This is a genomic window from Pseudoalteromonas sp. TB64, assembly GCF_000498095.1.
Classification (GTDB): domain Bacteria; phylum Pseudomonadota; class Gammaproteobacteria; order Enterobacterales; family Alteromonadaceae; genus Pseudoalteromonas.
Genome location: NZ_AUTQ01000275.1, coordinates 1 through 57,671, shown reverse-complemented (window position 1 = coordinate 57,671; position 57,671 = coordinate 1). Strand labels below are relative to the sequence as shown.

51 protein-coding genes and 3 pseudogenes are annotated in these 57,671 nt (G+C 37.8%); 34 read left to right on the top strand and 20 right to left on the bottom strand.

Translation table 11 applies throughout. The annotated features are described in order from the left end of the window. Positions 1 to 107 precede the first annotated feature (107 nt). Positions 108 to 1,658, top strand: a complete 1,551-nt coding sequence (locus L647_RS0123325; protein WP_024613111.1) for an isocitrate lyase — start codon at positions 108 to 110, stop codon at positions 1,656 to 1,658. A gap of 560 nt (positions 1,659 to 2,218) precedes the next feature. Here the strand turns inward: L647_RS0123325 and L647_RS0123320 are convergent. The 6 genes from L647_RS0123320 to L647_RS0123295 all read right to left on the bottom strand — a co-directional run bounded on the left by L647_RS0123320 (position 2,219) and on the right by L647_RS0123295 (position 9,851). After that, complete coding sequence (locus L647_RS0123320) at positions 2,219 to 4,237, bottom strand: S9 family peptidase (protein ID WP_024613110.1); 2,019 nt, start codon at positions 4,235 to 4,237, stop codon at positions 2,219 to 2,221. Between the two features lie 152 nt (positions 4,238 to 4,389). Beyond that, positions 4,390 to 5,124, bottom strand: a complete 735-nt coding sequence (locus L647_RS0123315; RefSeq protein WP_024613109.1) for a 5-oxoprolinase subunit PxpA — start codon at positions 5,122 to 5,124, stop codon at positions 4,390 to 4,392. A 1-nt stretch (position 5,125) separates the two neighbouring features. Next, positions 5,126 to 6,937: a glycoside hydrolase family 3 protein gene (locus L647_RS0123310; protein ID WP_024613108.1), complete on the bottom strand. Its 1,812-nt coding sequence runs from the start codon at positions 6,935 to 6,937 to the stop codon at positions 5,126 to 5,128. Positions 6,938 to 7,108: 171 nt separating this feature from the next. Next, a complete protein-coding gene (locus L647_RS0123305) occupies positions 7,109 to 7,894 on the bottom strand; it encodes a heme ABC transporter ATP-binding protein (protein ID WP_024613107.1) in 786 nt (261 codons plus the stop codon). Continuing rightward, a complete protein-coding gene (locus L647_RS0123300) occupies positions 7,894 to 8,931 on the bottom strand; it encodes an iron ABC transporter permease (protein WP_024613106.1) in 1,038 nt (345 codons plus the stop codon). Before L647_RS0123300 ends, L647_RS0123305 begins: the two co-directional genes overlap by 1 nt. 5 nt (positions 8,932 to 8,936) lie before the next feature. Further along, positions 8,937 to 9,851: an ABC transporter substrate-binding protein gene (locus L647_RS0123295; protein WP_024613105.1), complete on the bottom strand. Its 915-nt coding sequence runs from the start codon at positions 9,849 to 9,851 to the stop codon at positions 8,937 to 8,939. 67 nt (positions 9,852 to 9,918) lie between these two features. Between L647_RS0123295 and L647_RS0123290 the strand changes: the two genes are divergently transcribed. The 22 genes and pseudogenes from L647_RS0123290 to L647_RS1000000126680 all read left to right on the top strand — a co-directional run bounded on the left by L647_RS0123290 (position 9,919) and on the right by L647_RS1000000126680 (position 31,393). Continuing rightward, positions 9,919 to 10,707 carry an energy transducer TonB gene (locus tag L647_RS0123290; RefSeq protein ID WP_024613104.1) on the top strand — a complete coding sequence of 263 codons (789 nt, stop codon included), beginning with the start codon at positions 9,919 to 9,921 and terminating at the stop codon, positions 10,705 to 10,707. Between the two features lie 14 nt (positions 10,708 to 10,721). After that, positions 10,722 to 11,018 (top strand): annotated as a pseudogene (locus L647_RS1000000126790) (MotA/TolQ/ExbB proton channel family protein); the annotation flags it as partial. A 97-nt stretch (positions 11,019 to 11,115) separates the two neighbouring features. Next, positions 11,116 to 11,271, top strand: a complete 156-nt coding sequence (locus L647_RS1000000126695) for a hypothetical protein (RefSeq protein WP_343223111.1) — start codon at positions 11,116 to 11,118, stop codon at positions 11,269 to 11,271. After that, positions 11,264 to 11,677: a biopolymer transporter ExbD gene (locus L647_RS0123280; protein WP_024613103.1), complete on the top strand. Its 414-nt coding sequence runs from the start codon at positions 11,264 to 11,266 to the stop codon at positions 11,675 to 11,677. Before L647_RS1000000126695 ends, L647_RS0123280 begins: the two co-directional genes overlap by 8 nt. A gap of 138 nt (positions 11,678 to 11,815) precedes the next feature. Next, positions 11,816 to 13,909, top strand: coding sequence for a TonB-dependent receptor (locus tag L647_RS0123275; protein WP_024613102.1), 2,094 nt, complete (start codon positions 11,816 to 11,818; stop codon positions 13,907 to 13,909). 48 nt (positions 13,910 to 13,957) lie between these two features. Further along, positions 13,958 to 15,013: a hemin-degrading factor gene (locus L647_RS0123270; RefSeq protein WP_024613101.1), complete on the top strand. Its 1,056-nt coding sequence runs from the start codon at positions 13,958 to 13,960 to the stop codon at positions 15,011 to 15,013. A gap of 733 nt (positions 15,014 to 15,746) precedes the next feature. Further along, a complete protein-coding gene (locus tag L647_RS0123265; protein WP_024613100.1) occupies positions 15,747 to 19,601 on the top strand; it encodes a S8 family serine peptidase in 3,855 nt (1,284 codons plus the stop codon). Positions 19,602 to 20,033: 432 nt separating this feature from the next. Then, positions 20,034 to 21,476: a sensor domain-containing diguanylate cyclase gene (locus L647_RS0123260; RefSeq protein WP_024613099.1), complete on the top strand. Its 1,443-nt coding sequence runs from the start codon at positions 20,034 to 20,036 to the stop codon at positions 21,474 to 21,476. Positions 21,477 to 21,699: 223 nt separating this feature from the next. Beyond that, on the top strand, positions 21,700 to 22,353 hold the full coding sequence (locus L647_RS0123255; RefSeq protein WP_024613098.1) for a thermostable hemolysin: 654 nt from the start codon (positions 21,700 to 21,702) through the stop codon (positions 22,351 to 22,353). After that, entirely contained in the window at positions 22,350 to 23,819 is a 1,470-nt protein-coding gene (locus L647_RS0123250) for an AMP-binding protein (protein ID WP_024613097.1), read from the top strand. The genes L647_RS0123255 and L647_RS0123250 overlap by 4 nt, the downstream gene beginning before the upstream one ends. Next, a complete protein-coding gene (locus tag L647_RS0123245; RefSeq protein ID WP_024613096.1) occupies positions 23,812 to 24,501 on the top strand; it encodes an iron-containing redox enzyme family protein in 690 nt (229 codons plus the stop codon). Before L647_RS0123250 ends, L647_RS0123245 begins: the two co-directional genes overlap by 8 nt. Next, complete coding sequence (locus L647_RS0123240) at positions 24,498 to 25,268, top strand: SDR family oxidoreductase (RefSeq protein WP_024613095.1); 771 nt, start codon at positions 24,498 to 24,500, stop codon at positions 25,266 to 25,268. The genes L647_RS0123245 and L647_RS0123240 overlap by 4 nt, the downstream gene beginning before the upstream one ends. A gap of 23 nt (positions 25,269 to 25,291) precedes the next feature. Next, positions 25,292 to 25,939 (top strand): hypothetical protein, encoded by a 648-nt coding sequence (locus L647_RS0123235; RefSeq protein WP_024613094.1) that lies wholly within the window; start codon positions 25,292 to 25,294, stop codon positions 25,937 to 25,939. Positions 25,940 to 25,962: 23 nt separating this feature from the next. Beyond that, positions 25,963 to 26,622 carry a response regulator transcription factor gene (locus tag L647_RS0123230; RefSeq protein WP_024613093.1) on the top strand — a complete coding sequence of 220 codons (660 nt, stop codon included), beginning with the start codon at positions 25,963 to 25,965 and terminating at the stop codon, positions 26,620 to 26,622. Between the two features lie 26 nt (positions 26,623 to 26,648). After that, a complete protein-coding gene (locus tag L647_RS0123225) occupies positions 26,649 to 27,980 on the top strand; it encodes an ATP-binding protein (RefSeq protein WP_024613092.1) in 1,332 nt (443 codons plus the stop codon). Beyond that, positions 27,973 to 28,326 (top strand): cupredoxin domain-containing protein, encoded by a 354-nt coding sequence (locus L647_RS0123220; RefSeq protein ID WP_024613091.1) that lies wholly within the window; start codon positions 27,973 to 27,975, stop codon positions 28,324 to 28,326. The genes L647_RS0123225 and L647_RS0123220 overlap by 8 nt, the downstream gene beginning before the upstream one ends. Further along, entirely contained in the window at positions 28,313 to 29,053 is a 741-nt protein-coding gene (locus L647_RS0123215; RefSeq protein WP_024613090.1) for a hypothetical protein, read from the top strand. Before L647_RS0123220 ends, L647_RS0123215 begins: the two co-directional genes overlap by 14 nt. Then, entirely contained in the window at positions 29,050 to 29,763 is a 714-nt protein-coding gene (locus tag L647_RS0123210; RefSeq protein WP_024613089.1) for a hypothetical protein, read from the top strand. The genes L647_RS0123215 and L647_RS0123210 overlap by 4 nt, the downstream gene beginning before the upstream one ends. A 536-nt stretch (positions 29,764 to 30,299) precedes the next feature. Continuing rightward, positions 30,300 to 30,509, top strand: coding sequence for a cold-shock protein (locus L647_RS0123205; protein WP_002959120.1), 210 nt, complete (start codon positions 30,300 to 30,302; stop codon positions 30,507 to 30,509). 120 nt (positions 30,510 to 30,629) lie between these two features. Then, entirely contained in the window at positions 30,630 to 30,872 is a 243-nt protein-coding gene (locus tag L647_RS1000000126690; protein ID WP_343223114.1) for a transporter substrate-binding domain-containing protein, read from the top strand. A gap of 10 nt (positions 30,873 to 30,882) precedes the next feature. After that, on the top strand, positions 30,883 to 31,200 hold the full coding sequence (locus L647_RS1000000126685; RefSeq protein WP_253948946.1) for a hypothetical protein: 318 nt from the start codon (positions 30,883 to 30,885) through the stop codon (positions 31,198 to 31,200). 25 nt (positions 31,201 to 31,225) lie between these two features. Continuing rightward, positions 31,226 to 31,393, top strand: coding sequence for a hypothetical protein (locus L647_RS1000000126680; RefSeq protein ID WP_253948945.1), 168 nt, complete (start codon positions 31,226 to 31,228; stop codon positions 31,391 to 31,393). A gap of 6 nt (positions 31,394 to 31,399) precedes the next feature. On the opposite strand, the gene L647_RS0123195 is transcribed toward L647_RS1000000126680, so the two are convergent. The 4 genes and pseudogenes from L647_RS0123195 to udk all read right to left on the bottom strand — a co-directional run bounded on the left by L647_RS0123195 (position 31,400) and on the right by udk (position 34,482). After that, complete coding sequence (locus L647_RS0123195) at positions 31,400 to 31,966, bottom strand: transporter substrate-binding domain-containing protein (protein ID WP_081707013.1); 567 nt, start codon at positions 31,964 to 31,966, stop codon at positions 31,400 to 31,402. A gap of 18 nt (positions 31,967 to 31,984) precedes the next feature. After that, positions 31,985 to 32,173: pseudogene (locus tag L647_RS1000000126675) on the bottom strand (IS3 family transposase); the annotation flags it as partial. Between the two features lie 432 nt (positions 32,174 to 32,605). After that, positions 32,606 to 33,832 (bottom strand): NupC/NupG family nucleoside CNT transporter, encoded by a 1,227-nt coding sequence (locus tag L647_RS0123185; protein WP_024613088.1) that lies wholly within the window; start codon positions 33,830 to 33,832, stop codon positions 32,606 to 32,608. A gap of 17 nt (positions 33,833 to 33,849) precedes the next feature. Beyond that, positions 33,850 to 34,482 carry a uridine kinase gene (gene udk / locus L647_RS0123180; RefSeq protein ID WP_007583533.1) on the bottom strand — a complete coding sequence of 211 codons (633 nt, stop codon included), beginning with the start codon at positions 34,480 to 34,482 and terminating at the stop codon, positions 33,850 to 33,852. Positions 34,483 to 34,674: 192 nt separating this feature from the next. Here udk and L647_RS0123175 point away from each other — a divergent pair, with 192 nt between their 5' ends. From L647_RS0123175 to L647_RS0123155, 5 genes are all read left to right on the top strand, one after another. Then, positions 34,675 to 35,907 carry a phosphopentomutase gene (locus tag L647_RS0123175; protein WP_024613087.1) on the top strand — a complete coding sequence of 411 codons (1,233 nt, stop codon included), beginning with the start codon at positions 34,675 to 34,677 and terminating at the stop codon, positions 35,905 to 35,907. After that, on the top strand, positions 35,907 to 36,608 hold the full coding sequence (gene deoD / locus L647_RS0123170; protein ID WP_024613086.1) for a purine-nucleoside phosphorylase: 702 nt from the start codon (positions 35,907 to 35,909) through the stop codon (positions 36,606 to 36,608). The genes L647_RS0123175 and deoD overlap by 1 nt, the downstream gene beginning before the upstream one ends. A gap of 549 nt (positions 36,609 to 37,157) precedes the next feature. Further along, positions 37,158 to 37,901 carry a ferredoxin--NADP reductase gene (locus tag L647_RS0123165; RefSeq protein ID WP_024613085.1) on the top strand — a complete coding sequence of 248 codons (744 nt, stop codon included), beginning with the start codon at positions 37,158 to 37,160 and terminating at the stop codon, positions 37,899 to 37,901. Between the two features lie 322 nt (positions 37,902 to 38,223). Continuing rightward, positions 38,224 to 38,847 carry a nuclear transport factor 2 family protein gene (locus tag L647_RS0123160; protein ID WP_343223113.1) on the top strand — a complete coding sequence of 208 codons (624 nt, stop codon included), beginning with the start codon at positions 38,224 to 38,226 and terminating at the stop codon, positions 38,845 to 38,847. Between the two features lie 8 nt (positions 38,848 to 38,855). Next, on the top strand, positions 38,856 to 39,176 hold the full coding sequence (locus L647_RS0123155; RefSeq protein WP_024613083.1) for a hypothetical protein: 321 nt from the start codon (positions 38,856 to 38,858) through the stop codon (positions 39,174 to 39,176). A 173-nt stretch (positions 39,177 to 39,349) separates the two neighbouring features. On the opposite strand, the gene L647_RS0123150 is transcribed toward L647_RS0123155, so the two are convergent. From L647_RS0123150 to L647_RS0123135, 4 genes are all read right to left on the bottom strand, one after another. Continuing rightward, positions 39,350 to 40,240: a tetratricopeptide repeat protein gene (locus tag L647_RS0123150; protein ID WP_024613082.1), complete on the bottom strand. Its 891-nt coding sequence runs from the start codon at positions 40,238 to 40,240 to the stop codon at positions 39,350 to 39,352. 1,974 nt (positions 40,241 to 42,214) lie between these two features. Beyond that, the gene (locus tag L647_RS0123145; RefSeq protein WP_076917077.1) at positions 42,215 to 42,706 is read right to left on the bottom strand and encodes a transposase; all 492 of its coding nucleotides are present in this window, start codon (positions 42,704 to 42,706) and stop codon (positions 42,215 to 42,217) included. Positions 42,707 to 43,240: 534 nt separating this feature from the next. Continuing rightward, complete coding sequence (locus tag L647_RS0123140; RefSeq protein WP_076917076.1) at positions 43,241 to 44,839, bottom strand: ABC-F family ATPase; 1,599 nt, start codon at positions 44,837 to 44,839, stop codon at positions 43,241 to 43,243. Between the two features lie 405 nt (positions 44,840 to 45,244). Further along, entirely contained in the window at positions 45,245 to 45,985 is a 741-nt protein-coding gene (locus L647_RS0123135; RefSeq protein WP_024613079.1) for a transporter substrate-binding domain-containing protein, read from the bottom strand. A 132-nt stretch (positions 45,986 to 46,117) separates the two neighbouring features. Between L647_RS0123135 and L647_RS1000000126750 the strand changes: the two genes are divergently transcribed. Next, entirely contained in the window at positions 46,118 to 46,252 is a 135-nt protein-coding gene (locus L647_RS1000000126750; RefSeq protein ID WP_275451935.1) for a hypothetical protein, read from the top strand. A 14-nt stretch (positions 46,253 to 46,266) separates the two neighbouring features. Here the strand turns inward: L647_RS1000000126750 and L647_RS0123125 are convergent, their stop codons facing one another. Beyond that, the gene (locus L647_RS0123125) at positions 46,267 to 47,472 is read right to left on the bottom strand and encodes a HipA domain-containing protein (RefSeq protein WP_024613078.1); all 1,206 of its coding nucleotides are present in this window, start codon (positions 47,470 to 47,472) and stop codon (positions 46,267 to 46,269) included. Further along, positions 47,462 to 47,761, bottom strand: a complete 300-nt coding sequence (locus L647_RS0123120) for a helix-turn-helix transcriptional regulator (protein ID WP_024613077.1) — start codon at positions 47,759 to 47,761, stop codon at positions 47,462 to 47,464. Before L647_RS0123120 ends, L647_RS0123125 begins: the two co-directional genes overlap by 11 nt. 292 nt (positions 47,762 to 48,053) lie before the next feature. On the opposite strand from L647_RS0123120, the gene L647_RS0123110 reads away from it, so the two are divergent. The 4 genes from L647_RS0123110 to L647_RS0123095 all read left to right on the top strand — a co-directional run bounded on the left by L647_RS0123110 (position 48,054) and on the right by L647_RS0123095 (position 53,266). Continuing rightward, on the top strand, positions 48,054 to 48,659 hold the full coding sequence (locus tag L647_RS0123110; RefSeq protein WP_024613076.1) for a class I SAM-dependent methyltransferase: 606 nt from the start codon (positions 48,054 to 48,056) through the stop codon (positions 48,657 to 48,659). Positions 48,660 to 48,664: 5 nt separating this feature from the next. After that, positions 48,665 to 51,820: a DEAD/DEAH box helicase family protein gene (locus tag L647_RS0123105; RefSeq protein ID WP_024613075.1), complete on the top strand. Its 3,156-nt coding sequence runs from the start codon at positions 48,665 to 48,667 to the stop codon at positions 51,818 to 51,820. An 88-nt stretch (positions 51,821 to 51,908) separates the two neighbouring features. After that, positions 51,909 to 52,376 carry a hypothetical protein gene (locus L647_RS1000000126295; RefSeq protein ID WP_050582017.1) on the top strand — a complete coding sequence of 156 codons (468 nt, stop codon included), beginning with the start codon at positions 51,909 to 51,911 and terminating at the stop codon, positions 52,374 to 52,376. Positions 52,377 to 52,786: 410 nt separating this feature from the next. After that, a complete protein-coding gene (locus L647_RS0123095; protein WP_024613074.1) occupies positions 52,787 to 53,266 on the top strand; it encodes a hypothetical protein in 480 nt (159 codons plus the stop codon). 199 nt (positions 53,267 to 53,465) lie between these two features. On the opposite strand, the gene L647_RS0123090 is transcribed toward L647_RS0123095, so the two are convergent. The 4 genes and pseudogenes from L647_RS0123090 to L647_RS0123080 form a co-directional block, all read right to left on the bottom strand. Beyond that, complete coding sequence (locus L647_RS0123090; protein ID WP_024613073.1) at positions 53,466 to 53,987, bottom strand: hypothetical protein; 522 nt, start codon at positions 53,985 to 53,987, stop codon at positions 53,466 to 53,468. 45 nt (positions 53,988 to 54,032) lie between these two features. Continuing rightward, positions 54,033 to 55,460 (bottom strand): hypothetical protein, encoded by a 1,428-nt coding sequence (locus L647_RS0123085; RefSeq protein ID WP_024613072.1) that lies wholly within the window; start codon positions 55,458 to 55,460, stop codon positions 54,033 to 54,035. Between the two features lie 12 nt (positions 55,461 to 55,472). Then, positions 55,473 to 55,818: pseudogene (locus tag L647_RS1000000125550) on the bottom strand (DUF3427 domain-containing protein); the annotation flags it as partial. A 461-nt stretch (positions 55,819 to 56,279) separates the two neighbouring features. Further along, positions 56,280 to 56,750, bottom strand: a complete 471-nt coding sequence (locus tag L647_RS0123080) for a hypothetical protein (RefSeq protein ID WP_024613071.1) — start codon at positions 56,748 to 56,750, stop codon at positions 56,280 to 56,282. Between the two features lie 129 nt (positions 56,751 to 56,879). Between L647_RS0123080 and L647_RS0123075 the strand changes: the two genes are divergently transcribed. After that, the gene (locus L647_RS0123075; RefSeq protein ID WP_024611512.1) at positions 56,880 to 57,641 is read left to right on the top strand and encodes an IS5 family transposase; all 762 of its coding nucleotides are present in this window, start codon (positions 56,880 to 56,882) and stop codon (positions 57,639 to 57,641) included. Positions 57,642 to 57,671 lie beyond the last annotated feature (30 nt).

Sequence of the window (57,671 nt, the reverse complement as noted above, 5' to 3'; positions counted from 1 at the left end):
AAATCTAGAAAAGGAGCCTAATGTTGAATTAAGCGAAACGGAGCACACACTCCTAGCCACTCTCACAACATTAAAATAATTTACACACTCGTTCGAAGGATTTTATTATGACAACATATCAACGCGAAACAGACACACTTTCTACTCTTTGCCAATCACAAGGCAGCGCATGGAAAGCCATTAACCCTGAATACGCAAGCCGTATGCGTTTACAAAACCGTTTTCGAACTGGGATTGATATTGCGCAATACACAGCAGATGTAATGCGTGAAGATATGGCTGNAAGCCTGTATACGCAGTCTTTAGGGTGTTGGCACGGTTTTACTGCGCAGCAGATGATGATGGCTATTAAGCGCCACCAAAAAACAACTAAACGCAGCTATGTATACTTAAGTGGTTGGATGGTTGCAGCGCTTCGCTCTGCATTTGGTCCACTACCTGATCAAAGCATGCACGAAAAAACATCGGTACCTGCGCTAATTGAAGAAATTTACACATTTTTAAAGCAAGCCGATGCACNAAAAGCAAGTGGCGGTGATGTTAAAGCTGTTATTGATAAAATAGATAACTTTGAAACCCATGTTGTGCCAATTATTGCTGATATTGATGCCGGTTTTGGTAACGAAGAAGCAACTTATTTACTGGCTAAAAAAATGATTGAAGCCGGTGCATGTGCAATTCAAATAGAAAACCAAGTATCTGACGCTAAACAATGTGGTCACCAAGCAGGTAAAGTTACTGTGCCGCATGAGGATTTTTTAGCAAAAATTAACGCGGTACGTTACGCCTTTTTAGAACTCGGTATTGATAACGGTATTATTGTGGCGCGTACTGACTCATTAGGTGCCAGCCTTACTCAAAAAGTACCGGTGTCGCAAACACCAGGTGACTTAGCAAGCCAGTACAATGCATTTTTAGAAACCACGCCAATTAACGGTGTTGATGATTTAAATGAAGGCGACACGGCAATGAAAATTAATGGTCAGCTATGTAAACCAACTCGCCTAGATAACGGCTTATTTCAGTTCCGCGAGGGCACAGAAAAAGACCGCGTAGTACTAGATTGTATTACCAGCTTGCAGTCGGGCGCCGATTTACTGTGGATTGAAACAGAAAAACCGCATGTTAAACAAATAGCAGAGCTGGTAAACCGGGTTAAAGAGCACGTACCAAATGCAAAACTGGTATACAACAACTCACCTTCGTTTAACTGGACGCTTAAGTTTCGTGAGCAAGTTTACCAAGAATGGGCTGATGAAGGTCGTGATCTTAGCGCTTACCCAAGTATTACTGATAATAAAGGGCTTATGGCACCAGAAATGGATGCAACAGAGCTTGCGCAAGCAGCCGATTTATTAGTGCAAAACTTCCAGCGTGATGGTGCACGTGAAGCCGGTATTTTCCATCACTTAATAACCTTACCTACATATCATACAGCAGCATTAAGCACTGATATTTTATCAGAGGGTTACTTTGGCGATATGGGAATGCTAGCTTATGTACGTGATGTACAGCGCCAAGAGATTCGTCGTGAACAAGCATCGGTTAAACACCAAGATTTAGCGGGATCTAATATGGGCGATACGCACAAAGAGTACTTTTCTGGTGATAACGCGCTAAAAGCCGGTGGTGAAGATAACACCATGAATCAATTTTAACTTCCTAACTAGATAGTGTTACTCAAGGGCCTTTAGGCCCTTTTTTATTGCTTTAATCATTATGAGATCAGATTTTAACTAACATGACTTTTTTTGGATCACGATTTAACTAACGTAGGCAATTTTTAGATCAGAGTTTAACTAACCTTACTGTAAACCCCGTTTTCGGCTTATATAGGAAGTAAAATAGTGCTAAATAGCTTAAAAAATATCGATAAGTTACTGATTTTTAGTTTATGGCGTTAAAATACTAAATTTATAAACCGATTTTTTACTAACTTAGCTACGTCACAAAACAACATTTTACTAACTGAGAGGCTATAAACAGTAGCTCAAACCGATTTTTTACCAACTCAAAGTTGTTAAAACGCTATAAACCGAAATTTTACCAACTCAACTACATGTTGAATCTTGTATTTGAGGTTATACTTATTTAAATTAATTAATATGATAAAACTGTAAACCCCCTTTACAGTTTTATGACCATAAAAAAGCCACTTAAAATAAAGTGGCTTTTCTGTTTTTACTATTTAATTAAAGAGTAAAAAATGTAATTTTAACTATTTAGTGTGTTTATCAAACCACCATTGAATATAGGCAACTTTGGTCATTAAGTTTGATGGGCGGGTTGTAATACCATGCGATGCATTAGGAATACGCACCATTGCAGTATCAACACCTTGTAGTTTTAATGCTTGATAAAACTGCTCAGTTTCTGAAATTGGTGTACGGTAGTCAGATTCTCCAGTGAGCAACATAGTAGGGGTTTTAACGTTACCAACATAGCTAATAGGTGAGCGCTTCATGTAATGCTCAATGTGATCCCATGGTTTTCCTGGAAACCAGTAATCAGCAAAAAACGGGTAAAAATCGGCAGTTAGTACAAAGCTGATCCAATTAATAACAGGCTTAGCAACTACAGCTGCAGCAAAGCGATCGGTATGACCTACAATCCAAGCTGTTAATACACCGCCGCCAGAGCCTCCGGTTACAAATAATTTAGACTCATCAATAAAACCTTTCGCTATTAGCGCATCAACGCCTGTCATTAAGTCATCAAAATCGTTACTTGGGTAATTGTGATGAATAGTTTGTGCAAATTCTTTACCGTATGAATCGCTGCCACGTGGATTCATGTATAAAACGACATTTCCTTTGGCTGCAAACAGTTGAATTTCGGCGCTAAAGTGTGGACCGTAATTAGCTACTGGACCACCATGTATTTCTAGTATTAGCGGGTATTTTTTACTGCTATCAAATTTTGGCGGGTAGGCAATCCAACCTTGAATAGGTAGCTCATCATGGCTTGATTTAATCCAAATTTCTTCAACTTTAGCGAGTTGCTTACTACCTAGTGCATCTTTATTAAGTGTAGTTAAGCGCTGTGCTTTACCGCGTTTAATAGTTGCTATATCAGCAGGGCGCTGAGTATCGGCAAGGGTAAAGGCTACTTCGCCATCTTCGCTCACATCAAAGTCGCCACCAGAATAAGGGCGACCAAATGCAACACTGCCAATTTGCTCCGTTATTATTTTACGTTTACCACTGCGTGGTTGATACGCAAGGGCGGTTTGCCCTTTATCTGCGTAGCTAAAGTACACGCCTTTTGAGTTTGCACTCCATTTTATTTGTCCTACGCTACGGTCAAAACTAGGCGTTAAACTTGTTGTGTTGCCTGTTTTTAAATCACGAATATAAAGCTGAGTGTTTTCGTAGTTAGTGCGTTTATCATCGTAACCTGTGTACGCTAAGTAGCGACCATCTGGAGATACTTTAGGTTGTTCGTCAGGTCCGTTTCGGTCTGTAACTTTAGTTATATTTTGTGTGGCTAACTCGAGCTGATAGATTTCACTGTTTGTAGGCTTTAGCAGGTTGTTTTTGTGCCTGTTTGCAGAAAAATAAAGCGATTTACCATCGTTGCTAAAACTTACATCGCCTGCGTTATCAAATTCATCATTAGTTAGTTGTGTGGCATTACCACCATTAGCATCAATCGAAAATAATTGGCTAAAGCCCTTTTGTGTGTAACCGCCACCATCTGAACGGTAGTAAACATCATCAATAAATTTAGCAGGCTCTGCCCATGTGGCACCTTTTGGTTTGCCTGGTAAGCTCACTGGTGCTGAAGTAGCACTTGGAACAAACATGCTAAATATTAATTGGTTAGAATCAGGGCTCCATGTAATCGCTCGTGGGCTAGCGGTTAAGTTACTAATTTTTGCCATGGCACCTGTTTTAAGCCATTTTATATATATTTGGCTGCTACCATCGCGAGTTGATATAAACGCAAGGCGTTGACCATCAGGAGAGAGTACTGGCGAATAATCCATATGTACGCCAGAGGTTAGCGGCTGCATTTGTTTAGTTTTGTAATCAACAGACCAAATGTTACCTACTTTGCGATCTGTTTTTATATCCATACGATTACGCACAAAGTAAACTGTTTTACCGTCTTCGGTTATATCTATCTGATTCGCATATTCTAAATTAAACACATCTTGCAGCTGTAGAGTATTTGTTTCAGCGTAGGCTAAATTGCTACAACCTAAAACGAGGCTAAGTGTTAAAAGCTTTTTCATTTTTATCCCTGTTGTTATTTTTTAATTTGCTAAGTAGTTATATGTTAGGGATTATTAAATTAACAGTAGGATGCGATGAAGCTCTTATTTAACTCTATGAGTTAAAGCTGTAAAGGGGGTTTACAGCTTATATTAAGGATTGTGATAAAAGCCTAATTTACTGATTCACAAAGTGCTTTTATATCTTTTATAAGCGCTATGCCATCGGCGTTGTCGCCATGTACACATAAGCTATGTGCGTTGAGTGTTAGTTTGTTTCCTGTTTGCGTTGTCACGCTACCATCAGATAAAAGCTGAGTAACTTGCTCTAGTAATGCCGCTTTGTTATGAACGCTGCCCTCAATTTTTCGTGAAACTAAATGCCCGTCGTCGGTGTACTGTCTGTCGGCAAATGCCTCGAGTATTAGCTCAACTCCTGAGCTTTTAGCTATTTTAATATGCTTATTGGCATTTTTAGTCGCTAAAACCATTAGTTTTAAATCTGTTGGGTAGCTGGCAATAGCATTTATAACGGTTTGTAATATTTGCTCATCAGCCATCATGTCGTTATAAAGTGCGCCGTGCGGTTTAACATAGCTAAGTGTTAAACCTTGCACTTTTGCCATACCTTCAATAGCGGCTATTTGATAATGTAGGCAGTTTGTAAGCTCTTTTTCGCTAAGTGTCATTGAGCGCCTACCAAAGCCTTGCTTATCTGGGTAACTTGGATGAGCGCCAATTTGTACGTTATGCTGCTTGGCAAGTACAAGAGTGTTTGCCATTACGTCAGCGTCACCTGCATGGAACCCACACGCAATATTAGCCATATCAATATGTGGCATTACGTCATCGTCTAGCCCCATTTTCCATGCGCCAAAGCTTTCGCCTAAATCACAATTGAGTTTCATATTAGTGCGCCTCTTGCTGTTTTATTGTGACAGGTAATACGCCGTTAGCCGTTGCTTCTCCTAGTAACACTTTTGCAAGTGCGGTAAAAGCAGGACCAGATACAATATCATTTTTATCTACATCAATATTATATGCATACGATGCAAGTACAGCATTTGCATAATCGCCAAATTTAGCAATGTCGTAAGGGGCTCTTAGGCTTATAAAAACAGTGCTTTTGTTTTCCTCTTTTGCCACTTTTAATAATGACTCAAGTGCTTTTGGCTGCTCTGCATTATTAAGCGCAAAATTAGGATCGTCTTTTAAATCATCCATACCGCCAATTTCTACTGCACTTTGATTCGGCGTTGCATTGCCGGCTATAACGACATCAGCAGCGTGTATTTGTGCTTTTGCGAGTTCAGGGTTAAACCCTTGTAGGCTGCTACAGGTATAGTTTAGTTTTTGCTGGCTAATAGCTTCAATCGCTTGCTGCATTGCCATACATTTACGCGTGTCGGGCATAATAATATGAACATTACTTCCTGCTTTTAAATTGAGCGGCAAAGTACTGTTATTATTTTTAACTTGCGTTATTGCCTCTACAGCAAGCTGCGCTTCTATTTCACGATGTGCTGCACTGCCAATTGTTTGCTTAGCATTTATGAGCGCGGTAATAGGGTCAAAATTAGTGCTTAATCTAAATTTATTTTTAAGTGTAATTATACGCTGTGCAGATTGTGCTATTTCTTGCTCATCAAGTTGGCTTGATTTAACCGCTGCAACAAGCTCTTTAATAAGGGCATCGAGCTTGTTTAAATCATCCGGTGTTCTTATTTCAAAGGGCATTAGGGCAATGTCAGCCCCAGCCGCAAACGTATTTATTACCGCTTGAGTTGGTGTGAAAAAGTTACTAATGCCAGCCATATCAAGTGCATCGGTTACTACAACACCTTGGTAATTAAGCTCACCACGTAAAATGTCAGTAATGATTGCGCGCGACATTGTTGCCGGTTTTATCATAGTTTTGCCATTAACACTTACAAACGTTGTGCTATCGAGCGCGGGATATTGAATATGCGCCGTCATTATCATGCCTGGATTTTGCTTGGCGATAATATGTTTAAACGGTGCTAAATCTTGCTCGTAAATAACCTCTTTTGCATGGTTTACTTTAGGCAAACCTGTATGGCTATCTACGTTTGTATCGCCGTGGCCTGGAAAGTGCTTTAACGAGGTAACAACGCCGTTGTTCTCAAATCCTGCAACCTGTGCGGCGCCTAATTTACTTACTAATGCTGGGTTTTCACCAAACGAACGTACGTTAATAACAGGGTTGTCGGGGTTCATGTTTACATCAACCGTGGGTGCGTAGTTTACATTGATACCCAGCGAATTTAGCTCTTTAGCTATAACAGTTGCTGTTTTTGTCGCAAAGCTTGTTCCGTGTTTTTTGTATGTTGCGCCAATCGACATATTACCGGTAAATGAGGTAGCAACATCGCGGGGTAAACGTGCTACACGTCCGCCTTCTTGATCTATAGATATAAATAGCGGCAGCTTACTACTGGACTTACTTGCAGCTGTTTGCAATTGGCTATTAAGCGTAATGGTTTGTTCTATCGATTGGGTGTTTTCAGAAAATAAAATAACCCCACCAATATCGTATTTTGCAATAGCGACGGCAAGCTCATTAGGTAACTCGGTCATTGGAGTTCGGCATTTATTACTTACTCCTTGCTGGCAAAAGTAGCGAAAGTCGAGTATTAGCTTTTGCCCAAGTTGTTGTTCAAGAGAAAGCACGGGTTTAGCAAACGAGGATTGTAATGGCATTAAGCACCCAGATAAAAAAACGATAGACGATACAATACACTTATTTAGCAAAACACACTCCAAGGCTAAAAAGTAGATAAGTGTATGCAGCTTATCTACTTTTTGGTGTAACTGCAAAGCTATACGCCAAGTGTTTTTACAAGCTTAATAGGTGCTTAAGGTGTGTATTTATTAGTAGCTTATTTGTATGTGGGGGAGCATATTTGGCGAGCTGGTATTTAGCTTAGCATTAATATTATAAACGTGTTTAAGGCGCTTTGTTGTTAGTACGTCCTCTGGTGAGCCTGCTGCTTCAATAACTCCGTTATTGATCATATAAATTCTATCTGCAAAACTCGCCGCTAATGACAGGTCGTGTATAACGGCTATAACACCAGCCCCTTGCAGTGCAATACTTTTAGCTTGAGCCATTACATCGTACTGATGAAAAATATCTAAACTTGATGTTGGCTCGTCTATTAATAAATAAGCTGGTTTGTTTGCTTTTAAACAAGGTTGAATTTGGCAAAGTACGCGGGCTAATTGCACGCGTTGCTTTTCTCCCCCAGATAACTGCGTAAAAGTATGATTTTTTAAATGAGTAATGCCCAGCGCTTGCATTGTTTGGTTTGAAAATGCTTTTAAAGCGTGTTGGCTAAACTGTGTTTGATGTGCAAAATGTGCCATATCAACAACTTCATTCACGGTAAAAGGAAAGTCGAGTTCATAACTTTGAGTGAGCACTGCGCGGCACATAGCTAAGCTTTCTACAGAATATGTATGCAGCGGTTGATCGTTAAGTGTAATGCTACCTTGTGCTAATTTTATATCGCCGCATAGTGCCTTTAATAATGACGATTTACCCGCGCCATTTGGCCCAATAATAACGACAACTTCTTTTGGTTTTACATAAAAATCTACATTACTTAATAAGCATTTAGAGCCAACGCTTGCTGATATATTGTTAGCGCACAACATTAGTGGCTCCTTTGTTTGTAGGTTTTTAATAGCATAAGTAAAAAGAATGGACCGCCAATTGCGCTAGTAATTAAACCAATAGGGAGTTCTGCTGGAAGCATTACTGTGCGCGCGAATAAATCGGCAAGGCTAAGCAGTAATGCACCGCCTAAAATACTTGCTGGCATTAAGTGCCGATGATCGGGTCCTAATATTAATCTCACTATGTGCGGCACAATAAAGCCAACAAACCCAATTATGCCCGTTATTGAAACAGCCGCTCCAGTGCACAAAGCTGTGCAGATAAAAACTTGTTTTTTAAGGCGCGTAACGTTTATGCCTAAATGCTTGGCCTGCATTTCGCCTAATAAATATAAGTTAAGTGGTTTAGCGAGGCGTATTAATAGTGCAATGCTAATTATAATTGCACAAAGCGAGGGGATCATCATTGCAAAATGATTACCAGCAAGTGATCCCATACTCCAAAATGTTAGATCGCGAAGTTGTTGCTCGTTACTAATTAAAGTTAGCCCACCAATAAATGATCCAACAATTGCATTTACGGCTATTCCTGCAAGTAATAAGCTAATAATGGTAAATTGCCCACTGTGAGCGCTTAATCTATAAATAAATGCGCATACGGCAATGCATCCAAAAAACGCACCAACAGGTACAGCGTAAACGCCAAGTGTATTACTAAAGTCAGCAAATAAAGTGGTGCCTAATACAATGGTTGCTACTGCGCCGAGTGCCGCGCCGCTCGATACGCCAATTAACCCAGGATCGGCTAATGGGNTAGCCGCGCCACAGGCAGCTAATCCAGCTCCTACTACCATTGCTAATATAATACGAGGTAAACGGATTTGCCAAATAATTGCATTTTTTAAACTGTCGCTTTCAAGATTATTAACAATAGCGATAATTTCGCTAAAACTTAAGCTAACGCCTCCTTTGCTAAGTGCTATAAAAAACATTAAAACACAGGCTAAAAATAAACACGGAATAGCCATTTTTCGCTGTTTATTTTGAGTTAGTACAGTGCTACCTAGTGCCAACATATTATTTACTCACTTAGCGCAGGCGTAGTTTCAGATGTTTTAGCAAACCTGAATTTATAACCTGCAGGCAATTTAGCCTTTGGATGCAATACGCTTGCAAGCTCTACTACTGCTTGTGGGGTACGTGGTCCCATTCCTAGCAAGTAGCTCCCATCAAAGCTATAAACTTGCTCATTTTTAGCCGCATTAGAAAATTTAAAATGATCTAACTTAGTAATGTTGGTCAGCGGATCATCGCCATGGCGACCCATAGTAATAATAACATCGGGATTAAATGCTAATGCCGCTTCGGTTGAAAGTGGCTTCCAGTTATCTAACTGCTTGGCGACTATATTAATACCGCCTGCGGCGTTAATTAATTCATTTGCAGAAGTATGTGCACCGGCAACAATGGGTTGTCCGCTAGGTACACTTAAAATAAATAATACACGAGGCTTATAATCTGATTGCGATAAAACATAGTGCAGTGCGTCTCTATCGGCTTTTAAACTATTTGCTAAAGCTTGACCTTTAGCAGGTACATTTAGTAATTCTGCAACATGGTTTATTTTATTTTCGATACCTAAAAAATTATCCTCGTCTGAAAGAATAACCATATTAACGCCCGTACTTTGCAGTTGTGTAACTACTTTTTTAGGGCCTGTATCGGCTTCTCCTAAAACAAGATCTGGAGTTAAAGAAAGTATACCCTCGGTACTTATTTTTCGTACGTAACCTATTTGTGGTTTTTGTTTTGCGGCGACGGGAAATACACTTGTGCTATCTACCCCTACAATTCTGCTTTGCTCGTCAAGCGCATAGATTATTTCGGTTATTGATCCCCCTGATACAACGATCCTTTGTGGGTTTGGCTCAGCAGCTTTTGCTAAACCTGTTGTTAACAAGCTTATGACGACTAAATATACAAATAGGGGTTTCATAACAAATCCGATGTTGGTACTATAAGTTAATGCAAATACTAACAGTTATCATTTATATTTAATAGTTATGAAGTTTATTATTTTTGTTTTTTGCTCCGCACTTATTCACTTTATTGGTTTATTTATACAAACCGAAACGGATACACCTATTACATTTTTAGAAGGTCAAAAAGCCGATAGGGTATCTATAAATTTGATTGATTCGCAACCAGTTATAAGCCAAAGTCCAGCTCCAAAGGCAAGTGTACAACCTGTATCAGCAGTTAAACCTACGCTAAACACTGAATTTTCGGGAGAAAAGCAGCACGTAAGTAAAGTAGTGAAGCCAGATGATAAACCCGTAACTAAGCCTGTTATTAAAAAAGAACCTTCTAAAGTAAAACCGCAATTAAAGCCGATGGTTAATCAGGAAGTAGTACTTAAAAATGAGCTTGTAGTAAATAACTCAGCACAAAGTGAAAAACCGCCAGAACCTAAAACACCAGATACCAAAGCTGACTCGGTTAAAGCTCCTGCACCAATGTCCTCTGCGGCTAAATTAAGTGAGCAAAACTCTGCAACGAGTCAGTTAGTAAAAATAGCCACATTACCTTTATTTAAAGCGCCAAAACCGGCTTTATCTTACCCATTACGCGCAAAAAAAAGAGGTTACGAAGGTATTGCTATGCTGCAAATAGAGCTCAATAAAAATGGCGAAATTGCCAAGCTTACACTGTTAAAAAGCAGCGGTTTTGCTGAGCTTGATAAAGCTGCACTCAATAATGTAGCGCAATGGCAGTTTTATCCAGTGTTAAAAAACAACCATCCAATAAAAGCATTGTTTAGCGTACCAATTAAGTTTTCGTTAAACGCATAATTAAGAGTATTCAAATGGAATCTGTATTTAATGCCATTGGCGTAATGGCTTGGCCATTATTGTGTTTATCAATAATTGCATTGGCTATTGTACTAGAGCGCAGTTACGTACTTGTATTTGCTAAGTGGCAGTTACAACAGCACAAGGCAGGGAGTAGCCAATTTGCAAGCGCACTTAAAAGCAGGCAACAACAACCCAGTGAGCAGCGCTTACTGTGGTGCCAATTATATTTGCAAGATTGTGTAGTTAATTGGCGTAAGCGATTAAATATGCTTAGTTTACTCGCCTCTTTAAGCCCATTAATGGGATTGTTAGGAACCGTATGGGGGTTAGTGGTGATGTTTAAAAATATTGCACAAACAAATCAAGCCGNCTCCTGCATTATTAGCAGATGGATTGTGGGAAGCTATGTATTCAACTATGGCCGGGTTGGTTATCGCTATTCCGTGTTTATTAGCCAGTGGATTATTAAACGGTTTACTTGATGGGCTGCAAAATGAATTTACGCGAATTATTAATCACTTAAATTATAAATTTACATTTAACGAACTTCCTCATGCTTGAGCTACCAACAACCAATTCAAAAACAGTTTTATTACCCGATTTAACTGCTTTATTAGATGTACTGTTTATTTTATTGGTGTTTTTATTGCTCACCGCAGCAGTAAAATTAAATATGCTTGATGTCACGTTGCCTGACACCGGCAAAAACACGAGCACACCGGTGCAACAGGTTGATGTACAGGTACTAAGTGTACGTATACATAATGGCAAAGCACAATATGGACTCGAACAACAATTATATGACTCCCTAAGTAGCGCCATAGCAGGGTTAAAAGTAGTAAAGCAAGACATTCCTCTTTATTTAGCGGTTGATGAGCAAGTACCAAGTGGAGATCTTGTTGCATTGTTAGCGGCACTTTCAGCAGAAAAATATCAAATTGCAAATATTTTAGTTAAAAGCGAGTGATAATTATTATCATTTAAGTGTTATTTTGTTATAGTGCATCCGCTTTAGGTTACTAGGGGCTACGGCTAAAGCGTTATGTAACTAAACACTGACCAAGTGCGGTGTTTAAACTAAATAAAACTATAAATGGAGTTAATTATGCGCCTTTCAAAACTGGCTTTATGTATTGCCAGCGTTTCAATGCCTCTTATGGCTGCTGAGCCTGAAATAACAAACAGTTCAGACACACAAACCCCAGTAACAGCATTAGATGCCGTAACAGTAACAGCTACGCGTACCGAAAAATCAGCTTTAAATTCAGCCCAAGCAGTTAACGTTATTACCGAACAACAAATAGAGCGAGTACTTGCCAGTACTTTATTTGACAGCCTAACTAATGTTCCTAATGTTACATCAACGGGTGGGCCTAGAAGTGGGGGGCAAAAATTTAGCGTACGAGGCTTTAGTGATGCTGAAGATGTATTAATAAGTGTAGATGGCGCTATTCAAACTTTTGAAAAGTATAGAATGGGTAGCTTTTTTTCAGACCCTGAACTTTATCGCTCTGTGAGTATAAAGCGCGGACCAAGCACAGTGTTACATGGCGGTGGTGCACTTGGTGGCGTGGTAGAAATGGAGCTTAAAGATGCGAGCGACTTTTTAGCCCCTAACGAAAAAGCGGGCGCCAAGGTTAAGCTTGGGCACCATGGTAATAATAATGAAAATAACGGTACTGTTTACGCCTATGCCAGACCAACTGAGTCACTTGATTTAGTTGCCGCTTATGTAAAAAGAAGCAGTGACGATTTTGAATTATCAAATGGTGAAACATTTGATAACTCTGGTATTGAAGCCGAATCGTTATTACTTAAAGGTGAATATTACTTAAATGAAGACTCTCTTATAGGGGTTTCTTATACAAAAAGTGAAGACAGCCAACGAACTGAGTTTAACACTACCGATCCTGGTGCGTGGGGAACCGTTTATAGAACCATAGAGCAATCAGTTACTAATTTAAGTTACGAGCTTAACCCTGCAAATAACCCTTATGTAAATCTAAATGCGCGTTTTGGTTATAGCCAAAGCCATGTTACTGAGAGCGATGGGTCGGGTACGTTAAAAGATTTTATTGGCATAGCCTCTAATTACGAATACAACATAGCTACATTAGATATAGCAAACACTTCGGTACTTAATAAACATACTTTAACGTATGGCGTTCAATATTCAGATAAAGAACGTGTTGGCTCAAAGCTAAGTTACCCTTGCCTAAATTTAGACTTTCAAACATATGAGTGTATTGAATACGCAAACGATGCTGTACAAGATGAAATAACGTCTCAACCAGGCGGCACGCAAAAGCGCTTAGGTGTTTACATTCAAGATGAATTTACATGGCAAGCACTTACACTAACGGGTGGGCTACGTTTTGAAAAATACAAGACAACAGCAACCTCAAACTTTAATGCGTTATTTAGCGAGTTAGATACCGAAACAGAGCACTCTCAAGTTGTACCCGCTATTACAGCTAATTATCAATTAAATAAACAATTCGCTATTTTTGCAAGTTATCAAGAAGGGTTTAGAGCACCATTAATAGATGAATTGTACGACCAATACAGTGGTCGCGATCCTGCTTTAGACTTGCAAGTAGAAAAAAGCAGTAATAAAGAAGTTGGCGTAAGTTATCAAACGCTCAATGTGTTTACTAATAGAGATGCGCTAACGGCTCGGTTTATTTACTTTGATATAGATGTGGATGATGAAATTCAATCAGACACAAGCAACACAACTAACCCTTCACCGTCTCCACGTTATAGCAATATTGGCGACAATCAGCGCGATGGTATTGAGTTTGAGGTTAATTATGCTCACACCATTGGTTATGCCAACCTCTCTTACAGCACTATTTCAGGAGAGGACGAAAATAATGAATCTTTGTGGTATTTACCTGCTGATAAATTAGCGCTTGATGCTGGTTTAAACTTTTTTGACGATACCGTTAAAACAGGCCTTAGTATTCAAAATATTGATAAGCGTACTGTGTTTGTTAGTGGTAACGAGGAGCAACAAAAAGGTTATACATTAATAGGTATGAATGCTAGTTGGGATATAAACAAGAGCTGGAACGCACGGGTCGCTATTGATAATTTATTTGATAAAGAATACCAAGTAATAGCAGGCACCGGTGGTGGAATTGGTGATTACGGTGTAGGTCGTAATATTAAAACCCAAGTTAGCTTTAGATTTTAAATTGCTGCTGCAGCATTTGGTGTGTTGCAGCTTTTTTAGGAGCATATAATGAACACGTTACTCAATCAATACCAAGCCTTAAAAGTAGAACAACCGACTATTAAAGCGGTTGATGCCGCTTTAAAACTAGCTACTTCCGAAGCACAATTAGTTGCTGCACAAGTAGGCATTAGCGCAATTAAACTCGATATAAACCATATCGAAAGCATACTTAAAGGCTTGAAAAAACTTGAACATGTTATGGCAATGACTCGAAACGAGCTTGTTGTAAACGAAATTAAAGGTTGTTACGAGAAGCTTTATACATCAGAGCGTAACAATCAGAAAATGGCGATAGCTATAAATCCAGGTGGAATAGACCTAAGACTATTTTTATATAAATGGGCGAGTGTATTCGCCGTTAAGCTAAATAACATGGTAAGTATTCAGTGTTTTGACAAGCACGGCCGAGCTGTTCATAAAATATTTAGTACAGAGCAAACCAATTTAACTGCATACGATGCATTAATTAATAAATACAGCGACAGTGAGCAAAGCACTACTTTAACTGTTGAGCCAAAAGTTATAGATGAATTAAAATTTAAGCCTCTAGAGGCTATTAATGTAACGGGCTTTTTAAAAGCGTGGGAAAACCTTCAAGATGTGCATCATTTTCCTGCATTGTTAACCGAGTTTGAAATAGGTAGAACACAAGCTCTTGAGCTAGCACAGCCTAGGTGGGCACAAGAGATCTCTCCTATAAGTTTGCCATTTATATTTGAAACATTAAAAGCACAGCAAAATGAAGTGATGATTTTTGTAAATAACGATGCCGCAGTACAAATATATTCAGGTACATTAATTAACTTAAAACAAGCAGGACCTTGGTATAACGTACTGGATGATGACTTTAATTTACATATTAAAAGTGATGATTTTGCGCGTGCGTTTGTTGTAATAAAACCAACTGATAATGGCGAAACACTTGTTCATTCTATTGAGTTTTTTGATGAGCAAGGAAACACAGTAATGACTTTATTTGGTCGAAGGGTTGAAGGTAAAAAGCAATCAACTGATTGGGTTGAGTTATGCGAGCAACTTAAACAAAAGAATTTAGCTGCTTAGTTTTAACGTAATAATTATGACTTAAATATAGCGATAAATGAGTGCTGAAATTAAGCTCGGTGCACCTTAAATTAAAGGTTGTGATGTTTATTGCTATATTTTTACTTATTTTTATAAAATATTAGCTTACGAGAGATTGAGCTTACTAAGTTAAAGCCTCCCTTGTATGAAAAACATTTCCCTTAAAAGATCTACACCTTTAAAATATATGGCTAAGCTTAAGTTGTGTGTAAAACCTTAAGCTTAACTATTTTTAAAGGAGTAAGAATGTTGTTCTTATAGATGAAATTTAAAGCAAAATATATTTACATAGTATACATATCTAATTAAATCGAATATGGAAACCAGCTGTGTGTAAACGAATGTAAATCCCCATTCCTGCAATAAAAAAGTATTGTGAGTAATTCACTTAGTTTTATAGAATATTGATAATGTTGTTTTGTTTTCATTAAAGTTGTTTTAAATCAATTCCTAACATGTTTTTTTCTTGTGTTTTATTTTTATTCTATTTTGCTTTTTTACTAATATACCTCTTGTTTTTTTTCATACTAAAAATTAGAACTCTCATGATTCCCTATAAAAGCCTATGCACACTGGATTTACATTTTAATGACATGTGTTATCTTTCGAAAATAACCTCATTTATTTATTTTAATTTAAATCCACTTGAATTTTTTAAATAAATTATCAAAAAATAATAATTAAATGCGTATAAAAGCGCAAGGAGTGTTCAGTGAAGACCCAAGTAGCATTAGCTGTTTCAGCAGCATTATTAACAGTATCATTAAGTTCTGTAGCCGGCGGAAGCAGTGTTCATCAACAAATAGCACTCGCAAAATCAGCAGTTGATAAAACTAAAGCATCATCTAGCTCAATTACTAGCGTAGTTAAAACAGCAAAAAAAATTGTTGTTGAATCAGACCTAGCATCAGGCGAATACACTTACATTGTTCGTTTAGCCGATCTTCCTTTAGCAACCTACGATGGTAGTGTTGTTGGTTTTGCCGCTACAAGCCCTAAAATAGCTAAAAAAGAACTTTTTTCAAAATTAGCTAATAGCAAAATGAGTTCGCAACAAGTACGTAATGAATTACGTTTAGATGTTAAATCTACAGATGCAGTTCAATACACTAACTACCTTGAAGATAAACAGCAAAACTTCCTTTCTAAAGCTCGCCTTTCATTGGGTAAACAAGCAAACGTTGTATATAAATATAAAAATGCATTCAACGGTGTTGCTATGCGCTTAACTCAAGAGCAAGCTGTAAAATTAGCTGCTTTAGATGGCGTAGAATATGTTGAACGTGAACGTATGGAAACAATGGACACTGATACAGGTCCTATCCATATTGGCGCTACTCAAGTATGGCAAGGCGAAGGCAATTCAGCTACTAACATGGGTGAAGGCGTTATTATTGGTGTAATTGATAGTGGTGTAAATACAGACCATGATTCATTTGCCGATATTGGTGGTGATGGCTACAACCATACTAACCCATGGGGCGAAGGTAATTATGTAGGTGATTGTGCCGCTGATTTTGTTGAACTATGTAACGATAAATTAATTGGTGTTCGTTCATACGCAAGTGTTACTGATAACTATGACGATGTAGAAGTGTTTGGTACTACACCGCCAGCTAAAAATGGTGAAGATTACGGCGGTCACGGTTCACATACTGCAAGTACAGCAGGCGGTAATATTTTAAAAAATGTACCGTTAATTGCACTAGAAACTGGTGTATTAGAAAGTGACGGTATTGTTAATGATACATTTTCGTTTGAACAAATATCTGGTGTAGCACCGCATGCTAATATTGTTGCTTACCAAATTTGTAGCCCTGGTAATGCTGATGATAAATATACGGGTTGTCCTGGGGCAGCTATTGTTGCAGCTCTAGACGATGCAGTTGCTGATGGTGTTGATGTATTAAACTACTCTATTAGTGGTGGCGGTAACCCTTGGGCAAGTGCTACTGAACTTGGTTTTTTAGCAGCACAAGAAGCGGGTATTTTTGCCGCAGTATCTGCGGGTAACGATGGTCCAGAAGCGTACACAACATCAAAAAATGCACCTTGGTATACTGTTGTTGGTGCTTCAACGCATGGTAGATCATTAGATAGCTTTGTTACATTTAACGATGAAGCGTTTGCATATTCAAACGGCACAGGTCCTGTGTTTACTGAAATTGTAACTGCTTCTCCTATTACCTCTTTATCTGTTGATGCAAATAACTTTGAAGGCTGTAGTGCTTTCGCTGCTGATTCATTTAAAGATGCTGTTGCTGTAATTAGTCGTGGTGCATGTGCATTCTCAGATAAAGTTGCTAATGCAACTGCTGCAGGTGCTGCTGCCGTTATTGTTTACAATAATACTGATGGTGATACACGTCTTACTATGTCAGGCTTAGAAGGCACAACTATTCCTTCTGTAGCTATATCTGAAAACTCAGGTAAAGATTTATTAGATGCATTAGCTTCTACTTCAGGCATGACAATTTCTATCGACCCTGCAATCACTTTGGTTGTTGGTCAAGCTGACGATATGGCTGACTTCTCATCTCGTGGTCCTAACAGCACTACTGCTGATATTATGACTCCTTCTGTTACAGCGCCAGGCGTATCAATTTATGCAGCTTACAATGACCAAGATTTTGGTAATGATGTAACTGCTCCTTCTCCAGGTGACTTTGCCTTTTTACAAGGTACATCAATGTCAGCACCTCATACTTCAGGCGCTGGTGCGGTATTAAAATCTGCACATCCTACATGGACACCAGATAACATTCGTTCAGCACTAATGATGACGGCTACAACCGATGTACGTAAAGAAGACGGTTCAACACCAGCTGACGTATTTGATATGGGCTCAGGTAGTATTCGCGTTAATTTAGCGACTAATACGGGTCTAATCATGGATGAAACGTTTGGTAACTACATGAAGGCAAACCCAGCAACGGGTGGCGTTCCTTTATCACTAAACATTCCTTCAATGACAAATACACAATGTATTGATACGTGTACTTGGACTCGTACATTTATGGCAACTAAAGATGCTAACTGGACTGCAACGCCAGTATCAACATCTAATAATATGTCATTAACTGTTTCACCAACTAGCTTTGATATTAAAGCGGGCGAAACACAAACAGTAACGGTAACTGCTGATGTAAGCGCATCTGCTGCAGATGTATGGAACTTTGGTAGCCTTGAACTAACTTCAGCCGGTTTACCAGATGCTCATTTACCGATTTTAGTGCAAGTAGCTGAAAGCAACTTACCAGAAGCATTATCGGTAGCGGCATCTCGCTCAAGCGGTACTTACACATTTACAGATTTAATGTCTAAGAGTTTAAATAATATTGAAGTTGGTGTGTTTGATAAAAGCTCTGACTTAGTTGAGCCTCAAACAGTATTTGTTGAAGATGGGGATTTAGACTTTATAGTACTTACTTTTGATGAAGTTGTACCAAATGTTGTATTTAGTACTTCATCAGCAACAGCGCCTGATATAGATTTACGAGTTTTAGATGGCGAGTTTAATAATATTGGTAGCAGTGCTGGCCCTAACTCAAACGAGTCAGTTACTTTCCTTAATTTACCAGCAGATACTTACTACATTGTTGCAGACAGCTTTACTGCATCAGCACCAGGTGCTATTGATGAAGTTGTAATTAGTGCAGCGTCAATCTTAACAAATGAAGATTCTAAGAGTGATACTGTTAGCGCTAGTGTTGAAGAAAGTAATGGTTCATTTGACTTAACGGTTACATGGTCTGATAACGCAAGTAGCAGCTCATTATTATCGTTAAAATCAGGTGATGGCTCTACAGAAGTACAAATTCCGTTAACAGTATCGTTCGCAAATGATGAAGTAATTGAAACTGTATCTGACGAGATAAAAGCTGAAAGCCAAGTAATAATGCCTGGTGAAGCTCAAGCTGTTAGCTTTGATATTGAGCCAAACTTTACCAATGCCGATAAGGTTTACACATTAAAAGCAATGGTTACAGAAGGACAAGAAATAGCTAACGTTGATAACGATGGCGTTGTAACTGAAAACACCGTTGAGTGGACTGTTACACGTGTAGCGGGTGAATCAACAGAGACTATGTCAGTGGGCTTTGATTTAATTCCTAGACAGTCAGGAACTAACAAAGAACTAGTGTTAACTAATACAATTGATGGCAGCACAGTTGAATCTACTTATAGCTTTGGCGTTGTAGAAGTAGCTCCAGTAGCTGCAGCTAACGATGTATCAAGTGCGCGAGAAGGCACTAGCGTAACTATGGATGGTTCTATCTCTAGCGATGCTAACAACGATGCATTAACTTACGCTTGGAAACAGTTATCAGGAACCCCTGTTAGCTTAAGTGGTAGTGGTTCATCAATTAGCTTTGAAGCACCACAAGTTTCTGGTGATGAAGTAATTGCTTTCCAACTAGAAGTTAGTGATGGAAACGGTAACTCAGATACAACAGTAGCAACTGCAACTATTACAGAAAACAAAGGTAGCAGTGGTTCATTCGGTTGGTTAATAGCATTATTAACTCCTGTGTTATTTGCTCGTCGCAGAAAAAATAACTTATAATTTTTATTAATAAATAATATCTTATAAACAAAAGCCATTAACATTGCGTTAATGGCTTTTTTCTTATCTTTAAACTTATTTATAGGTTTAAAACCTAAATATAAAATCTTTACTCTATCTACTTATAAAGCCCTCAAGCGTGATCATTTACAAAGCTTCAGATTGTTAATTAAACACATGTGTAACTCTAATGTTAATATTTGATGTGTAAATATTCGCATAATCATATTTGAACAGTTATAATTGCCGGCTTTACATACATTTATTAGCGTGAATATTTTAAGCCGCGCTTTGGAAGACAATACTTTGCGGTATAAACTATTAGCGGCTCTAAACCTTCGGTTCCTTATTTTACTTTTAGCACTCACCGCTTCTTTGAGTGCACTTATAAGTGGTTTTTATTCTACTTATCAAGTACAAAAAGAGCAGTTAATGAGTTATACGCTAAGAAGTAATTATGCTTATGCTAGTAAACTTGCTTCAACAACCGATAATTTTTTAGAATCTGCAATGCAACAAATTGCTTATTCGGCAAAAATAATAGAAAAAAAAATTGAAGACGATAACTTGTTAAATGATGAAGTTATTCGCCTAAACTTACAAACCAATAGCTTCAACTCCGTTGTAATTAATAAGGGCGGTATTGTTGTTGCTACCTCTCCAGAATTACCTGAACTGATCAATCAGCCCCTTTCATCGCCTGGTGCACTGCAAGCTATGCATGAAAAGCGACCTTTAATTAGTGACCCTTATATGTCGGCTTCGGGTAACTTAATCATTTTTATCTCCCATCCATTATTTAATACTAAAAATGAGTATTTAGGATATATAGGCGGCTCTCTTTATTTAAATGAGCGTAATATTTTGAATGATTTACTTGAACAGCACTACTATCAAGGGGGAACATATATTTATGTAATTGATGTGAATAAACGCATACTTTATCACCCTGATCCTAAATATATTGGTTTATACACAGGCGATAATTCTATGCTTAGTAATGTTATAGCAGGGAATGCGGGGACTTCAGAAACTACAAATAGAAATGGGGATAGAATACTTGCTGGATTTGCGCCTGTTACACGAGCAAAATGGAGGGTTGTAGTACAACGACCTGTTAAAGCGACACTAGCTTCTCTGGATTTACTCATAGTAGAGGTTATTAAACGTACATTACCCTTAGCTATTGTTACTTTTATTTTGATTGGTTTTTTTGCTCATTTTATTTCTAGGCCGCTTAAACAACTAGCCGATAGAGTTAATACGCTAGATGACCCTGCAAGTATTGAAAAACTCAAAAATGTTAAATCGTGGTATTTTGAAAGCCAAAGATTAAAGCTTGCGATGCTTAAAGGTGTCAATATTTTACAAATGCAAATAGGGCAATTACGCCACGATGCAGAAACAGATCCTTTAACCAATACCCATAACCGTAGAAGCTTAAATGGTTTACTTAACCAACTTGTAGTAAAAAAAACACCGTTTGCGCTTTTAGAAATTGATATTGATTTTTTTAAACGTGTAAACGATACCTTTGGACATGATGTAGGTGATGAAACACTTAAATCACTTACTAATATTATTAAAAAGCTCTCTCGAAAAGACGATATTGTAGCGCGTATTGGTGGTGAAGAATTTGTGCTTGTTTTACCCAATGAAAGCAGTGAAAGTGCTTTAAAAATAGCTGAACGACTGCGCATGACAGTTGAGTCAACAAATATTAAAACCATTGGCTTTATTACTATTTCTATTGGGATTGCAACATGGCCCAAACATAGCAACGACATAGGTCAGGTATATAAATGTGCAGATAAAGCGCTTTATCATGCGAAAGAGCATGGTCGAAATCGTTGCGTAGTTGCACAAGATAGTTAAACTATATTATTTGATCATGACCCATCTCAAGCGGCTATTTAAACACTCACAGTGTTGTATTTACTTACAGTCTCCTTACTGTGATATGTAAATTTGCTTTGTTATTCCTATGAGCTGTTTTTCTGAATTTTTTATTTTAATTAAGCTCCCTTAAGTTTTCTTTAAGTTTCATTCGTTAAGTTTTAATCCTGAAACATATACAGGTTTAATACGAGTGAAGTTTATGCAATTAGCACATACCTCTGCATCATCAAACATCATTGATAAAAACACTCAATTTATGAGTGCAGATGTAAATGGTGAGCACCGCCAAACACTAGAAAGCGCAGTGAAAAAAGGTTTTTTAGCAGCTTACAATGCAACGCTTACCACTTTTATGCCTTTATTATGCCAATACAAAACACCTGTTGGACAATGCACACTCGGCTTAAGGCAGGCATTAACACCTTTATTTATTGAACAATATTTAGCCGCGCCAATAGAGCACTTTTTACAAGAGCCAGTATTGCGCAATCAAATTTTTGAACTTGGTAATTTGTGCTCTACACATCGCAGGGCAACCCTTGCGCATTTTATTGTGGTTAATGAAGCTTTGCAAAGTATGGGAGCTAAGCATTTAGTGTTTTGCGCAACTAAAAAGGTTCGCGCTTTATTACGCTTATTAGGTGTTAAATGCACAGAAATAGCCTTAGCTAACGGCTCTGTAGTTGCAAGCCCAAAAAGCTGGGGAAGCTATTACGATAATCAACCTACGGTGTGTATTGTTAGTTTAGAGCAAGCACATCAGCAAGTATTAAATACACCAATGCTTTATAACTTAATGCAACAAAACCGTTCTGAAATAAACTCATTAGTGAATGCGTTGGTAAATGTATGAACTACTTTAATACGCAAACTACTGAACCTGTAATTATTGCTCATATCAATGATCAAACACATAAAATAACGGGTGTAGAATTTAATCAGCAAATACAAAAGTTGGCTCATACTTTACAAGATCTTAATGGCAATACAGTTGCTTTTAAACTTGATAACTCACCTGCATGGTTAACTTTAGATGCAGCTTGCGAAGTGGCTAATAAAATAGCAGTACCCATAGCTCGATTTTTTAATAACCAGCAAACACAGTATGTATTAACCCAATGTGGCGCTAATTTATTTGTAAGTGATATGCCGCAAGATGCTTTAGGTATACCTGTGGCATCAATTACGCTATTTACAAAACATACTCTGTATATTTATGATCTTATAGCTGCAAAACCAGTTAGTTACTTTTTTGGTACACAAAAGGTAACGTTTACGTCTGGTTCAACTGGGCAACCTAAAGGTGTGTGCTTATCTGCAAATAGCCAAATGCAGGTTGCGCAATCGCTTTGCGATAAAATTAATATTAGTAATCCTATTCATCTATGTTTACTACCGCTTGGCGTATTACTTGAAAATATAGCGGGTGTATACGCGCCTTTAAAAAGTAGCGGTACGGTGCATGTTATGCCATTGAGTGAACTTGGATTTGTAGGGTCCTCTTTACAAAATCCAAAGCAACTCATTGCCGCTATAAATAAAGTACAACCAAATACCCTTATTTTAGTCCCTGAACTATTAACCTGTTTAGTTACTTTTGCTGAGCAAGGTTGGCAGCCACCAAGTTCATTACAGTTTATTGCTGTAGGAGGGGCACTGGTTAGTGAAGTACTAATAGCAAAAGCACGTAGCTTAAATTTACCTGTGTACCAAGGTTATGGCTTGTCAGAGGCAGCCTCTGTAGTGAGTTTAAATACTCCAACAAGCGATAATATTCACAGTGCTGGTTCTGTATTGCCTCATATTCAAACCAAAATCAAAGATGGTCAGCTTTTTATAAAAGGTGATTTGTTTTTAGGTTATTTGAATCACCAACCACAAGATAAAGAACAGTGGTACGCAACAGGTGATTTAGTCGAACAACATAACAATACGTTATTTATCAAAGGCAGATTAAAAAACCTGATTATTACCAGTATGGGGCGCAACGTAAGCGCCGAATGGCCTGAATCTTTATTGCTTAGCAAAAGTAATATTTTACAAGCGGTAGTATTTGGTGAAGGAAAACCTTTTTTGACGGCTGTTATTTACGCACCACAGAGCACTAGTAACAACCTAGTATCCCAACATATTGAGGCGATAAATCAACAGCTACCCGATTACGCCCAGGTTAAAAAATGGCATCGCTTAACATCCCCTTTAAGTGTGCAAGAAGGGTTGCTAACAGCTAACAATCGTCCAAAACGAGAGGCTATTTATAAGCTGTTTAGTGATGTTTTTGATCAATTTTACCAATTTGGAGAAGTCGTTAATGAGTGATTTTTTTAACACCCTTAAAGAGCAAACTAAACAAGAGCAAGATTATTTACTTGCAGCACCTATTATTCAACGTGTTTTTAAAGGTGAAGCAACACTTGAAGAATATGCATCATTTTTAGCGCAAGCATACCATCATGTAAAACACACAGTGCCTTTAATGATGTCGGTAGGGGCGCGATTAACCGACGATCAAGAATGGCTACGCGAAGCAGTTGCTGAGTATATTGAAGAAGAAATTGGTCATCAAGAATGGGTGCTTAACGATATTGCAGCGTGCGGTTTTGATAAAGAAACAGTGCGGTGTAGCCAACCTCAATTTGCCACCGAGATGATGGTTTCTTATGCATACGACAGTATTGCGCGTAAAAATCCATTAAGCTTTTTTGGCATGGTGCACGTGCTCGAAGGGACTTCCATTGCACTTGCTGATGGTGCTGCATCAAACATTGCAAACGCTGTAGGTTTACCTAAAAAAGCATTTAGTTATTTAACCTCTCACGGTGCGCTTGATATAGAGCACGTTAAATTTTTTCAAAATCTAATGAATCAAATAACAAACGACGCTGATCAGCAAGCTATTGTTAATGGTGCTAAGCGTTTTTATCGTTTGTATGGCGATATATTTCGCGCCTTGGATGACGAACCCTTTTTTAAGGGCGATTCTCAAGAGCAATTAGCATGAACAGTTCATTATGTGTGCTCACTGGTGCAACCGGAGGAATAGGGAAAGCGATTGCACACGCATTATATACACAAGGTTGGAAATTATTACTTGTAGGTCGAAATACCCAAGCGTTAGAAGAGCTGAGTACTGCATGCCCAGACAGTGAAATATTTACTGGTGATTTAACAGATGATGCCACACGAATCAACTTAGCAATAAAAGCAAAGCAACTCGGTGGTGTTAAATTACTTATTAACAATGCAGGTGTTAACACAATGCAGAGTTTAGAGCGCACGAGTAGTGAGGAAATAGACTGCATGCTAAACACTAACTTGTCGGTGCCAATTAAATTATGCCAACTATTTTTAGGGCAGTTGCAGTTTACCAAAGGCACCATAGTCAATATTGGTTCATCGTTTGGCAGTATCGGTTACCCGTTTCAAACACTTTATTGTGCAAGTAAATTTGGTCTACGTGGCTTTACTGAGGCGTTATCTCGTGAGCTTAATGGCTCAGGTGTTAAGGTCGCTTATTTAGCGCCAAGGGCAACCGATACGGCTATTAATAATGATAAGACCCGCGCGATGAATAAAGAGCTCGGTAACAAAATGGACTCACCAGAGTTAGTTGCAAAAGAATTATTGATACTTATAAATTCGAATCAGACAAGACGTTTTATAGGTTTTCCTGAAAAGTTATTTGCGCGTATAAACGGGGTCTTCCCAAATATTGTAGACAACGCAATAGCTAAACAACTACCTAAAATAAAACGCTTTTTAAACTAACAAAAAATATTGAGGATAATACTATGTACAAATTAACCTTCGCAGTATATTTAATACTAACAAGTGTATTTTCATCTGTAGTTTTTGCTGATGAGGCTCAAGAGCTTGCGATAATTCAAAAGCAATGGGCTGTGGCAAATTACGAACTTGAAGATAAAGCGCAGCTAGACGCCTTTACTAAATTGAGCGAACAAAGTGCACTGTTTGTTAAAAACTATCCAAACTCAGCTCAAACACATATTTGGCACGGCATTGTTTTAGCTAGCTTTGCAGGGGCAAAAGGCGGGTTAGGGGCATTAGGTTTGGCTAAAGAAGCAAAAGCATCGCTTGAGCAAGCACTAGAAATTGATGGCACATCGCTAGGTGGTTCGGCTTATGCAAGCCTTGCAACGCTGTATAGTAAAGTTCCTGGTTGGCCAATTGGCTTTGGCGATGACGATAAAGCCGCAAAATTATTCAAACAAGGACTCGCTTTTAATCTAGAAGGGATTGATACTAACTACTTATATGGTGAGTATCTATATGACGAGGGCGACTACAAAGAGGCAAAAGCGCGTTTACTTGTAGCACAAGCCGCTGGTATTCGTGAAACACGTCCTAAAGCCGATGAATATCGCCAGCAAGCAATTAGCCAGTTACTGGTAAAAGTTGAAAAGAAACTAAAGCGATAATAAAAGAGGTCATACGCTAAATCATGCATTTACTTTTGGTAGAAGATGACCACCTAGTGGCGCAAGGGCTTAGTCGCTCTTTGCGTCAAGAGGGTTACAGCGTAGAGCACAGTGGCACAATTAAACACGCTTTACAGTGTTTAGAAAGTGGTGAAATTGAACTGGTAATACTCGATTTAGGGTTACCTGATGGTGATGGTTCGCAAATTTTAAAGTACATTAAATCGCAAAAAAAAGTAATCCCAGTCGTCATTTTAACTGCGCGCAGTAGTATTGACGACAAAGTACAAGGGCTTGATATGGGGGCTGACGATTATCTTGCCAAGCCATTCGATCCCGCTGAGTTGTTTGCTCGATTACGTGTAGCAAGCCGGCGTATTAATCAAACGCAATCAAGTTTGTTACAGTGTGGTGATGTTGTCATGGATACCTCAGCGCATACTGTCATATTAAATGAGCAGTCGCTTACTGTACCGCGTAAAGAATACATGCTTTTAAAAGCATTAATGGAAAATCAAGGTCGGGTACAATCAAAGCAACAACTAGAAAATAAATTGTACCAATGGGGTGAAGAGGTTGGCTCTAACGCAATTGAGGTGCATATTCATCATCTTCGAAAAAAGTTTCCTAGCGATTTTATTAAAACATTACGCGGCATTGGCTACGTGGTTGGCAAGCGCTAGGGTCTGTTTATCTTTCGAGGTTGAAAATGTCTATTCGTAAACGCCTTACTCTTATTTTACTTTCTATGATGGTGCTCACTTGTTTTTTAGCATTAGTTAAAGGCTATCAAAAAAGTATGAACCACGGTGAAAACTTACTTGATGACGAACTTAAAATAGTCGCAGGCGTATTAATTGAACAACCATTATCAATAACAACCAATGCTGTTCAGCTAAGTAATGATAGCTCACAACTGGTGTACCAAATTTGGCAGGAAGATAAATTATTGAGCGGATCATTGTTTTTATCTAATCTGCAAACGCATTTTGATGATGGTTTTCAAACCGCTAATATTGCAGGGCAGCGTATGCGTGTATTTGTATTAAATAAACAAACACGTAAAGTAATAATAGCAGAGCCTATTTCAAAACGTTTTGAACTCGCTGAGGCGGTTATTCTATCGGCTATGTTACCCATGTTATGGGCAGTACCTTTACTGGCTGTTTTTATTAGCTTTTTTGTTAAATATGCATTAGCTCCCCTTACTCGACTGTCTAAGCAATTAGCGGTTCGCCAGGCTAACGATTTTACGCCTATTAATTGGCAAGTGACCGACGAAGAAATAAAGCCGGTTATAAACCGCCTAAACGATTTATTTAAACGTGTAGAAACCGCCTATTTACGAGAACGTTTTTTTGCCTCTGATGCCGCACATGAACTTCGTACCCCTTTGAGTAGTTTAAAAATAAATGTTCATAATCTAGCAAAGCAGTACCTTGAAGACGAGTACGTAAATACACATAAACAAAACCAAGAATTACACGCTATGTCGCAAGGCATAAATCGTTTGAGTAATATTGTTGAGCAAATGCTAATTTTAGGTCGCACTCAACCAGAGCAGTGGCAAAAGCAATTTAGTGAACAATCTTTGTTAACAATAACTCAGCAAGCGGTGAGCGAATTATATGAAAAAATTGATGAAAAAGATCAAAATATTAGCCTCGAAGGTGATGACTTTATAATTAACGGCGATGAGTTTACGTTAACAACACTAATTTCAAACTTATTAAGTAACGCTATAAAATACACCCCAACAAAGGGAAAAATTACAATTAAGTTAGCGTGTAATAATAACCAATATAGCTGGCAAATTGACGATTCAGGCCCTGGGATGACAAACGCCCAAAAAGAGCGTGTATTTAATCGTTTTTATAGAGTGGGTGGCGACCAGCATCCATCAGGCGAGCAGGGCGCGGGTTTAGGTATGGCGATTGTTCAACATATAATTGCTATTTATGGCGCAAGTATTCATTTAGCAAATAGCCATTTAGGTGGACTGACCGTTAAGGTTACTTTTACAGGAGTAAAAAGTGACTAAACGCTTATTCAATCAATTTATTTGTTGTTTACTATTTTTGTCGTTTAACGCGGCGAGTAAAGAGTACCTTATTATTTTAAAAGATCATTTGTTTTACCCCTCGCAAATAATTATTCCGACTAATCAAAAAGTAAAATTATTAATCGAAAATCAAGACAGTACCCCTGAAGAGTTTGACAGCTTTGATCTAAATAGAGAAAAAGTACTCTACCCAAATCGTAAAAGCATTATTTATATCGGTCCGTTGAGTAAAGGACGGTATGATTTTTTTGGTGAATTTTCACCAAACACAGCACGAGGAGTGGTTATTGCTACTGACAAAGGTGATCAAAATGTTGATAACTAGTTTAGTAATGAGCCTTAATCAATTACTACCAGTGGCTATTTTATTAGTACTGCTACAGGTACTCGATAAACAATATACACGCAAAGTATTGTTAGCACTTATTATTGGTACCGTTATGTCGTTTTTGTATATGCAAAGCGCATCGTGGGTAAGCCAGTGGTTTGATCATCAAGGTTTAGAATATTCACAAATAGGGTTGTGCATCATCATCTTTTTTGCTGCGTTAGTGTTTGCAATAAAACAAAAAGCGGTAGCATTTTGTATTGCGATTATTAGTGCTATGACCCTGTATTTAAGCCACTACATAATTTACCTTACTAGTTTTTGGCAAAATAGCGAAGTGGGGCAGAGCTTATTTATAGGTACATTTTTAGGGATAGGAATATGTCTAAGTTTTAGCATCTTACTGTATTTTCTAATGACGAGTATTAAATATCGCTTTGGGGTAAAGCCCCTTTTAATACTACTTGCCTTAAATAGTGCCGCTAAGCTTCTTGTTGCGCTTGATTTGGCCAGTCAAGTCGATTTAATTGCAAATACAGCAACCGTTTGGGATTTACGCGATTTACTAACCGAAAATTCAGAGTTAGGTAGAGTGCTACGTGCGTTAATAGGCTACGAAGCAACCCCTAATTTATTAAGCGTTCTTACCTACAGTATAAGTAGCGCATTATTTTTATTTCTGTGTTCTTTTATACCCACTTCATTAACTAAGGAACGTGTATGAAAGTAATTAAATATTGCTTAAACATAGCCTTCATTGCTTTTTGTTTACTTTTGACAAAGCATGCAAACGCCGACGGCATAGTTGTTGATAAAGTATACCACCCATATGTTTTACCTTTTGAGCGTGAGTTTGAATGGCGATTAGTGTCGCACCAAACCGATAGTGGTAATATTTTAGCACAGCGTTTGGGTGGTGGTGGTGCTATTAGCGATACAATAGCAGTGGAAGGATTTATTGTCGGTGAGCGCGATGATAACGGCGATTTTGGACTCAAAGCTTATGAGATAGAGCTTCGTTGGCAATTAATAGAGCAAGGTAAACTATGGGCTGACTGGGGCGCATTGTTCGAGCTTGAAAAAAAGCATAACGAAGACGTATATGAGGCAACATCAGGTTTTGTACTCGAAAAAGAGTTTGGTAAAACAAGCCTAACAATGAATGCTTTTTTAGTATACGAATGGGGACAAGACATTCAAAACGAATGGGAAACCGAATTCAGAGCGCAGTATCGCTACCGTTATCGTTCTGCTTTTCAGCCTGCAGTTGAAGTTTATGTTGGCGAAGATTTTTTTGGTATTGGCCCCGGGTTTATAGGTTTGTATCGTTTTGAAGGGCAAAAGCAATTAAAATGGGAAGCGGGATTTATTACAGAGGTAAGCCAGTCTGAAAAGAATCACAGCTTTAGACTGGCTTTGGAGTTTGAGTTTTAATATAAAACTTAAATAACTTACTAGGGCGTGTTGACCTTTGTGGATTAAAATTTGTTCAATCTAGGGGCGATTTAATCGCGGCGTGAGGTTTGTAACCTAGTGGACTAAGTAAAAATCGAGCAACAAAGAGTAAATAGCCCCTAGGAAGAACCCTTTGGGCAGCGCATGTTTGGTCTTTATGCTGCGTTATCGCCTATTTATGGGGAACAACCACACTACATAGGCTCTGCCTTGCTTAAATACCAAACATACTGCTGCAAATTAAACCACCAAAGGTCAACACGCCCTAGTATCAACGAATACTAAATAATTAAACCCAAGTTAAGTATAAATACAATCGATAACTACTTGACATAGGTTTTAAACTCTATATAGTAAGCCGCAGCTAGAAAGAAAGCATGTAAGCTATAAATCTCCATTTCGATGTTGTATAAGTAATACTTGTAGTACCGTCCTGAAGTTTTTAAAGTACCATCTCATTTTTTGCTACACCCGCTCATATGAGCATATTTTTTATTTTATATCAGGATATTACAATGTCTAACATCGTATCAGGTACAGTTAAGTGGTTTAATGAGTCTAAAGGTTTTGGTTTCATCGAGCAAGAAAATGGTCCAGACGTTTTCGCACATTTCTCAGCAATCAAAAGCGAAGGTTTCAAAACTTTAGCTGAAGGCCAACGTGTAGAGTTTACTCTTTCACAAGGTCAAAAAGGTCCACAAGCTGATAACATCACAGCTGTATAATTTTACTTTTTAAGTAAAATTGAAAAAAAGCGCTTAAGGCGCTTTTTTTGTATCTAAAATTTGACTGTTAGCTAGCGATGCCTATTATTTAAGAACAGTAGTTAATTAGGCAGTACTCTTATTTTAAAATCCAGTTTAGTATTAGCCTTTTTATTTGCTAGTCATGCCTCTTATGCCGACGACTTTAAGCTTGTTATTTATACAGATCAGTTCCCTCCTTATAATTTTAAAAATAATGAAGATCAGTTTGTCGGTATTAATACCGATATTGTAAAAACCCTTTGTGTTAAGGCTAAAATAAACTGCCAGTTTAAACAGGTGCCTTGGAAGCGTGCCTACAGTTCTGTGCAAAAAAAAGGCTAATTCTGCCATTGTGTCTATAGCTAAAAATAAAGCCCGCGATTCTATGTTTAACTGGATAGGTCCGTTGGTGTCTAGTAAGACCTTTTTTTATAAACTTAAAACCAATAAAAAACTAACAATGAACAGCCTAAGCGATGCAAAAAATTATTCGCTAGGTGTTATTCGAGGCGATATTTACGAATCGTTAGTAAATAAAATAGGTTTTTCTGCGGATAATAATTTACTTACTTTTGGTGAAGAACAACAATATATGAGCTTGTTTTTTAATAAACGCATTGATTTGATTTTAGGCTCTGAGTTTACAATAAACTCAAAACTTAAACCTTAAACCTTTTGGTTATAAAGTAGAAGATGTGGTTAAGTTACTTGAACTCCCTGTAAATGAGCTTTCAGGTAACTATTTAGCATTTAATAAATCTGTACCAAGACGTATAGTTAAGCGTTTTGAACAAGCTTATATTGACTTAAAAAGCCAAGATGATTTTGATCTTTATATACACCGCTATGTATATTATAACTAATTTAAATTACCCGTAAGGCAACCCTTTTACGGTTTTTATTTTTAAATAAGCGCGCTTTAGCGCTTTAATTAATTCGGGATCTGTTTTTTTATTTGTAGCTAAATAAGCTTCTACCGTTAGCGCATCTATTTTATAAATAAAATGTAAATATTCAGGTTTAAGCTCTAAGTAGTCGCTCATTTGCTGCATATACAGAGGGTCGTCCACAATCAAATCTACTTTTTTAGCGAGTAGTAAATCATATGATTTTTGAATGTCGCTCGTAAGCACTGCTTCAAATCCCAGTTTTAAAAGTATTTGTGTTGAAAAATCATTGCGTTGCATCGCAATTTTGTAATTTTTTGCTTGATCGTTATTTTCAATAATAATATCAGTACGCTCTGTAAGCCCTATAAAGCCCAATTCAAACTTTCCTACAGCTGCAATCCAATGAAAAGTATTCTCGCGCTCAGGAGTGCGTGCTAGGCTATATATAAACGTATTTTCTCTCTCTTTCGCTACTTTATAGGCACGCGCCCAAGGGTACATTTGAATATTAGGGATGAGATCTGCTTCAGCGAATATATCCCTAATAAACTCGGTATGTTGTGGTCAACTAATTCCGGACAGTGAATTAAGTTTTTCTTCAGCTACAGCAGGGGCAACCATTTGATTATGGCTATGTGGCCTGCGCCAGTTATAATAATTCATCAAATAATTCATCAAATAATTGCTAATATCTTTTTCAGCTTCTTGATAATTACTATAACCCAATGAGGGAACCCATTCTGTTTTTAAGCTAATACAATTGTGGCTTAAAATATAGAAAATACAAAATTGAGTAGTTAAAAAGAAAAATTTTTAGAAGTGTATTTATAAAGCACTAATGGATAAGGTTGAGGGAATCAGAATTTTGGTTGGATGATTTACTAACACATTGAACTGTAGATATTTGGATTTATTTTTCTCTAGCAATAAATTATGAGTAACAACAAAGCGAGTTTTCGCATTAATAGCTGATTGATTACAAGTGGGCTCAACGTACTTAGCATTGAAAATAGCGGCTTGAGACCGAATTATTATGACAGTCCAGATTAAAAAATATAAAGTCCTAAAACGATAAAAGGGCCTTGCGGCCCTTGGTGAAGTATCGTTCAAATCAGATAGTGCTTTAACCCCTTAAAGTACTATCCTATTGTTTTGCAACACCGGTATATTCGTCTCAATAAGTTTCTAAGCTAGCGAGAGGAAAAACCCAGCAATTGCTGCGCTCATAAGGTTAGCCATAGATCCTGCTAACACTGCTCTGAGCCCTAAGCGTGCGATATCCTTCCGCCTGCTAGGCGCCATACCGCCTAACCCACCTAGTAAAATGGCTATCGATGATAAGTTAGCAAATCCACATAAAGCAAAAGTAACAATTGCTTGCGTGTGTGCACTTAACGTATCGCGATAATTTATAAAGTCTAAGTAAGCAACAAACTCGTTTACTACTATCTTTTGACCAATAAAGCTGCCGGCTATAATTGCTTCATCCCATGGCACACCTAGTAACCATGCAACTGGAGCAAATACATAACCTAATATTTCTTGAAGCGTTAATGTTGGGTAATCAAACCACCCGCCAATACCGCCTAATAAACCGTTTAATAGTGCAATTAGCGCTACAAAAGCAAGTAACATTGCACCTACATTAAGTGCTAAATGCATACCGTTTGCAGCACCTGATGCAGCTGCATCAATTACATTTACAGGCTTATCTTCGTCATCTAAATCTAAATCAGCTAAGTTATCTCTAGGCGTTTCAGTTTCTGGCACAATCATTTTTGCCATTAAGAAACCACCTGGTGCAGCCATAAAGCTCGCTGCTATTAAATACTTAAGATCTACGCCAATAATTACGTAACCGGCCATTACAGAGCCTGCTACAGTGGCTAAGCCACCTACCATTACTGCAAACAATTCCGATTTTGTCATCGTTGCTATAAATGGCTTAACTATTAACGGTGCTTCAGTTTGGCCAACAAAAATATTTGCCGTTGCTGAAAGCGATTCTGTGCGAGAGGTCTTCAATAATTTTTGTAAACCACCGCCTAAAATCCTAATTATCCAATCCATAATGCCAAGGTGATATAACACAGCAACAAGCGCTGAGAAAAACACGATAACGGGCAAAACTTGAATTGCAAAAATAAAACCTAATGTGTCTTGTGAGGCGAGTGGACCAAATAAAAACCCAATACCATCATTAGCATAACCAATTACGGATGAAACGCCTTTCGATACACTTGTTAATACATCTTTGCCTGCTTCAAAAAACAGTACAAAACCGCCAATGATAACTTGCAGAGCAAACGCTATACCAACGGTTCTTAAATTAATTGCCTTGCGATTAGTTGACGCAGCAAAGGCAATGCTTAGTAGCACACACATGCCTACTAAGCTCATAAATGTTGTCATACAAATGTTTCCCGTTGTTATTCTTGTAGTAAATATTTAATTTTACTTTTTATTATATCAATCGCAACGCGGTTCATGCCGCCTCGAGTCACAACTAAATCAGCGTTATGCTTAGAAGGCTCAATGAATTGATAAAACATCGGTCTAACAGTTGCTTGATACTGCTCAACAACAGATTGTAATGTTCTGCCTCGTTGTTCCATATCACGTTGCATACGACGCATTAAACAAATATCTAAAGGTGTGTCTATAAACACCTTAATATCAAATTCTTTATTAAGCGCTTTATCACTCAATAGTAAAATACCTTCAACAATGAGTATTTTAGCAGCAGGCACTCGACGTGTAGTTGCGCTACGTGTGTGCTGTGCATAATCATAAGTTGGTACTTCAACTGAGTTACCACAACGAAGTTGCGTTAAATGCTCAAGCATTAGCGCGTGTTCAAATGCATCTGGATGGTCGTAATTTGTTTGCGTACGATGAGCCATCGGCAAATGCGACTGATCCTTGTAATAAGCATCTTCTTCAATAATGGCGATAGCGCCTGGTTCAAGCTCATTAACCAGTTCATTGTAAATTGTTTGGCTAAAAAGAGATTTGCCCGACGCCGATGCGCCCGCAATGGCTATAATAGTAGTTCGTGTCACTAAAGTTCTCATCCACACAGAAAGATATATTGTTGGTAGATCACAATAGCAAAAAAGACACGATTAATCTCTTTTGCTTCGCTCAAGGGTGCAAATTTATAATGTTTAGGTTTTATGAAACAGGACTTTTGTCCTGTACGGAAAATTCCAAGAGCGGATAAAGTAACCACCTAGAAACAAAGTGAGGTCAAAATGGCAAGAGCAATTATTTTAATGGCAGATAGCCTAGGAATCGGTGCAGCACCAGATGCAGATAAATTCGGCGATCTTGGGGCTAATACATTCGCTCACTTATTAAAAGCATATTACGACGAAACAGGCAGTGCACTGTCGCTTCCTAATTTATCTAAATTAGGATTAGTGGATGCATGTGAAGCTGCCGGTGGAGAAACCTGTTTAGTATCTGACCGCCAAGCACCAGAAGGTGCATGGGGTTACGCTAAAGAAATTTCTAGCGGAAAAGACACACCATCAGGTCACTGGGAAATGGCAGGCGTGCCTGTATTGTTTGAGTGGGGATATTTCCCAAAAACACAGCCAAGTTTCCCACAAGAATTTATAGACGAGTTTATTGCTCGTACAGGTATTCCTGGCATTTTAGGCAATTGCCATGCATCAGGAACAACCATTTTAGAACAGCTAGGTGAAGAACACGTAAAAACAGGTAAACCAATCTGTTACACCTCAGCTGATAGCGTGTTTCAAATAGCCGCGCATGAAGAGTCATTCGGTCTAGAGAAGCTTTATCAAGTTTGCGAAATCGCACGGGCGCTACTTGATGAAATGAATATAGGAAGAGTGATTGCGCGGCCATTTTTGGGTTCAAATAGCCAAGACTTTGCTCGAACGGGTAATCGTCGTGACTATTCAGTACTTCCGCCAGCACCAACATTGTTAGATGTTATAGCAAAAGACGGCGGCGAAGTAATTAGTATTGGTAAAATTTCAGATATTTACGCGCATCAGGGCATAACTCAAAAGCATAAAGCGCCTGGGCTTATGAACTTGCTAGAAAAAACCAGCGAAGTAATGAAAAGCGCACCCGATCGCAGCTTAATCTTTACTAACCTAGTTGATTTTGATGAAAAATTTGGTCATCGCCGTAATCCAGTAGGATACGCAAAAGCATTAAAAGAATTTGATGATTATTTACCAACTATACTAAACCAGTTAAATGCAGATGACGTATTAATGATCACTGCAGATCACGGCTGTGACCCAACCTTTCCAGGTTCTGAGCACACTCGTGAATACGTACCCGTTATTGCATATCAACCCGGTATGAGTAACACACCATTAGGTGAACGCAACAGCTTTGCAGATATAGGTCAAACACTGGCACAGTGGTTTAACTTATCTGCGCTTGATTACGGCGATAGCTTTTTAAATGAGCTAACGACGCCAAATAAAAAGGAAAACAATTAATGAGTACTCCGCATATCAGTGCAAACGTTGGTGATTTCGCCGAAACAGTATTAATGCCAGGCGATCCGCTACGTGCGCAATATATTGCTGAAAACTTTTTAGATGATGCAGTACAAGTTACAGGCGTTCGTAACATGTACGGTTTTACTGGTACTTACAAAGGTAAACCAGTAAGCATTATGGGTTCAGGCATGGGCATTCCATCAATGTCTATTTATGCACGTGAGCTAATTGTAAGCTTTGGCGTTAAAAATATTATTCGTATTGGTACGTGTGGCGGCATTGGCACAGATATTAAAATTCGTGACGTAATTTTTGCACAAGGTGCAAGCACAGATTCAAACGTAAACCGTGCACGCGTACGTGGTTGTGATTTTGCAGCAATTGCTGACTTTGACCTACTTTTAAACGGCGTAAATGCTGCTAAAGAGCTTGGTATTAAAGCAAAAGTAGGTAACGTATTTACAACCGACACATTCTATCAAGCAGACGACACGTTCTATAAAGATTTAGACAAGTTAGGCATGCTAGCAGTAGATATGGAAACAGCCGGTTTATATGGCGTTGCAGCTGAATATGGCGCTAAAGCAATGGCATTATTTACAGTAAGTGACCATGTAATCACTGGCGAAGCAACACCAGCTGATGAGCGTCAAAGCACGTTTAACGAAATGGTTAAGATTGCATTAGAGTCTATTTAATTCTAGCAATTGAGTTAAATTAGCAAACAGTTCCTTGGTAACGTATTCACTAAGTTTTGGAGACACGCCCAAAGTGAAGTGAGACTAAACCTCCAAAGCCGCATTTATTGCGGCTTTTTTTATTCCTGAAGAAAATCATGTTATTAAAAATTACATTCCAGATATAAAACCTCACCTACTAAAACACAAACACCGAGCTCGTAGGTGCGATTTTACATCGCGCTCATGTAACGTGGCTTCAATGCTTTAAAAGCGAGGTATAAAACCTCACCTACTCAAACGTAAACACCGAACCCGTAGGTGCGATTTTACATCGCGCTCATGTAACGTGGCTTTAACGCTTAACGCTTCAATGCATTAAAAGCGAGGTATAAAACCTCACCTACCAAAACACAAACACCGAACTCGTAGGTGCGATTTTACATCGCGCTCTTTACTTAATTTTTCCCTATAAGTCTCTATCACTTAATGCTAATGTTTAACTTATAAAATGCACCTCTAAAGTAAGTAACTTTATTGGATTTGAATAGCTGAACTCTGGAGTCAAATATGTCTAACTGGGTTGATGCAAAAGTAAAAAATGTAACATGGTGGAGTGAAACACTTTTTAGCTTAACGGTTCATGCCGATGTAGAGCCATTTAAAGCAGGGCAGTTTACAAAACTTTCAATAATGGATGGCGACAAACGCATAGCGCGTGCTTATTCATACGTAAACGCGCCCGAAAATCCTGACCTAGAGTTTTATCTTATTAACGTAGCTGATGGACTTTTATCGCCTTACTTAGCTAAATTGCAACCTGGAGATACCGTATTAATTGAACGCCGAGCCACCGGCTTTTTTACTCTTGACGAAATACCACAAAGCGAGCAGCTTTGGATGCTCAGTACAGGCACAGCAATTGGTCCATTTTTATCAATGCTGCAGCAACCCGAAGTGTGGGAAAAGTATCAACATATAAACTTAGTGCATGGTGTGCGCTTTAATAATGATTTAAGTTACCAAGCGCTTATTAACGAGCTTTTAAAAGTATATCCGGATAAGTTTAACTATATTCCCGTTGTAAGCCGTGAGGAGCCATTACAAGGGCTTAATGGGCGAATAACTAACGCTATTGCCAACAACACTCTATTTACGCACGTAAAACTAGAGCCAACACCTAATAATGCTCAATTTATGATTTGCGGCAACCCACAAATGGTAAAAGATACAACCGAGCTTCTTATAGGTAAAAACTTTAAACGAAACCGACGCAGAGAGCCTGGCCATATAACAGTCGAACAGTACTGGTAAGGGTTTTGTGCGTACATAATCACTACCCGCAAACTCTAAAATTTGCTATGTTGCACCACATTACGCGTTTAGTGTTTATATTAGGAAAGTTATGAAACCGTTACCAATTATTTTAGCTGCATTAATCACCACCGTAGCATTAATTACTTATGCCGCAGATCAGCAACCTGAGCCAAACGAGCCTGAACAAAAAAGTACAGAGCAAGCAGTTGTCCAAAAAGAAAATGTGACTAACGAAGATAAAAATACGCAAAACAACAACACGCCAAGCGTTAGCGCAGAGGTTGAGAAACCTCAAAAAGTTGAATCGACTTCAGAACCCATGCCTAAAAGCACTAATACGGATAAATCAGATACTGATAAAAAAGTAGACGATAAACTAAATACAATTGAATACACAGCACCTGAGCTTAAAAAGCCTGTAATCGACACCACTAAAGCAGACGATTCAAAAGTATTAGGTAACGAAACACCAAAGCCAGTAGAAAAACCTAAAAATAAAATAGAAAAAGCAGTTGCGGTAGCCGAAGCTGAAAAAGCAGTCACGCAAGCAAAAGAAGCACTTACGGTTAAGCAGCAAACTAAAGCTAAACAATCACGCGAATCACTCGCAGTGGTAGAACAATTAGTTAAAGCGTACAACGCACGTAACATAGAAGAATTTATTCGAGTATATGATGAAGACGTAGAGTTTTATATTTTCCCAGATGAGCTATTATTTAAAGGAAAGGAAAAACTAATAGCACGTTACGGGCTTATGTTTAAAAAACTAAAGTGTATTCACTCATCACCAATTAAGCGCATAGTGCATGGTGATATAGTAATAGATCACGAGCTATCAGAAACCTGTTCAACCGATGAAAAGGTGATAGATAAGCGCTCAGAGCTCATTTCGAGCTATCAAGTTAAAAATGGTAAAATAATACGCGTATTATTTTTTAGATAAGGGTTAATATGCAAGTAAGCGACGAGAAAAAAATTCATTTAATGTACCGAGTCGAACCGGGCTGTTTGGGTCCTGATGGCGTAAACCATATTGAAGATTTTTGTCGCTTTGCTAATAAGCATATTAAGTCACCTTACTACAGTCAGTTTGTATTTTTACCGCGTTACGATAAACAAAAAAGTGAACGTCAATATAGCGTAAATAGCCGTAACTTATCGCAAGTTCAAGCAAAGGCTTATTTAAATCACTTTGAAATACATATAGATAATTTTGAAGAACAACTAGACGAATTAATCGCCAAATCAATTGATTTATACTTTAAGCGTTAACGCTTAAAGTATTTTCATCACTTATACCTTCCTGTTAACCATCAACATCTATATTTACCCAGCGCGATGTAAAATCGAACCTACAAAAAAAGGGCCTAAGCCCTTTTATGTTTACACTATTTTTTTGTATAGCTCAATTTAGCAAGCTAACAAAGCAATAATTTAATAGCGTGTTAAACCTGCTCGCCTTCAACAATAGTATTAAAGCTATCGTTGTCGTGTAAGCTTGCAAACGCACTTTCGTGCAATAGCTCATTACGTAAGTTAGGTGAGTAGTCTAATGCCATTTTTATATCGGCTAGTGCATCGGCATGTTTATGTGTAAGTGCGTAAGCACAAGCTCGTTGCCAGTACGCATAACCATAGTCACTGTCTATATCAATAGCTTGGTTGCAAAGCTCAATAGCTTGGGCTGTCTCGTTTATTTCAAGTAATGCATCGGCTTTATACGCAATTGCTTCTACGTCTTCTGGTTTGCGTTTTAAAATTTCGTCAAAAATTTCAATTTTATTTGCAAAATCACTTTCTAAATTTGCACGCATCCACAATGAATGAACCTCGTTAGTAACCGAGATGCGTTCTTGGTTGCTGAGTATTTCTTCAGAGCGTACACGTAGTTTTTCTTCAAGAATTTTTAATCGGTCTTCATATTCATCAGTAATTACACTTACTCTTGTATTTACAATGTCTTCTACTTTATTTTTAACATCGCGCAGCGAGTTCCAACCAACTAATACCAAAATAGATGCAGTTGCGGTAATAATAAAAAATACATTATTAATAGTGTCAGTAGTGTACGTAATCGCTCGATCGGCAGTATCTAGTTGCGCGTGGGTAACTTGTTTAGTTACATCTTCACGGAGTTTTTGCTGATCTTGGCGTACGGCTTTAAGTTCATCTAAAACATAACGCTCAAGAAGCGGTTTATACATAGGCTCTTTTAATTGGTCTAGGGCTTGTTGTTTGTCTTGTTCAGTAAGAGCGTCTGCTCTTTGCTCTGCTGCACTGGTAATGCCCGAAAAAAATGTAAAACAAATAAAAAGTAGTGATATGTAATAACGCATTCGTACGCCTAATTTAATTAATTGCAATAGCAACTTTAACATGCACGACTAAAAGTCACTAGAGCTGGGAGGCGTTTATATGTGTAAGCTAAATTTACTTTAGCGTGTTATTTATCGCAGAGACAAAGTTATATAGCAAAGTTGGCTACATTTAATGCGTTAATGCATTAATATAAAAAATAAGCAAAAAAAACCCAGTTCAAAATGAACTGGCTAAAACTGCTTAAAACAACAAAAAGTTGCAGGGATTCACAGGAGAGAAACTACATACTAACTAAATTTAGCTGAACAATTACTTAACTTAATTCAATTAGTTAAAAATAACGGGATACATTAAACAATGTGTAAAAAGTAAAGGTGCATTGGGCTTATTTAATGCACCTTTAATAACTACAATTTCATGGTGAAGGGGGGTATTCCAATGTGCGATTTGGTAAAACCAAAGCCACTTTCAAACCCTTCACATACCATTACGCCGGCATTTTCAAATTCGATCAGTCTTTTTCAATAAGTAATAAAAATAATGCAAAAGTATATCCGTAGGTGCGATTTTACATCGCGCTCATGTAACTGCATGTCACAGATCTTTATACCCAAGTTTAAGAATATAATTTGTAGACGTTGAGCTTGCTCACGTTAGAAGCGCAGCTTCTGATTATTTAGGCATAAAGTTTTGTGTACAGGGTTTAATATATATGTGCTTTAACAATTTTGTAAAAGCGTTGCTTTTAAACGCCAGCAAGCAGCGCGTCTACAGGTGTTACACCCAAGTTTAAGAATATAATTTGTAGACGTCGAGCTTGCTCACGTTAGAAGCGTAGCTTCTCAGTGTTTAGGTATAGAGTTTTGTATATATAGTTTGATGTATATGTGCTTTAACAATTGTGTAAAAGCGTTGCTTTTAAACGCCAGCAAGCAGGTGTTACACCCAAGTTTAAGAGTACGACTTGTAGACGTCGAGCTTGCTCACGTTAGAAGCGAAGCTTCTCAGTGTTTATGTATAGGGTTTTGTGTATGTCGCTTGATGTATGTGTGGTTTAACGATTTTGTAAAAGCGTTGCTTTTAAACGCCAGCAAGCAGCGCGTCTACAGGTGTTACACCCAAGTTTAAGAATATAATTTGTAGACGTCGAGCTTGCTCACGTTAGAAGCGTAGCTTCTCAGTTTTTATGCATTGGACTTAATATAACGAGTTTAATATATATGTACTTTAACAATTTTGTAAAAGCGTTGTTTTTAAACGCCAGCAAGCAGCACGCCTTCAGGTGTTTATACCCAAACTTAAGAGTATGACTTGTAGACGTCGAACTTGCTCACGTTAGAAGCGCAGCTTCTCATTGTTTATGCATTGGACTTAATATAACGAGTTTAATATATATGTGCTTTAACAATTTTGTAAAAGCGTTGCTTTAAACGCCAGCAAGCAGCGCGTCTATAGGTGTTTATACCCAAGCTTAAGAATACGTCGAGCTTGCTCACGTTAGAAGCGCAGCTTCTCAGTGTTTATGTATAGGGTTTTGTATACGTGGTTTGATGTACGTGTGCTTTAACAATTTTGTAAAAGCGTTGCTTTTAAACGCCAGCAAGCTGTGCGTCTACAGGTTTTATACCCAAACTTAAGAGTACGACTTGTAGACGTCGAGCTTGCTCACGTTAGAAGCGTAGCTTCTCATTGTATTTATTTTTTATTCCCTAAGCGCTTTTCTAAAAGCGTTGCTTTTAAACGCCAGCAAGCAGCGCGTCTACAGGTGTTACACCCAAGTTTAAGAATATGACTTGTAGACGTCGAGCTTGCTCACGTTAGAAGCGTAGCTTCTCATTGTTTATGCATTGGACTTAATATAACGAGTTTAATATATATGTACTTTAACAATTTTGTAAAAGCGTTGCTTTTAAACGCCAGCAAGCAGCGCGTCTACAGGTGTTTATACCCAAGCTTAAGATTATAATTTGTAGACGTCGAGCTTGCTCACGTTAGAAGCGCAGCTTCTCATTGTTTAGCCCATTGTTTAGCTCAGTTTTACAAAGATAGACACAATCCCAAAATGGATATTCCCCAGCTTTATTTACAAGCCCAGCGCGTAAAGGGTTAGCGACTATGTAACGTGCTTGATTGATTAAATCGTCCTCGGTTTTAAGTTGATGCTCAAAATAGTTTTGCTGCCAAACTTGTCCGTTAAAACAATTAAATTTATTAATCTTCACTGTGGTAATGCTTTTGTACTGCCTAACAACATTATTAAGAGATAAATCTTCCAATTGAAATAACCAATGTAGATGATCTGGCATCAGGGTATAGCAAATCGTATTCACTTTATTTTGCATATAAATCAGACCTCTTGCAGCTATACACGCATTTTCAAAATTTTTGAATAACGGGGCTCTTTGTTTTGTGCATATTGTTACAGAGTAAAATTTATTTTTAGAGGAATAACGACCTGTTAATAATTTTTTAGAGGAAACCATAAGTATCTTTTTTAAACATATTATTATTAATATAGATAAAAAGCAGCCTTAAACAAGTTTTACCAGCGTTGCTTTTAAACGCCAGCAAGCTGTGCGTCTACAGGTGTTTATACCCAAGTTTAAGAATATAACTTGTAGACGTCGAGCTTGCTCACGTTAGAAGCGTAGCTTCTCATTTTTTATGCATTGGACTTAATATAACGAGTTTAATATATATGTACTTTAACGATTTTATAAAAGCGTTGCTTTTAAACGCCAGCAAGCAGTGCGTCTACAGGTTTTATACCCAAGTTTAAGAGTACGACTTGTAGACGTTGAACTTGCTCACGTTAGAAGCGAAGCTTCTCATTGTTTATGTATAGGGTTTTGCATATGTGGTTTGATGTATATGTGCTTTAACGATTTTGTAAAAGCGTTACTTTTAAACGCCAGAAAATCGAGCCCACAGGTATTTATACCAAAGCGTCCATATTCATAACCCATAAAAAAACGGCGCTAAATTTAGCGCCGTTTTTATAAGTAATTAAAAAATGCTTACGCTTTTTTCTCTTCACAACTTGCAAGGTATTCGTCAAACGTGCCTTGGAAATCGACTACTTTTTTATCTTTAATATCAATAATACGCGTAGCCAATGACGATACAAACTCACGGTCATGGCTTACAAAAATTAGCGTACCTTCAAAATCTTTAAGCGCGTTATTAAGCGCTTCAATGGCTTCCATATCCATGTGGTTAGTTGGTTCGTCCATAACAAGCACATTAACGTCTTGCATCATTAACTTACCAAATAACAAACGGTTTTTTTCACCACCAGAACAGTTACGCGCTTTTTTGTTTGAATCGTCGGCTGTAAACAACAAGCGTCCTAACATGCCACGTACCATTAAATCGTTATGGTTAACTGTGCGCCATTGCGACATCCAATCAAACAACGTTAAATCATTATCAAAATCTTTAGTGCTGTCTTGTGGGCAATAACCAAAGGTCGCATTTTCAGACCATTTAATTTCGCCTTCATTACTTTTAAGTTCGTCTACTAAACAGCGTAAAAAGGTTGTTTTACCTACGCCATTTTCACCGATAACAGCAAGCTTAGCACCAGCTTCAAGTAACAAATCGCCACCAGTAAATAACATTTCGCCATCAAAACCATGACCAATCTTATTAACTTCAAGCGCTTGACGATACATTTTTTTACCTTCGTCAAACGAAAGTGATGGGCTCATACGGCTTGACGACTTAACTTCATCAAGCTTAATTTTATCCATTTTTTTAGCGCGCGAACTTGCTTGTTTAGCTTTAGATGCGTTAGCACCAAAACGGTTAACAAAGTCTTGTAGTTCGTCAATTTCAGCGCTCTTTTTAGCGTTTTCAGCTAAAAGCTGTTCGCGTTGCAGACCAGCCGCTTCTAAAAATTTCTCGTAGTTACCTGGGTAAATACGAAGCTCGCCATAATCAATGTCAGCCATGTGTGTACATACTGAGTTTAAAAAGTGACGGTCATGCGAAATAATTATCATCGTACATCTACGTTTATTTAGCTCGTTCGCTAACCACGTAATAGTATGAATATCCAAGTTATTGGTAGGCTCATCGAGTAGCAAAATATCAGGGTTTGCAAATAACGCTTGTGCTAAAAGCACGCGTAATTTCCAACCTGGTGCTACGTTTGCCATTAATCCGTAATGAAATTCTTTATCGATACCCGCTTCAAGCAAAATTTCTTCAGCGCGACTTTCGGCCGTATAACCGTCCATTTCTGCAAATACGCTTTCAAGCTCAGCTACTTTCATACCATCGTCTTCGCTCATTTCTGGCAAAGAGTAAATACGTTCGCGTTCTTGCTTTACTTTCCAAAGCTCCACGTCGCCCATAATTACAGCATCAACAACGCTAAATTCTTCAAATGCAAATTGGTCTTGGCTTAGGTTACCTACTTTTAACCCTGGAGTAATAGATACATTACCCGCACTTGGTACAAGCGCACCGCTTAAAATTTTCATGAAAGTCGACTTGCCGCAGCCGTTAGCGCCAATTAAACCGTAACGGTTACCGTTACCAAATTTAGCTGAAATGTTTTCAAACAACGGCTCTGCGCCAAACTGCATCGTAATATTTGCGGTGGAGATCAAAAAGGTAATCCTAGATTAGTACTGACAGGAGTACGCTGCAGCAACACGCCACAAACAAGAACCAGACAATAGGGTAAATTAGCTGGCGAATTATACAGATCAGCCACAACGAATGAAAGATAAAAGGTAGCTAATTTATAACCAAGTTTAAATAACCATTATTTTACATCTACCAGCTTTACGTCAGTGCCTAAAAACTCGTCGACTAGTTAACCTGAACTCTGGATAATAAATCTATCTCAAGCAGCTATTTTCAGCGCTAGCTGCGTTGAATTTACTTGCAATAGACCCGCTATTGACGCGTAAATTCGCCTTGTTTTCACTGAAAAATCTCTGGCTAGAGAAAATAAATAAAAATATCATTATGATTCAGTCTGTTAGTAAATCTCTTAACCAGAGTTCAGGTTAATTATTAAAAAGCGCATCTAACTGAGTTTTTTTACTTTTAATAAGCGCATTAATAATGAGCATATCTTTTTCGCGAGTATTGCGTTTGCTAAGCATAAGATGCACAGGGTTTTTATTTATAAAAGGAATGGCCGTTAAAAGCTCAATAGTAGGCATGCTCTTTACAAAAAAACCGCCCGCTAAGTTATCTTCAATAATAAAATCAAGACGTTGTTTTACGAGCATTTCAAAGCGCTTTTGTGTAGCACTGGTATACTCAATTTGATCTGGGTGTGTTTTTTTATAACGCTCAAACTCAGCACCATAGTAACTACCAAAATTAGCGCCAATAGTTAACCCTTGATCAAAAATATCAGCAAGGTTTGTTATATTATGTGGGTTATTTTTGTTTTGGTATAAACGCATAACCTCATCGCGATAACTGTCACTAAAGTAAACGTATTGCGCACGATCTTTGGTATAACTGCCAGCCCAGCCTAAATCGATACGACCATGCCTAATTTCGGTAAAAGCGCGTTTTGAGTTGGGTAACATTTCTACTTTGAAACAAAAAGGCGAGTCTTCAAAAATAATATTAAGCGCTTCTACCTCAGAGCCTTGTAATTTACCATTTACGGTAACAACATAAGGAGGCCAAAAAGCATCGTGCGATGCAACACTAAATGTTCTTTCGCAGGCAGCAGCACTTAAAGGAATGATAAAAAAAACATATAAAAAAAGTATTTTTAGTTGCTTCATTGCGCCTCAACTTTAGCTGTTTTAGTGTGATATTAATACAGTATAAACCAGCTTGAGTATTTAGCTGTGGAATTGTCGCTAAACGCATCAATAGGTACACCTAAAGTAACTATATAAATAACAGGATAAGTTATGTCGCCAGCCAGAATACGCAGTGACGTTATAAAGCTCAGTGAATTAAGCACTAAAAAACCAGATTATTATTTTGTACAAGGTTATTTAATGGGGTTAGGCGCATTACCCCAAATGCTTTCCCCGAGCGAGTGACAACCTTTAAATTTTTATTGAATAGTAGGGAGCACACTTGTTAAGCGTGCAATGTCAATGTCGGTTATGTTCGCAAAGCGTTTAAAGTGTGTAGGCCATTGTTGCGTATATAATTTAACCTCATTTATTATTTTATTTGCTTGTGAGGTATTCAAACCAAAGCGCTGTGTTTGAGACAGTAAATTGTCAATGCTGGCATATCGTCCATCATCGCCTAAGCCAATACCGTGTTGTTTTGAATTATTAATTGGCGTTATGTCATAAGCAGGGCTCATACGCCATACTTGCTCAGTAAAGCAATATAAAAAAGCATGGTTACGGGTATGGTCATCTGTATTACCTATAAACGCGTTAAATACCATACGCTTGTATAGCTCAATCGAATCATCCGCAAATACCCCTGTATTGTGGCGTATAAACTCAGCAAGCTCCCCATACGAGTAATACGTAGCCAAATCACTTAACGCCACTTTAGATTTTTGTAGCAAGCTATTGGCACTCAAAAAGTGATGAGTCGGTAAACCTTCGCCTACATCAAATCGTTCAACTAGCAAAACATCACCATTTTCGGTTGCATGAACGCAGGTATTAGCAGCACGAATGCCTAGCTCTTTTGCCATACACATAGTCGCGTGCTCTGCCCTTACTAAATTAAATAGATCGTCAGGGCGATTAAACTTAGCTAAATAAAGTTTGTTTTCAATTTGTACTGATGTTTTAGGCCTAGCTCCACCCATACTTTGACCAAATTCAAACGCCTTTTTAGCTTCATTCGAAATTGCTTTGTTTTCTAATAAATCATTTTTTGCTTGATCAAGTAATGCTAAGTCAGCCAAAGTATTTTTATTCGTTTTATGTTTTGATGCGCTACGCGACAAACTAAATACCAATGCGCCTACACCAAAGCCCGAACCCGCCAGCAAAAACTCTAACTCGTTTTGTGGTTTAGTATCGTGTAATGACAAAATGAGTTTACGCCCCCACGAATCTGCACCGGCATCACTTAATACCCCAAATACTCCCTTGTTTGCAGAGTAATTAAATATGCCAGGCTTTAGTGGTAAGTGAATAGGGTCGAGCGCAAACGCATCTGCACGTGCTAAATAGCTTTTTCCGTAGTTAAACTCACCACGCCCTATTTTTGTATCTAACTTATAAAAGCCACAAATAACGGGCTTGCTTTCAAGCCCGTCAATAAACACATAACATTCAGAAGTCATCGTTAATAACCTGCGCTTTATTGGTTTTACGTTGCCGTGTATTGTAGCCACCTACATCGGCGGCTAATTCATTAATTTCATCAAGGAGCGATCCTTGTAATTGCAACACAACTAAAGCTTCAAACAAAATATCGCTTTTAACTGTCTCGCCTTGCTCAAGTTTTTGCACTGTAGAGCGCGACACGCCAATCATTTTTGCAAAGGTGCTTTGCGTGTAATGCAAAGTGCGGTGCTGGCGTATTAAATCACCTAATCGCTGCGCCATTTTTAAAGCTTGTTTCGATCTCATTAATGATTACCTAATCAGTCATTAAGGTGTTAATGATTATTTTAGCGGTATTTGGCTTATTTACAACTAAAAGTGATGATTTAAAGGTTATTGATAATTTTTTTGTTGGTATTTTAAATTTCATACCGCGTGTGTCACTCATCAGTGCTTAATAACAGCAGTGTACTAATTTAAAAGTATCTATTTATTAAGCCTATATTTTTTGTGCTTGTTCCTGTAGATTAAACAAATAATGAATGCAGCATTAACAGCACCTTAGTTGTTAAACATTAGCCAAGGAGCGGTGAGTCTCATGTCAAACACCACACTTACTTATTACAGCCAAAATGCCAAAGCCTTTAGCGACTCAACACTTAACGTTGATATGTCGGCGATTTACGCTGAGTTTTTACCGTATGTTGCACAAAAAGGGCATATTTTAGATGCCGGTTGTGGCAGTGCGCGCGACGCCGCATTTTTTAAAACGCAAGGTTTTACGGTGAGTGCATTTGATGCAAGCCCAGAGCTTGCAGAGTTGGCAAGCAGTTACTTACAGCAACCTGTAGCGGTTAAAACATTCCAAGAGCTAAATAGTGTAAATCAATACGATGGTATTTGGTGCTGCGCTAGTTTATTACACGTTCCAAAAGCTGAGTTACCACAGGTATTTTTAAACCTACAAAATGCACTAAACCCAAATGGTGTTTTGTATGTATCGTTTAAATATGGCAATACAGAGCGTATGCACAATGGTCGTGAATTTACCGATTTAAACGAACATGCTTTAACTGCATTAATTGATCAACACACCCAACTTAAAATAATAAAACAATGGCAAACAGTCGATCAACGCCCAGAGCGTGAAAGTGAAGTTTGGCTCAATGCGCTAATGCAACGTCCAACCAGTAAAGGCGAATAGCTATAATGAATATGAGTATTACAAACCAGTTTGAACACTGCGACCAAGCGCTTTTGAAGTACGGTTATAAGCTACTTGAACAAAATACCGTTGGCAGATTGTATATAAAAAACAATAGTACTGCTGTATTTATTGATACAACTCTTTTTCAATTAAAGCCATCAGATTATCAATACGTTGAATACACCAGTTACCAAAATAAATTGATGCATAAGTACCAAGGCTTGTATCGCTTTATTTATGATGTAGATACTTCTTTATCAATTGAGACACAAACGCTATTTCAAGGCGAACTTGATATTTTTCTTGGTTCAGAAGAACAGCAATTAGATAAAATAAAAAGATTTGGAGCTGATCGCACCGAAACCCACACTGATCCAACGCCACCTGAATATAATTTCACCCAATTATTTGAAGCCGTGTTCGGCGCTCAATATTTACATGCACTTGAAGCTGAAAGTAAATACATTGATAGTGCAGGGCACGTTCGCTATATAGATTTTGTTCTGACAAGAAGTAACGGTCTTAAAAACCAGAGTAATATAGCTATAGAGCTTAACGGAGAGCGTTATCATCACCCGCTTATAATTGGTTTAAAAAAATATCGTTCGCAATTATTTAAGCAAAACTCATTAGTTTACGATGGTTATTTAGTTTTTAGATGGTCAATCAGAGGTATGAGCGACCATTACAAGTTTAGTGATCAAATGCATGATTATTTCGGTGATCCTAAAAGCTTTAGTGCTGCACCTAAATACTTAGCAGAGCGTGATTTATCATTTCAGCTTTTAGATCACCAAGATCAAGCTGTAAATAGTATTTCAAATCAGCGCGAGAAAGGTAAAAGTACTTTTTTAGTTGTTTTACCTACTGGTACAGGCAAAACAGAAGTATTTATAGAAGATTTAAAAAATCAAATTGATGCTGGTATATGTAAGAAAGCTTTAGCAGTAGTACCTAGTACAGCTTTAAAAAAACAATTAAAAGAGCGATTAGGTTTAAGGTATCCCCAATTAAAAGTGGGTGAGTTATTAACAGATCCAACACTTGATGTTGTAGTGCAAACGAGCGCTTACATGATGCGCCATTACAGTACCATGCAATCACAATCTTTTGATTATATTCTGATTGATGAAGCTCATCATGCAGTAGCGACAGGATTAAGAAAAGTAATTGAATACTTTAAGCCTAAAACACTATTAGGGCTTACTGCAACAGACGAAAGACCCGATGCCCAAAAGCTGCAAGATATATTCGGTCGCTACAAAGTCGATTTAACTTTAGAGCAAGCAATCCAAAAAGGACTTGCTCCGCAAATAAGAGCTTACCGGCTTCAATCTAACATTGATCTATCGCAAGTACGTTTTAATGGCAAAGACTATGTAAAGGCTGATTTAAATAAAACCGTACTAGTACCTTCGCGCGATCAATTAATTGTAGATCTAATCAATAAATACTTTGCAGAGCCCTTAATTGAGGGTAAGCCACTAAAACAAGGTGTTGTGTTTTGCACCGACATAAAGCACGCCCAACGAATAGCGCAATTGTTTAATAAACATGGAATTAGCGCACAAGCAGTACATGGCTCTGATCGCAAAGGGCTTGATGAATATCAAAAAGGGGATATACGCTTTTTATGTGCTTGCGACCTACTTAACGAGGGGTGGGATGCGCCACAAACTGAAATTTTAGTTATGGCGAGACCCACAATGTCTAAAGTACTTTACACCCAGCAATTAGGGCGCGGTACGCGTAATTACAAAGACAAAGAAGCGCTTATTGTTATCGATGTAGTAGATAGCTATGGCGCAGCTTTGCAACCAATGTCAGTACACGGCTTATTTAACTTTTCTACTTACAAGCCATTTGAAAATATAATCAAAACAGAAGTTCCAACATCCGAAAGCGAAGCAATTGAGTTAGATCGTTTATACGAAGGTGAGCGCCGTATTGAGAAAGTAAACATATTTACTTTTGAACATGAATTCGGTGGTTTACTAAATGAAGAGCAGCTTGCTCGCGAGTTATTTATTTCAACAGGCACAGTAAAAAGTTGGGTTAAAAAAGGAGATATAATCCCAGCAAAAACACACCCATTTGGTAAACACACATTAAACTATTTTAGTGAATCGCAGTTAAAGCAAATCAAAATAGACAAAAATATTAAAGAACGTACCGAAGATTCAAGACGAGATGATTTTTTTGAATTTTTACAAAGTCGAGATTATTCATTCTCATATAAAATTGCTTTTTTACTTGCCTTTATAAGTGAATGTAATGCACAAGGCGAAGCCCAAATTTCGAAACTTGTGTTGCGATATCAAAGTTTTTACAAGCAGTTACAAGAAGAGTTCGGACAAGCAGAAAAAGACAAAAACCCGCTTAATGATAAAGAACGCTTAAACGATACTGCTTATTTAACTCGTAGTTTATTAGCGAACCCGTTTGAAAAGTACGAGCGTAAACGTTTTATTTATCACGCAAAAGACCTCAACATTATTTCGTTTGACTCAGTACTGTGGGAAAAGCTAGATGAAAACGCACTTGGCGAAATCAAGCAGCAATATATTCAAGACGGTAAAGATTATTACCAAAAAATAGGTCTTAAGCTTCAAAACCACCACTTCAAAGCATTACTTTCATTTGAAGAGCAAGTTGATAATACAGTTGTAAATATTACTCCTGCACAAAGCAGTAATGATGAGGAACTATTTACAAGCCAATTAAAAACTGTAAATGAGGTAATCAAGCTGCCGTACTTCCCTAATATTAAAATAGCGTGTGGGCATTTTAAAACAGGCGATAGCAGCGATGTTGAATATTTAGATGCACCATATGGAGCTGGCAAGCTCGATCCTGAAGTTCATTTTTTAGCGCGAGCATCAGGTAACTCAATGAACGGCGGTAAAAATCCAATATACGATGATGATTTACTGCTACTTGAGCTTATAACATCCGACAAAGCGGGATCGCTACGTGGTCAAATAGTCGCGATAGAGCGAGATGATATAGGCGGCGACGGGCAGTATTTACTGCGAAAAATTAATAAATTACCCAATGGGCAATATGAGCTAATCGCTCAGAACCCAGATTACGAAGTAATGATTGCAGATGAAAGTATGCGAACGTTCGCACGGTTCAAACAAGTAGTTGTGGAATAGGTATAGGCGCGATTTTTAAAGGGTTTAACGGGGATTTGAAAGCTTTATTGAACGTGAAAATTTAATGTTTTTAGGATTGGAGAGTCAAATGGAAGAGCGAGAATGCTTAGCTTGTGGGTTTATTATTGAACTAGAACAAGGTGTTAAAGTTAAACAATGCCCGAGTTGTAAAAGGTTTTATGATAAAGTGAAACTACAGGTTGAAAAGGGTAAAAGTTTTACACAAATAACAATTAACCCATTAGATAAAAAAGTGATAGAGGTTGAACCAAAGGAATCGATCATAACTTTTGAAAAAGAATGCCCATTTTGCTCGGAATATATCAAGAATACAGCTAAGAAATGTAAGCATTGCGGTGAGATATTAGATGTTGTTCTTAGGGCCGCAGATGAATCAAAAAGAGTTAATAATGTTTTTATGAATTCATCATCAGCTGCAGTAGCTGTTACCCAGCCTAAGTCTTTCCCACATCTATTACACTTTGTACTTTCTTTAATTACAGGTGGTCTTTGGATTATTATTTGGATAATCCATTACTTAGCTAGGACAAGATAAAAAATATAACCAATATTGGTAATTAAATAGATAATACATAGTTTTTAAAAACCTCTATTCGAGGTTATATCGCGTTGGTGATGGCAACAAGGACGCCTGCCGCCGACCACCCTTTGGAATCCCACGGCGCACCCGAGGATCACACTGTGTCCTCAAGTTAAAAATTTATGTGAACGTAATCGCCGTGTATTCGCCATCCATGGCGAAGTCACGGCTTAACTTGCATCCATGCAAGTGATTACTCATCAATTTATAACTTTTGGGTGTGATCACGGGGATTAGAGTGTGTTGATAGATTGGTATTTATAAATGTAGTCGCGGTTTTACATCGAGCTTTTAGTTGTAGGCGCTGAGCTTGCTCGCGCGAAAAGCGAAGCTTTTTAATTGTATAAGGTTTGAGCAAAAAAGTTATGTACGAAAATCGTTTTACTAAATGGATGCGCTGGACAGATAGAAATTCAGCAGACTGTATTAATTACCCTGGAGTTTATATCTGTGCAATTGCTGATGAAGATTTATCTGGTTGTAATTTTTCTTGGACTACAAACATTGTTTACGTAGGAATGACTAACTCATTAAAAGGCTTGAAAGGAAGGTTAAAGCAATTTGATAACACCATAATTGGAAAAAGTGGGCACGGTGGTGCAGACCGTGTCAGATATAAGCACCAAGATTATGAAAAGTTAGTACCAAATTTATATGTAACTGTTGCTCCCTTTGAGTGTGATGTTAAATCAAGCACCCACGTGGATTTAAAGATAATGGGAGAGGTCGCTAAATTTGAGTATGTCTGTTTTGCACGTTTTACAGAGTTATTTGGACAACTTCCTGAGTTTAATAATAAAAAGAAATCGCCCAAATATAGTTTAACTTTAGGCAGGAATAATTAGTTTAAAATGGGATTAAATACCTACATACCCAGATATTTTCTGTTTGATGGGTGCACCAAAAGGCTAATATTACTGCTACCCTCTTGAAACACCAATACGTACCCGAAAATTACACAATGACGTTAATAATCTGAACACAAGCAGTGAAGATAGCCCATTCATGAGCAATATGCGCCTTGTAAACAACGATGATTGGAAATTACTTCAATAGAGTTCTAAGATCTGTACTCCAGTTCTTTGGTCGAAATTTTGTTTTCTCTACAACAGGCATAACCCCAGCTCGTTCGAGCCAGTAATTTATACCATTACTTGCTTTTACTTTTATTAACTCTGAACCATTAAAGTTGATGGTTTCTAAGATTCCATAAACGTAAGTGTTTTCTCTTAAATATAAACATTTACTATTTGTATGTTTAAAAGCGTTACTCTGCTTGTTATTCATTTTTGTAATTGCTAGTTTCCAATCATTAACATCAGGACAAGCTGTACTCCCCCATTTAAATCTTAGATAGCTTAATGAGCTTTTGGTTTTAATGGTGGTACATGGTTTTTTCATACCACATTTGATAGATTTCGATTTATTGTTGTTTAATTCGATTTTCTCAGATTTAGATTTACAAGGCTTGTCTGTAAAACTCACTATACCTTTCGTTTCGCATTTGTATATTTCAGCTTTTGATATAAAGGGGGTTAATGCTATTAACAGTAATATTTTTTTCATATAATTTCGCTTTAAAATTAATTTAATAAATGCAATCAAACTTATTTAAGGCTTAGATACCTTACTTAGCTCATCAACTAAATTATGCGTAAATGGCCATGGGATCCCCCCCTTTCTAGTTAACTCTTTCAAGTCAGGTGTAATTCTTTCGATATTTTTTGCTGCATCTCGAAATAATCGATTTTGTTTAGCTATATTTTTTTCTTGTTCCCCTAGCCGCTCTTTTTCTTTTTCTAATTTGTACTTCTCAAGTGTAATAGATTCTAAAATAGCTAGCTTTTCATTTACTGAATCTTGAGTTGCGTCTCTATATTCATATAGTTTTATGATTTCAAATTCTAAGTTTAATTTTTTTTGAGAGAGCTCACTAACTTCATTTTCTAGGCTTCGGTTAAATTTTTCTATTAACGAAGCCTTTTCTTTTTCAAACATCTCTGAAGCTCTTTTTTTATTTTCTTCTAGCGTAAAGATTTTCACTCTATCTAATTGATTTATTTCTACTAACAGCTTTTTTTTCTGGTTTATTAAGTTTTGGTTTTTAATGTTTATCTCGTTTATCAGTTTAATTTCATAAGCATCTATTTTATTTTGTATATTTGACCTCTGGGCTATGTATTCATTGATTTGAGATAATTTTTTCGAAGCATGCTTGATATTCTCTACAAGCCCTTTATATTTTATTCTGTATGCATTACGAATTTTAGATTCGTCTTTGTTTACAATTACCTCAAGATTATTTTTAGTATATGATAAATCACGTAATTGCGCTTTTAGAAACGTTACGGCTGAATATAAGCTTGTTTTTTCTTGTTCGTATTTATTCAAAAACTCCCTTCTTTCAAATATTAAATCTTTAATTGATTGACGTTCATGTGCATGGCATAGCTCTCCTATAAATCCAGCGGGAGCAATACTCAGCCATTTTGCATTTGAGCTATCAAATAAATCACTCACTTCTTCTAATGTTATTACTTCAGAGGTAGGAATAAAATTACTAAAGTCGAATTCTATAGCGTTTTGATTTAACCTTTTATACTCGCTGATTTTATCAGTGCCACAGAAGTGAGATACCGCGATTTCAATTAAAATTTGCTCACCCTTTGAATAACCAATCACGTCAGGAATTCGTTTAGAATTATCAATAGGAGTTTCAATTTCAACATTATCAAAAATAAGTGTGAAGTGATAAGGAGCAAAATTACCAATTGGTATTGTTAGCTTTTTATTATTATTAAGTACTTCTTTAGCTAATAAGTGAAGTTCTGTTTCGTAGTTCCATTTACAGTTCTTTGCTTTTTGATCATCTGGAGCATGGGCGAAGTGGTTTGCTTGTATAGCTCCTTTTTTGGCAATTAACTGTGCTCCGCAATCAACGCAGATACAATTACATTTTAGACCTTTTTGAACATCATCAATACTCGTGATCCAGTCTTGCTCATTATATGTTCTAGTCATCTTATAATTATGGCTCATTAAATATCCTTATTATGATTTATCAACCAACCGCCAATTTCCAGCCCCATGCCACATTTCACTTGGCATGGGGCTTATTAATTTCCAGATTATATTCATCGGCTGACTGCCGTTATAACTTTGGTATTTTACCTCGCCGTAGCTTACAAATCCCATAGTTCGGCCGTTTTCGTCTTTGCATTGTTCGCGCACAAATAACTGGATGGTTTTGCCTGTTTACTGTTGCTTAATATAACTTAGACCACTGCCATGTTCTGTGCGGGCGCTGTTTTGCGTTTGCCAATGGAACAGAGTAGAGCTGATTGCATAATCGTGATACAGCGTGGTGGGCTGAGAAGGTCTTTTCGCACTTGTTGAGTTAATCACGATTCAAATTTTGCTCAATTACTTGTGTAATTAATTGCTCATAAATACCAATTTTCTGCATAAAATCACTCCTAGTATAGAGCGTTTAGTTTACTTTAACACGTTACAGCCACAAGTATTAACCGTCTAAGTTAAGTCTTAACCGAGAGATAAATTACAGGGCGATGCAGAAAAATAATCCCCTTTAACTTCACCTGCAAACACATAATTAATGAGTAATTACCTCGCATGGTGGAGTTTTGTTTCCGACAAATACTAAGAGGGTCGGCGGTATCTGTTCTTTGGTCGTCATTGCCGACGTGATATTAAGTAAAAGCTGCGCTTTTAAACGTCAGCAAGCAGCGCGTCTACAGGTGTTTAGGTCAGTTTTGGTTGTTAACGTTAGCTGGGAGTTGTGACTAATCACTTAAAGTTAAAAATCAAAAGCGCGATGTAAAATCGCACCTACAAGTGCTAAAGCTTAATAGGCATACTGATCTCACAATCTTTGCATACTAAAGAGTAACTTTCTTTGCGTTTGCTTGTTTTAGTATTGGTGCTTGAGCACTTAGGGCATTGCGTTTTCATTGGTGTATTTGCACTGCAATTGCCGCATTTAACAAAGTAACCATAACGGCCGGAAAGAGGCTGTAAATTACTCGAATTATTACATTGCTTACAAGTTAATGTTATCTCTTGGATTTGCTCCGTTTTAGACTCAACTTGTGCCGTAATAGTTTGCTCAGCCGCTATTAAACTCTCATCGTATGCAGGTTTTGATTCACTTATCTTTGCTGATACATGTGAAGGCTCTTGTAAGTTAGGCGATATATTTTGCTCTAAAATAAATTGGCAAATTCTATCGAGTGATTCTTCACTGAACCAAGGTCTTACATTGGTTGAAAAAAAATGAAGTGCATTAGGTATAGACGCAGGAAGCTTCATTATATCTAGTAGTTTATCGGCAATAAATTCTGATTTAACTAGGGCGTGTTGATCTTTGCGGTATAAAAAACAAACAGCATGAGGATAAGGTATAATTGAATTCGCTAAAAAACGTTACACCGAACCCTCATGCCAAGATTAATGTTAACAGACGCGACATGGAATGTCTTATCAAAAGTAATGCACTTAAGTGGTCGAATTTATAATAAGCCTGAGCATAGAAAAACGCTCGAAGGCATACTCTATAAGATGCGTACCGGTATTCCTTGGCGAGATTTACCGTCTTATTTCGGCTCGTGGAGTGCTATCTATAGACGATTTAATTTATGGTCCAAAAAAGATATTTTGAATGAATTATTTCGTGTGTTATCCCACTATGCTGATATGGATTGGATCTTTATTGATGGCAGTATTGTCAGGGCTCACCAGCATAGTTGCGGTGCAAGAACCGCTGGCAATGAATCAATCGGTAAGAGTCGAGGTGGCAATTCGACTAAAATTCATCTTGCAGTAGATAGCGGAGGATTGCCTGTTTATTATGAATTATCCTGTGGAAATACGCATGATATCGTCCATGCAGAGTCACTTGTAGACAATTGCCCAACGAGTAATGTGGTTGTCGCAGATAAAGGCTACGATAGTGAAAAACTAAGAGAGTTTATTCGTGATAATAGCGCTACACCCGTTATTCCACGCAAGGATAACAGTTTAGTGGGTAATGAAGATATTGACTGGTGCATGTACAAATATAGGCACTTAGTTGAGAATGCCTTTGGTCGGATCAAACAATATAGAGGGATAGCTACAAGGTATGAAAAGCTTGAACGGAATTATCATTCCATGCTCGCTTTAGCATTTACTATGATGTGGCTACCAATGTGGGCTGATTAATATATATACTACAAAGATCAACAGCCCCTA

Coding starts and splice junctions, on each gene's coding strand:
- L647_RS0123310 (WP_024613108.1), bottom strand. CDS start 6,937: ATGCCATTACAATCCTCGTTTGCTAAACCCGTGCTTTCTCTTGAACAA.
- L647_RS0123260 (WP_024613099.1), top strand. CDS start 20,034: ATGAGTTATACGCTAAGAAGTAATTATGCTTATGCTAGTAAACTTGCT.
- L647_RS0123290 (WP_024613104.1), top strand. CDS start 9,919: ATGAAGTTTATTATTTTTGTTTTTTGCTCCGCACTTATTCACTTTATT.
- L647_RS0123110 (WP_024613076.1), top strand. CDS start 48,054: ATGTCAAACACCACACTTACTTATTACAGCCAAAATGCCAAAGCCTTT.
- L647_RS0123175 (WP_024613087.1), top strand. CDS start 34,675: ATGGCAAGAGCAATTATTTTAATGGCAGATAGCCTAGGAATCGGTGCA.
- L647_RS0123145 (WP_076917077.1), bottom strand. CDS start 42,706: ATGGTTTCCTCTAAAAAATTATTAACAGGTCGTTATTCCTCTAAAAAT.
- L647_RS0123075 (WP_024611512.1), top strand. CDS start 56,880: ATGCCAAGATTAATGTTAACAGACGCGACATGGAATGTCTTATCAAAA.
- L647_RS1000000126695 (WP_343223111.1), top strand. CDS start 11,116: ATGTATTCAACTATGGCCGGGTTGGTTATCGCTATTCCGTGTTTATTA.
- L647_RS0123315 (WP_024613109.1), bottom strand. CDS start 5,124: ATGAAACTCAATTGTGATTTAGGCGAAAGCTTTGGCGCATGGAAAATG.
- L647_RS0123120 (WP_024613077.1), bottom strand. CDS start 47,761: ATGAGATCGAAACAAGCTTTAAAAATGGCGCAGCGATTAGGTGATTTA.
- L647_RS0123135 (WP_024613079.1), bottom strand. CDS start 45,985: ATGAAGCAACTAAAAATACTTTTTTTATATGTTTTTTTTATCATTCCT.
- L647_RS0123080 (WP_024613071.1), bottom strand. CDS start 56,750: ATGAAGCTTCCTGCGTCTATACCTAATGCACTTCATTTTTTTTCAACC.
- L647_RS0123320 (WP_024613110.1), bottom strand. CDS start 4,237: ATGAAAAAGCTTTTAACACTTAGCCTCGTTTTAGGTTGTAGCAATTTA.
- L647_RS0123230 (WP_024613093.1), top strand. CDS start 25,963: ATGCATTTACTTTTGGTAGAAGATGACCACCTAGTGGCGCAAGGGCTT.
- L647_RS0123095 (WP_024613074.1), top strand. CDS start 52,787: ATGTACGAAAATCGTTTTACTAAATGGATGCGCTGGACAGATAGAAAT.
- L647_RS0123160 (WP_343223113.1), top strand. CDS start 38,224: ATGCCTAAAAGCACTAATACGGATAAATCAGATACTGATAAAAAAGTA.
- L647_RS0123255 (WP_024613098.1), top strand. CDS start 21,700: ATGCAATTAGCACATACCTCTGCATCATCAAACATCATTGATAAAAAC.
- deoD (WP_024613086.1), top strand. CDS start 35,907: ATGAGTACTCCGCATATCAGTGCAAACGTTGGTGATTTCGCCGAAACA.
- L647_RS0123205 (WP_002959120.1), top strand. CDS start 30,300: ATGTCTAACATCGTATCAGGTACAGTTAAGTGGTTTAATGAGTCTAAA.
- L647_RS0123125 (WP_024613078.1), bottom strand. CDS start 47,472: ATGACTTCTGAATGTTATGTGTTTATTGACGGGCTTGAAAGCAAGCCC.
- L647_RS0123225 (WP_024613092.1), top strand. CDS start 26,649: ATGTCTATTCGTAAACGCCTTACTCTTATTTTACTTTCTATGATGGTG.
- L647_RS0123235 (WP_024613094.1), top strand. CDS start 25,292: ATGTACAAATTAACCTTCGCAGTATATTTAATACTAACAAGTGTATTT.
- L647_RS0123150 (WP_024613082.1), bottom strand. CDS start 40,240: ATGCGTTATTACATATCACTACTTTTTATTTGTTTTACATTTTTTTCG.
- L647_RS0123210 (WP_024613089.1), top strand. CDS start 29,050: ATGAAAGTAATTAAATATTGCTTAAACATAGCCTTCATTGCTTTTTGT.
- L647_RS0123185 (WP_024613088.1), bottom strand. CDS start 33,832: ATGACAACATTTATGAGCTTAGTAGGCATGTGTGTGCTACTAAGCATT.
- L647_RS0123090 (WP_024613073.1), bottom strand. CDS start 53,987: ATGAAAAAAATATTACTGTTAATAGCATTAACCCCCTTTATATCAAAA.
- L647_RS1000000126750 (WP_275451935.1), top strand. CDS start 46,118: ATGTCGCCAGCCAGAATACGCAGTGACGTTATAAAGCTCAGTGAATTA.
- L647_RS0123305 (WP_024613107.1), bottom strand. CDS start 7,894: ATGTTGTGCGCTAACAATATATCAGCAAGCGTTGGCTCTAAATGCTTA.
- L647_RS0123105 (WP_024613075.1), top strand. CDS start 48,665: ATGAATATGAGTATTACAAACCAGTTTGAACACTGCGACCAAGCGCTT.
- L647_RS0123275 (WP_024613102.1), top strand. CDS start 11,816: ATGCGCCTTTCAAAACTGGCTTTATGTATTGCCAGCGTTTCAATGCCT.
- L647_RS0123295 (WP_024613105.1), bottom strand. CDS start 9,851: ATGAAACCCCTATTTGTATATTTAGTCGTCATAAGCTTGTTAACAACA.
- L647_RS1000000126295 (WP_050582017.1), top strand. CDS start 51,909: ATGGAAGAGCGAGAATGCTTAGCTTGTGGGTTTATTATTGAACTAGAA.
- L647_RS0123155 (WP_024613083.1), top strand. CDS start 38,856: ATGCAAGTAAGCGACGAGAAAAAAATTCATTTAATGTACCGAGTCGAA.
- L647_RS0123165 (WP_024613085.1), top strand. CDS start 37,158: ATGTCTAACTGGGTTGATGCAAAAGTAAAAAATGTAACATGGTGGAGT.
- L647_RS0123250 (WP_024613097.1), top strand. CDS start 22,350: ATGAACTACTTTAATACGCAAACTACTGAACCTGTAATTATTGCTCAT.
- L647_RS0123085 (WP_024613072.1), bottom strand. CDS start 55,460: ATGAGCCATAATTATAAGATGACTAGAACATATAATGAGCAAGACTGG.
- L647_RS0123280 (WP_024613103.1), top strand. CDS start 11,264: ATGCTTGAGCTACCAACAACCAATTCAAAAACAGTTTTATTACCCGAT.
- L647_RS0123215 (WP_024613090.1), top strand. CDS start 28,313: ATGTTGATAACTAGTTTAGTAATGAGCCTTAATCAATTACTACCAGTG.
- L647_RS0123270 (WP_024613101.1), top strand. CDS start 13,958: ATGAACACGTTACTCAATCAATACCAAGCCTTAAAAGTAGAACAACCG.
- L647_RS0123240 (WP_024613095.1), top strand. CDS start 24,498: ATGAACAGTTCATTATGTGTGCTCACTGGTGCAACCGGAGGAATAGGG.
- L647_RS0123245 (WP_024613096.1), top strand. CDS start 23,812: ATGAGTGATTTTTTTAACACCCTTAAAGAGCAAACTAAACAAGAGCAA.